This window comes from Aeromonas sp. s5 (genome assembly GCF_040907865.1).
Lineage (GTDB): Bacteria > Pseudomonadota > Gammaproteobacteria > Enterobacterales > Aeromonadaceae > Aeromonas > Aeromonas dhakensis.
Genome location: NZ_JBFOCO010000008.1, coordinates 55,323 through 110,469 on the forward strand (window position 1 = coordinate 55,323; position 55,147 = coordinate 110,469).

Sequence of the window (55,147 nt, forward strand, 5' to 3'; positions counted from 1 at the left end):
TTGAACAGCGGCACCAGATCGAGCACCGACAGGGTCAGCACCCCAAGGAACCCCGCCACCACGGCGGCGCTACGCGTGGCATCGAGTCGGGTGGAGGCCTCCAGCCCGCTCACCACCACGAACTCGCGGGAGAGGGACTTGTTGCCCGCAAACTTGGGACCGGGGGCCAGCAGCAAGGTGTCCCCTGCGTGCAATTCAATCTGGCCGAGGCCGCCGGTGAGCTGGGTCTCACCCCGGCGCACCGCCAGCACCACCGCATCGAAGTGGGTGCGAAACTCCGCATCCTTGATGGTCTGCCCCACCAGCCGCGAGCTGTGGCTGACGATCACCTCCACCAGGTGCTGGCCGTTGAGGCGGTGCTGGCCGTAGAGATCCAGCCCCTTGAGCTCCTGCAGCACGCCGACGCTCTCCACGTCACCGCAAAACAGCAGCATGTCCCCCTCATGCAGCTCGTGTTCCGGCTGCACCGGGCAGATCACCTGATTGCCCCGGATGATCTCGGCAAGATAGAGGCTTTTCAGGCTGCGCAGGCCGTTCTCCTTGACGCTGCGCCCGGCCATGGGCGAGCCGGGGCCCACCTTGGCCTCGAGAAAGTAGCCGGATTCGCGGCTCATCTCGGTGTCCTGCTCCGGCAGGTGGCGGGCAAACAGCAACACGGCGATGAGGCCGGTCAGCAGGGTCCCCGCCCCCACCATAAAGAAGTCGAACATGCCGAGCGGCTTGGCCCCCATCTTGATGAGGAAGCTGTTGACGATGAGGTTGGTGGAGGTGCCGATCAGGGTCAGCACGCCGCCAAAGGTCGCCGCGAAGCACATGGGCAACAGCAACCGGGAGGGCGCATGGTTGGGGTTGCGTTTGACAGCCCCCAGCATGGAGGCCACCACGGCGGTGTTGTTGACGAACGCCGACAGGAAGGCGGTGGAGAACCACACCTTCACCAGCACCTTGTTGAAGGAGCCGGTGCCCACCAGGTTGGCGAACCAGCTCATGACCCGGGTCTTCTCCACCGCGAGCGACACCAGCAGCAACAGCACCAGGGTCAGCAGGGCGCTGTTGGTGTAGCCCGCCACCACGGCGTTGATGTCCGCCAGGCCGCTCAGGTAGGTGATGAGCACGGCGCCTGAGAAGAGCAGCGCCGGCCGGAGTTTGCCCTGGATCAGCAGGGCGACGAGGGCAGCCAGCAGACCCAGCACCAGGGATTGTTGCCAGGTCATGGGCTTACTCCTTGCCGGAATCGTTGCTGATGGTCAGCGCCTGCCAGTGGGGGAAGTGCTTGCGCACCAGGGCGTTGAGCTCGACTTCGAACTCGCTGTATTGCCCTGCCACAACCTTGGCCGCCAGCCCTTCCACTATCATGCCGGCACCGACGGTGACGTTGGTCAGCCGGTCGATCAGGATGAAGCTGCCGGTATCGCGGATCTCCTGATACGGGTCGAATGCCACCGGGTCGGTCAGGCTGAATTCGCACAGGCCGATCTCGTTGAGCTTGAGCTCGGAGGCCGGCAGCTCGTCCAGCTTGTTGATCTCGATACGGTGGCGGATGGCCTCCACCTGGCCGCGACTCTTCTTGGTGGCCAGCTTGACGTCATAGACCCGGCCCGGTTGCAGGGACTCCTCCCCCATCCAGACGATGTGAGCCAGCACGTTCTGGGTCACCTGGGGCTTTTTCGCCGCATCCACCAGCAGGTCGCCCCGGCTGATGTCGATCTCGTCCGCGAAGGTGACCGTGATGGCCTGACCCGGCAGGGCGTACTCCAGATCCCCGTCGAAGGTGACGATGCGAGTCACCGTGCTCTCTTTGCCGGACGGCAGCACAGCAAGCCGGTCGCCCACCCGCAGGATGCCGGAGGCCAAAGTGCCTGCGAAGCCGCGAAAATCGAGGTTGGGGCGGTTCACGTACTGCACCGGCAGGCGCACCGGGTGACGCTCCAGCTCGCGCTCCACTTCCGCGCTCTCCAGCAGGGAGAGCAGGGTCTCGCCTTCGTACCAGGCCAGCTTGTCGCTGGGGTTGACCACGTTGTCACCGTCCAGCGCAGAGACCGGCACGATATGGATGGTGTCGACGCTGAGCTTCTTGGCGAATTCGCGGTAATCGGCACTGATGCGCTCGAACACCTCCTGGCTGAACTCCACCAGGTCCATCTTGTTCACTGCCACCACGAACTGCTTGATGCCAAGGAGGCTCGCGATAAAGCTGTGGCGACGGGTCTGATCCAGCACTCCCTTGCGGGCGTCGATCAATATGATGGCCAGATCGCAGGTGGAGGCGCCGGTGGCCATGTTGCGGGTGTACTGCTCGTGGCCCGGGGTGTCCGAGATGATAAATTTGCGCTTGGCGGTGGAGAAATAGCGGTAGGCCACGTCGATGGTGATGCCCTGCTCGCGCTCCGCCTGCAGGCCGTCTACCAGCAGCGCCAGATCCAGCTTCTCGCCGGTGGTGCCAAGCTTCTGGCTGTCGGACTCCAGCGCTTTGAGCTGATCTTCATAGATCTGCTGGGAGTCGTGCAGCAGGCGGCCGATGAGGGTGCTCTTGCCGTCGTCAACGCTGCCGCAGGTGAGAAAGCGCAGCAGGCTCTTGTGTTGCTGGGCGTGCAGGTAGGCTTCAATGCCCTGTTCGCTGATGGCGGTCTGAATGTGGTTGTTCATGTTGCGATTCCTTAGAACATTTTTTTAGAAATAGCCCTGACGCTTCTTCTGCTCCATGGAGCCGGCCTGATCGTGGTCGATGAGCCGCCCTTGCCGCTCGCTCGAGGTGGTGATCAGCATCTCTTCGATGATCTCCGGCAGGGTGGTGGCATTGGATTCGATGGCCCCGGTCAGCGGGTAGCAGCCGAGGGTGCGAAAGCGCACCAGCTCCCGCTTCACTTCATCTTCCGGGCCGATGGGCATGCGCTCATCATCCACCATGATCTTGATGCCGTTGCGCTCCACCACAGGGCGATGGGCCGCAAAGTAGAGCGGCACTATGTCGATGTTCTCGAGATAGATGTATTGCCAGATGTCCAGCTCGGTCCAGTTGGAGAGCGGGAACACCCGGATGCTCTCACCCTTGTTGACCTGGCTGTTGTAGACCCGCCACAGCTCCGGACGCTGGTTCTTGGGATCCCAGCGGTGAGACTTGTCGCGGAAGGAGTAGACCCGCTCCTTTGCACGAGACTTCTCCTCGTCGCGGCGGGCACCACCGAAGGCGGCATCGAAGCCGTATTTGTTGAGCGCCTGCTTGAGCCCCTCGGTCTTCATGATGTCGGTGTGCTTGCCGCTGCCGTGCACGAAGGGGTTGATGCCCATGGCGAGCCCGTCCGGGTTCTTGTGAACGATCAGATCCAGCCCGTACTTTTTGGCGGTCTCGTCGCGGAACTTGATCATCTCCTTGAACTTCCAGTCGGTGTCGACGTGCAGCAAGGGGAAGGGGATCTTGCCCGGATAGAAGGCCTTGCGGGCCAGGTGCAGCATGACGGAGGAGTCCTTGCCGATGGAGTACATCATCACCGGGTTTTCAAATTCGGCAGCCACCTCGCGGATGATGTGGATGCTCTCGGCTTCCAGTTGCTGCAGATGTGTCAATCTTTCACGGTCCATGTCTGGGTCCTCGGTTCATTGCTAACGCGCCTGGTCAGGGCGCGGTCTTGGCTCAGGTCGGTGCCGCCATGGCAACACCGTCAAATCGATTGCTGTCTCGGCCTCAGGCCAGGCTCACCAGCTTGAGCTCGTGGCCGCTGTCGGCCTCCTGCCCCTGCGCCGTCTCGCCAAACCAGGCCAGCTGTTTGCGCAGGGCAACCACCTCGCCGACGACAATAAGGGACGGGCTCACCGCTTGGGCGGCCAGCTCGGCCAGCTCCGCCAAGGTGCCGGTCAGCACGCGCTGCCGCGCCGTGGTGCCGCGCTCGATGATGGCGATGGGGGTGGCGCTGCTGCGGCCATGGCTCACCAACTGCTGCTGGATATGCTCGGAGCGCATCAGCCCCATGTAGATCACCAGGGTCTGGCTGGTAGCGGCGAGCTGCTGCCAGTCGGGCTCCTTGCCCTCCTTCTGGCAGTGGCCGGTAATGAAGACGGCGCTCTGGGCATGGTCGCGGTGGGTGAGCGGAATGCCGGCATAGGCGGTGGCTCCGGCGGCGGCCGTGATGCCGGGCACCACGGAGAAGGGGATGCCCTCCTCTGCCAGCACTTCCAGCTCCTCGCCACCACGGCCGAACATGAAGGGATCGCCCCCCTTGAGCCGCACCACCCGGTTGCCCGCCCTGGCGTATTCCACCAGCAGGCGATTGGTCTCCTCCTGCGGCACGCTGTGGGCGCCGGCCTTCTTGCCGACCGACACCAGGGTGGCATCGCGGCGCACCAGATCGAGGATCTCGGCGGAGACCAGCTGGTCGTAGAGCACCACTTCAGCCTGTTGAATTTGTTGCAGCGCCTTGAGGGTCAGCAGGCCCGGATCGCCGGGTCCCGCCCCTACCAACACCACCTCGCCCACTTCGCTTTTCGCATTGTCGAGCCCCTCGTTCAGCCACTGCTCGGCACCCTGCCAATCGGCTTTCTCAATCAGGCCGGCCAGGGTGTTGGAGGCAAACGCCCGCTCCCAGAAGCGGCGACGGTCGGAAATGGAGGAGAGCACCCGCTTGGCCCGGTCGCGTACCCGACCGGAGAGCTCGGCCAGGCCGCCGAGGTGGCGGGGCAGCAGGCTCTCCAGCCGCTCGCGCAGCAGACGCACCAGCACAGGCGCCTTGCCGCCGCTGGAGACCGCCACCATGATGGGGCTGCGATCGATGATGGAGGGGAAGATAAAGCTGGAGCGCTTGGGGTCGTCCACCACGTTGACGAACAGGCCGAGCTGGTTGGCGCTCTGATAGACCAGGGCGTTCACCTCGAGGTCGTCGGTAGCGGCCACCACCAGGATCTGGCCCGCCAGGTGGGCCGGGGTGAAGCGCTCCGCCAGATGGGTGAAGCGACCGGCAAATTCATGGAAGTCGGGTTCCAGCTCGGGGGAGACCAGGGTCAGCCTGGCACCGGCCGCCAGCAGCAGGCGCGCCTTGCGCAGGGCCACTTCGCCCCCTCCCACCAGCAGCACAGGGCGACCGTCCAATTTGGCAAACATCGGCAAATAATCCATTTCGGCCCATCCCTCGGAACACGACTAATATGGGGCGACTATAGGCAGGGCTGCTTATCCCTCAAAATAATAAAAAATGCTTTTTAATGCGTTTTAGTAATTAACAAAGCCGTATGATGACAAAGGCGAAGCAAGGCGCTTGTGGTGCCGCACGCAAGGCCATAGGCTAGTGAAAGTGTTTCATAAGGAGCTAAATGATGAATGAGTCATTGATTGTGCTGGGGATCTTTGTGTTTCTGGTACTTCTCACCCTGAGTGCCGGTATCAAGATAGTGCCGCAGGGTTACAACTGGACCGTGGAGCGCTTCGGCCGCTACACCCGCACCCTCTCCCCCGGCCTCAACCTGCTGATCCCCTACATAGATCGCATCGGCCACAAGATCATCATGATGGAGCAGGTGCTGGACATCCCGGCGCAAGAGGTGATCTCCCGCGACAACGCCAACGTGACCATAGACGCCATCAGCTTCGTGCAGGTGGTGGACGCCCGCAAGGCGGGCTACGAGGTCAACGATCTCACCAGCGCCATCCGCAACCTGACCATGACCAATATGCGGACCGTGCTGGGCGCCATGGAGCTGGACGAGATGCTCTCCCAGCGCGACACCATCAACGAGAAGCTGCTGCGCACCATGGATGCGGCCACCGCCCCCTGGGGCATCAAGGTGACCCGGATCGAGATCAAGGATGTACGTCCGCCGCTGGCGCTGGTCGAAGCCATGAACGCCCAGATGAAGGCCGAGCGCCAGAAACGGGCCGAGGTGCTGGAAGCCGAAGGGGTGCGCCAGTCCAAGATCCTGAAAGCGGAAGGTGAGAAGCAGTCCCAGATCCTCAAGGCCGAGGGTGAGCGTCAGGCCGCCTTCCTCGCCGCCGAAGCGCGCGAGCGGGCCGCCGAGGCGGAAGCCAAGGCGACCCACATGGTGTCAAAAGCCATCGCCGAAGGGGATCTGCAGGCCATCAACTACTTCGTGGCCCAGAAATACACAGAGGCGCTGGCCCGCATCGGTGAAGGCCCCAACAGCAAGGTGGTGATGATGCCGCTGGAGGCGGGCAGCCTGATCGGCGCCGTGGCCGGCATGGCCGAGCTGTTCAAGGATGGCAAGGGCGGCAAGTCATGACAGCCCTGTTCGAGGGGCTGACCCACTGGCACTGGCTGGGGCTCGGCTTCGTGCTGCTGGCCATCGAAGTGCTGGGCTCGGTGGGCTTTCTGCTCTGGACCGGCATCGCCGCGCTGGAGGTGGGCCTGCTGCTGCTGGTCTGGCCCTTCGGCTGGCAGGCCCAGCTGCTGCTGTTCGCCCTGCAATCCCTGCTCACCACCTGGGCCTGGTGGCGCTGGCAGCACCGCCGGGATCGCTCCGATCAAGATGCCGCCGCCCCCATCAACGAGCGGATGCAGGGGTATCTGGGGCGCGAGCTGGTGCTGCTGGATGACGTGACTCAGGGGATGAGCCGGGTACACCTGGACGACACCGCCTGGACGGTGCGCTGCAGCCAGCCACTGCTCGCCGGCAGCAAGGTGCGGGTGACGGGGCATGACTCCCATATCCTGCTGGTAGAGCCGCTGCCCTGACACGAAGGCAGGCGCCAGTGACCAACAACAAAGGGCTCCGCGGAGCCCTTTTTCATTCTCTTGCAAGCCGTGCCGGCGGGCTAGAAGGCGTCGTTGTCGAGGGCGGCGCGCAGCAGATCCTTCCAGCTGATGATGCCGACCAGGGCGCCGTTTTCCAGCACCGGCAGGCAGGAGACGTTCTTCTCCAGCATCAGCTTGACCCCCTCCCGCACCGTGAGCTGGGGAGCGATGGTGATGGGGTGGCGGCTCATGATCTGGTGGGCGCGACGGTTGAGGGTCTCGGTGTCGCGGCTCATCTCGGCCTCGGAGTCGAGATAGGGGCTGATGGCGCGAAACAGGTCGCGATCGGAGATGACTCCTACCAGCTTCTCCTCTTCCAGCACCAGCAGGTGGCGAAAGTGGGCCTGCTCGAAGATCTCCTTGATGACGCTCAACCTGTCGTCCATGGATACGGTGGCGACCCGGGTCGTCATGATGTCCCTGATATGCAGCATGCTAGCCTCCACCGTCATACTGTTTGATAGTTCTGTTATGACATGTTTTTGTGGTGCCAGCCAGTAGCAGGCCCGTACCTAAAGTGCAAACCGGCGCCATTTCACGTAAGATCCGCGCCAGTTTTTCTCCTTTATTTGAGCCAAGCAGACCAATCCATGATAGTTGCCAGTCAAATCGAACTGATCCGCGGCGGCCGCAAGCTGCTGGACAACGCATCCGCCACCATTCACCCCGGCCACAAAGTGGGTCTGGTGGGCAAGAACGGCTGTGGCAAGTCCACCTTTTTTGCACTGGTACGGGGCGAGCTGGCCATCGACAGCGGCAGCTTCAGCCTGCCCGCCGGCTGGCAGATTGCCGGGGTGGCACAGGAGACCCCGGCGCTGGACTGCTCCGCCCTCGACTACGTGATCGACGGCGACAAGGAGTTCCGCGCACTGGAGGCCGAGCTGGCCCAGGCCGAGCGGGATGACAACGGTCTGCTGGTGGCCGAACTGCACGGCAAGCTCGACACCATAGGTGCCTACAGCATTCGCGCCCGCGCCGCCGAGCTGTTGCACGGCCTCGGCTTTGGCGACGAGCAGCTTGGCTCGCCGGTACGCAGCTTCTCCGGTGGCTGGCGCATGCGCCTCAACCTCGCCCAGGCGCTGTTGTGCCGCTCCGATCTGCTGCTGCTCGATGAACCGACCAACCACCTGGATCTCGATGCCGTCATCTGGTTGGAGAAGTGGCTCAAGGGCTATCAGGGCACGCTGGTGCTCATCTCTCACGACCGCGACTTCCTCGACTCTGTGGTGACTCGCATCATCCATATCGAGAACGGCAAGCTCAACGAATACAGCGGTGGCTACTCCGACTTCGAACTGCAGCGCGCCGAACACCTGGCCCAGCAGCAGTCCATGTACGAGAAGCAGCAGCGGGAGATGGCCCACATGCAATCCTATGTGGACCGCTTCCGCTACAAGGCCTCCAAGGCGCGCCAGGCCCAGAGCCGATTGAAGGCCATGGAGCGGATGGAGAAGATCCTGCCCGCCCACGCCGACTCCGAATTCAGCTTCGAGTTTCGCGAGCCCTCGGCCCTGCCGACCCCGCTGATTGCCATGGAGAACCTCAGCGCCGGTTACGGCGACAAGGTGATCCTGGAGAAGATCAAACTCAACCTGGTACCGGGTTCGCGCATCGGCCTGCTCGGTCGCAACGGCGCCGGCAAATCCACCTTCATCAAGATGCTGGCGGGCTCCAACCCGCCGCTCTCCGGCAAGCTCGAGGTGAGCGCCGGGGTCAGCATCGGCTACTTCGCCCAGCATCAGCTGGAGACCCTGCGCCTGGATGACTCGCCCCTCGATCACCTGGTGCGCCTCGCGCCGGACAAGACCGAGCAGGAGCTGCGCAACTACCTCGGCAGCTTTGGCTTTCACGGTGACAAGGCGCTCGACAAAGTCGCCCCCTTCTCCGGCGGCGAGAAGGCGCGGCTGGTGCTGGCCCTCATCACCTGGCAAAAGCCCAACCTCTTGCTGCTGGATGAACCGACCAACCACCTGGATCTGGAGATGCGCCACGCCCTGACCATGGCGCTGCAAGGCTTCGAGGGCGCCATGGTGGTGGTCTCCCACGACCGGCACCTGCTGCGTACCACCACGGATGACTTCTATCTGGTGCACGGTGGCCGGGTCGAACCGTTCGACGGCGATCTGGACGACTACCACAAGTGGCTCGGCGAGCAGGAGAAAGAGGCCAACGCCAAACCGGACGATGGCCCGATCTCCGCCAACTCGGCGGTGGCGCGCAAGGATCAGAAGCGGCGCGAGGCGGAGTTCCGGCAAGCGACCCGGCCGCTGCGCCAGAAGCTGGAGAAGCTCGAAACCAGCATGGAGAAACTGCAGGCCAAGCTGGCCGCGGTGGAAGAGCAGCTGGCCGACCCCGCCATCTATGAAGAGAGCGCCAAGCAGAAGCTCTCCGAGCTGCTCAAGTCCCAGGGCCCCATCAAGGAGGAGCTGGAAGGGGTGGAGCTGGAGTGGATGAGCCTCAGTGAGGAGCTGGAAACCATGGAGCAGGCCTTCCTTGCGTGACGAACAGCTGATGGCGAGCGAGCGGATCGCCGCCCACGAACTGCCGGGCCCGCTCGACTTCTGGCAGTGGAGCGGCGAGGTGTACGGCGCCCGCAGCCAGGACTGGCTCAGCGTGCAGGCGCAGGGGGGCAACGTCAATCTGGCCCTGTTGCTGCACCGGCTGGATCAGTGCGGGATCCCGGTCGATCTGACCGACCTGCAACCGGCGCTGGTGCAGACCGAGGCGGTGCTCGGCCCCTGGCGCACCCTGCGTTCGAGCGCCAAGGCGCGGCTCGGCGAGCAGGAGTATCAGGCCATGCTGGCCCACGAGCTGGAGCTGGAGCGGCTGCAACAAGGGGTGCTGCTGCAGACCCTGCGCAGCCTCACCCTGTTTCGCGGCAACAGCCGCAACTTGTTGAACTATCTATTGTTACTGGGGGCCCAGCAGGGCCCCCTCAGAGACCTAATATGCTGAGTTATCGCCACGCCTTTCATGCCGGCAACCACGCCGACGTGCTGAAACACACCGTTCAGGCCCTGATCATCGAGTCCCTCAAGAAGAAGGAGAAACCCTTCATCGTGCTGGACACCCATGCCGGTGGCGGTCTCTACGACCTGCGCGGCGACTGGTCGCAGAAGAAGGCGGAATACGCCGACGGCATTGGCCGGCTGTGGGACGAGCGGGCCCAGTGGTCCACCATGGCACCCTATCTCGGCGTCATCGAGGAGATGAACTGCGATGGTCAGTTGCACTACTACCCCGGCTCGCCGGAGCTGTCGCGCCGCCTCGCCCGCGAGCAGGACAAGCTGGCGCTGATGGAGCTGCACAACAACGAGGTGGACGATCTGCGCGCCAACATGGGTTACGACCCCCGCGTCGCCGTCCACCACCGTGACGGCTTCGAGGGGCTGGTGGCCCTGCTGCCGCCCACCCCGCGCCGCGGCCTGGTACTGATCGACCCGCCCTATGAGCTCAAGGAAGATTACTTCGCGGTGGTCGATACCCTGAAAAAGGCGCAAAAACGCTGGGCCACCGGCATCTACGCCCTCTGGTATCCCATTCTGGGGGAAGAGGCGGACAAATCCCGCGACATGCTGCGCGCCATCAAGCGCGAGAACTTCGGTAACGTCTTGGTGGCCGAGCTGGAAGTGGCCGGTCAGACTGCCGACTGGGGCATGAACGGCTCAGGCATGCTGATAGTGAGCCCCCCCTGGCTGCTGGACGAGCAGATTGAAGCCTTCCTCAAACCCCTCTGTGCCAAGCTGGCGCAGGGCGCCGGCGCCCAGTACAAGGTCGAGTGGCTCAACAAGGTTGAAGCGTAACGCCTTGCATCACTCGCACACCGCCAAGGGCCTGCCACTGCAGGCCCTTTTTATTGACCATGACTGCCCGCCCCCGCCACGCTGGCAAGCCGCTCCGGCAGCCGGCTCGCCAGCCAGTCGATGGCCATTCTGGTCTTGAGCGGCAGATGCGGGCTATGGGGCCAGAGGGCATTGATGGGGTAGCTCCGCCCCTTGAGGGAGCCCAGCACTTCGCGCAGCTCGCCCCGCTCAAGGTGCGGGCGTGCCAGCCAGTTCGGCAACCAGGCGAGACCAAAGCCCGCGATGGCTGCCTGAGTGATGGCGTGCAGATCGTCCAGCTGCAGACGCCCCGTCGGTCGCACCGATTGCCACTGGCCATCCAGCTGCCACTGCCACGCCAGCACCCGCCCCTGCCGCAGATAGGCGATGCCCTCGTGCTGGGCCAGATCCGCCAGCGTCATCGGTTCGCCCCGCTCGGCCAGATAGGCGGGCGCAGCGCAGAGCGTCATGCCGTGCTCGCCGAGCCGGCGCGCCGCCAGATCCAGGCTGTCCGGCGGCTCCCCGTTGCGGATCACCAGATCGAGCCCCTCCTCCACCAGATCCACCTTGCGATCGCTGAACGACAGCGACAGCGCCAGCCCGGGATGAGCCTGCGCCAGCTCCAGCAGCAGGGGCGCCACGCACAGCTGACCGAACAGCACCGGCATGGAGACCTTGAGGCTGCCGTTGAGAGTGAGCTTGTTGCTGGCCAGCGCCGCCTCGCCGAGGCGCACCTCCTCCAGCGCCCGCAGGCAGTGGCGATGGAACAGCGCCCCCTCCTCGGTCAGGCTCTGGCTGCGTGTGGTGCGGTGAAACAGCTGGACGCCGAGACGCTGCTCGAGCCGGGCAATCCCTTTGCCCACCGCCGAGCGGGTGAGGTGGAGCCGCTCGGCGGCCTGAGCGAAACTGCCCGCCTCCACCACGCTGGCGAACAGATCGAGGCCATTGAGGCTGTTTGCCATCTATTGCATACCTTGTGGAACCAATATGGCGAAATAGTATCAGCACTGCGGAAAAAAATGACTGATAAGCTCCCTCCATCCCCACATTTGTCAGATGGAGTTCACCTCATGAGTCAGATCCTGCTGCTGCAATCCAGCCTCAACGGCCCCGAGTCCCGCACCAACCAGTTGATGGAGCACTTTCTGCAAGTGCGCCGGGAGCAGGGCCACCAGGACCAGGTGGTGGTACGCGACCTGCCCGCCCTCGCCCTGCCACCACTGGACAGCGCACTGTTTCACGCCCTGCGGGGGGCCGAACCAGCCAGCGAGGCCATCCGCCAGGCGGTGGTGCTGTCGGATCAACTGATTGCCGAGTTCAAGGCCGCCGACCTGCTGCTGATCGGCGCCCCCATGTACAACCTCAACGTGCCGACCCCGCTCAAGAACTGGTTCGATCTGGTGGCACGGGCCAGGGTCACCTTTCGCTACACCGACAGCTACCCCATGGGGCTGGTGGAGGGGGTAAAAGCTCTGGTGTTCAGCAGCCGCGGCGGCGTGCATCAAGGACAGGCAACGGATGCAGTCACCCCCTACCTCGAGTCCGTGCTCGGCCTGATGGGCATCGCGCAGGTAGAGTTCGTCTACGCGGAGGGGATGGACCTGCGCCCCCACGGGGCGGAGCAGGGCATGCGCCAGGCCCATGAGCGGATCGCAGCCCTCAGCCGGTGAACCCCTTGCCCGCCTCTTGCCACCCCCATCGGCAGTTGCGCGGGAGACGCGCAAAAAACAAAGCCCCGTCACGGGGCTTTTAGCATGTCGGCCAACCTCACGTTTTGCCCGGGAGATCCCGCCAGAGCGCCAGAATAAGCAGCGCCAGCAGGGCGAAAGGCGGGGCCAGGCTGAGCAGCATGCACAGCACTGTGATCAGCACCGGATGCTCGCTCTTGCGGCGGGCCAGTCGCCAGGCCACGACGCCGACGATGATCATCAGCAACAGGATGAACTGCCCCATCAGGGTGGCGTTGATATTCATATGCATGAAAGCTCCTTTTTCATGGCAAAGGCTCACTCTAGCGCCGCTGTGGCCCCAGGCAACTCCCAATCCGGTGAGGGCGTTCTCACTTGATAGGTCGTCCCTATCCAACCATTAGATGAGAATGGTTTTCATTTAATGGAATTTCGGGGGATACTCTGCTCATCACCAGAGGGAGCCGCCATCATGAAAAAGACCATCAGCTTTGCCGTTTTGCACTTCACCGTGGCCTTCACCGTGGCTTACCTGCTGACCGGTGAACTGCTCACCGCCAGCCTGATCGCCCTGATCGAACCCGCCGTCAACACGGTCGCCTTCTACTTCCACGATCTCGGCTGGCACAAGCTCAAACCCCGCCACAGCCTTCAGGCCAAGACCAGCAGCTTCGCCCTGGTGCACTTCTCGGTGGCCTTCGGCGTCGCCTACCTGCTGAGCGGCGAGCTGCTCACCGGCGGCGTGATGGCACTGATCGAGCCTGCCATCAACACTGTGGTGTTCTTCTTCCACGAGCGGCTGTGGCGCGCCCGCCAGCAACTGGCACTGGCCTGAGGGAGGGGCTGCGGCCCTTCCCTGCACCTGAACAAGCTTCTCTCCCCCGGCAAGGGCACCACTCCCTGCCGCACTGACCAATTTGTTGATCCCGCCCCAACATTTATCACCTCGCCCTTCCCCTGCGCTCCTCTCTCGCTACCATACCCGAATGGCAATCAAAGCCTCGTCGGAGTCACCCATGGCCCTCTCCGCCATCCCCGTTGGTTACAAAGCAGCAGACTGGAAGCTGAAATTCAGGGGCGGTAGCCATGCCGGCGTTTGCCATGACCAAGGTCACACGACTTTTCTATGTTGTTGTAATGGTTGTGCAAAAAGAAGAGGGCAAGCGAATACAATAGGCCTCAGAGATAGAAAGATAAGTCATTGATTTTAAATATTATTTATAGTTCCCCGAATCAACCTAAAACGGAGTTAGATAGAAGGCGGTATTAATGTGTTAGTACCGCCCTCCATCTAATCACTGTCAAATAGATAATTATGAATCAGCTAAATGAATTTATTACAGATTTAGAGGTTTTAGAAAAAACCTTCTACAAAATAGCCGCTAACATAGATGAAATGGAAATTTATGGTTTGCGCTATATGTCTAGATGGTTAGATCTAGATATGCTTTTACCATGTTTAGAAGGTTTCACTGAAAACGTAACTCACTTAACAAGGGTTAGTGAAATTGTTGACTCAAAAATTTATAAATCAATAGATAGCATACTTGAAGAAACAAAAATTGAAGATGTTATATCCAGATTCAAAGTCAGAATACATATTTCATTGAATGGTAGAAACATTAGTCTACTCAGACCTTTATATATTTTAATCAGGGCTATTCCTAAAGCATTTGGCGTTTCAAAACAAGTAACTTTATTCTCGAATATCAATGCAGAAATTGAAGATCTTCTATCCGCAATAAATAGATTAAAAAATCAAGTAAAGTTACTTTTAAAAACATATGAGAGTTACAAAGATAATGATGATGAGATATTCAAACCATCAAATCTAGATATCAGGTTTATCACTAAGGAAATTGATGCAGCAATTGTTCAGGTATCGGCATCATCTGATTTAAATGAAGAACAGAAAACCAAGTTAAATCAATATTTAAACGAAGCAAAAACAGAATTAACAAAAACAGCACCAAGTTGGCGAAAAATTATTGGTGCCTTAATAATTGCATCCACATTAATTGGTGGGATTAATGACCTACCTGGTGCCGTAGATAATATAAAAAATGCTATTGCACATATCATCGGGAAAGGTGTATATAAAGAGCAATCTAAAGATCTAGCGCTTCCAATGGTTGAGAATCATGTAGAAGCCCCCCAATCTATTTAACAAAAACTTGGTGTGGGACCGCTACGTGGCCCCACAAGTAAAAGTTAGAGCAAAAGTGGAATTCGAGAATAGATGATGAATCAGACATTGAATAAAAGAAGGATTCCGTCGGCTGCTATGCGGGCGAATCTCATTGCAAAACACAATAATAAATGTGCAATGTGCTCCATTTCTGGAGAGCAGATCTCTCTAGAAATGGCTTCGATTACGCCTCTTCATCAAGGCGGATGCCTGACGGAAGAAAATTTCCTTCTGCTATGCCCTAATTGCCATAGGTATATGGACATGGGGCCAAAAGAGATTGAGTTTGTAAATTTCCTTTATCAAGTTCTTAAGGAAACTAGCCCTAATAAAAATATTCAACTCGAAGCAATAATTGGAGATACTCAAAGGGCGAGAGCAGACATTCTCATAGAGGATAGTCGGAAAGAGAAGATTCTCATTGAGTGCAAATCCAATAAAGCAATTACAAGGAGCCACAGTTCTAAAATAGTCGAACAGATTTTGGAGTACGGCAAGCTTATAGGCGAATGCAAGAAAGTCCTGGCCATACCAGGTAGATTGCCACACGAGATAAAGCAAAACTTAGAATCTAATGACATAGAGGTATGGGATGCAGACTATCTCATTAAGAATTTCAAAGTAGGTATACAAAAGGCTGATAGCAGCTACTTCAAAATGCTTCTAACTGCCATCGCTGGAGAGCAAGAAAGTAGTAGAGATCAAGATTTGCTCAAAAATTTAAAGGCATGTAACCCTGGTCGTAAAGATTGCTACATATATCAGAGCCTCATTGGCGAAATCATATAGGAACTATTTTGTCCTCCTCTTGATAAGCCGATTCAAGAAGTTAACGACTTCACCAAGTCAAACCGAAGAGATTTTATTGTCCCCAATTATGCTACGGAAGGGTTTTGGTCATTTTTGCGCAAAAAATACTCCGCTGACTATGTTGTGGTAGATGCTAAAAACTACTCTAGAAAAGTTAAAAAGAGTGATATCCTTCAAATCGCGAATTACCTAAAGCCTCATGGAGCAGGACTATTTGGAATAATATTCTCTAGAAATGGCGGTGACTCTGCTGGTTGTTTGCACACCATTCGAGAACAGTGGATGGTACATCAAAAACTGATTCTTGTACTTGATGATACTGACGTAGAAAATATGCTTTTATCATCTGGCGGAGCCGCAGACTTAATCGGAGCAAAAATTGAAGAATTCAGGCTATCTATGTAAATGATCTAACAAAGTACTATTGTCGGACTGGTTTTCCGCTGCGCTAAAAACCAGCCGCAAAGCGCGGTGTTAACTTTCAAGGGTCGTCTTAAGCCCATAGGTTCGAATAGTGAAGCGTATTCGAACAGGTGCGAATAAAAAAGCACATAGGTAGCCGGATAATTATCAGGCTACCTTTCAACGATCATTCTGCCGCGATTGTCTGATGATGCTTCGCTCATCAGACCGACAAAAGTGATATTCACCACCCTCCTAAATTATCGGGAAATCCCCTTGGGGAGCCCTTTTCGGCCACCTGGTGCCCCTGACTGGCGTTCCAGAGCCACCATAATCTCAATTTATGGGTTTTCCGATAATGACCCCATATTTGCTTATAGCGGCAATCACCTGTCCATTGACGTCCGTTCAGGCCCCATCAGGGGTCAGCCCGACCATCTCCCGGCCCGAAGGGCGGACGAAATCCCGTCGAGGGCTACGCCCTAGCATACTATGGGGCAAAGCTACATCCAGAGAGCTGCTGCACAATGCACTCCACCTGCGCCGCGCCAAGGACGCGCCCCTCCCCCACGGGGATTCATTTCCCCCCTGCCACTGGCCTATAGTGAGCCTCTACTCGAACAACCTTTGCGAGCAGCACCATGTATATCGGCGAATTTGCCCGGCTGGCGGGCACCACCCCAAAGGCTGTCCGCCTCTATGAGCAGCTCGGGCTGCTGCCCGAGCCCAGGCGGCGCGGCAGTTATCGCGTCTACCGGGCCGAGGATCTGGAGTGGGTCGGTTTTATCCGCGAGGCCCAGCGGCTTGGCTGCAAGCTCGGGGAGCTGGTTCCCCTGCTCGCGGGTGTCACCAGCCTCGCTCACTTCCCCTGGCAGAAGGTGGAGCAGCTTATCGCGGGCAAGCTGGCCCAGATCGCGGCGGAGGTCGCCAGGCTGCAACGCCAGCACCAGGGCTTGACCCAGTGCGCCGCGCTGCTGGCGCAGCACCCCTGCCGCTATGGCGCTCCGGTCCGGCACGACCCCGACGAGCAGGGTAATCCCGCAGCAACGGATCGGGGGCACAAGGTGGCTTGACTCTGTCCCATGGGACAAGGGGTGTAATGGGGGCTCACTTCAAGGAGCCATACCATGATCCCCAACCTGCTTGTTCTCAACGGCAATCCCAAACCCGACAGTTTCTGCCATGCCCTGGCCCGCGAGTATGCTCGCAGCGCCGATGAGGCAGGCGCAGAGGTCACTCTGCTGCACGTGGGCGAGCTCGCCTTCGAGCCGGACTTGCGCCATGGCTATGACCTTATGCCACCGCTGGAGCCGGATCTGCTGGCGTTGCAGCAGAGCCTGACTGCCGCTCATCATCTGGTGATAGTCTCCCCCCTCTGGTGGGGTGGCATGCCGGCCCGTCTCAAGGGCCTGCTGGATCGCACCCTGCTCTCCGGCTTCGCCTTTCAATATGTCAAGGGCAAGGCCCAGCCACTGCGCCTGCTCGCAGGCAAAACGGCGCGCCTGCTGCTCACCATGGACAGCCCAGTCTGGTACTACCGCTGGTGGCTGGGGGAGCCCGCCTCGCGGATCCTCGACAAGCAGGTACTGGGGTTGTGCGGCATCCGGCTGACCCACCGCCAGCATCTGGGGCCCATGCATACAGCCAGCAATCAGGACAAAGCCCGCTGGCTGACGCGCACAGGTGCGGCGGCCCGCGCCGATGTGCGCCGACTAAATCGTCGTCCATAAAAAAGCCCCGCATCGCGGGGCTTTTTATTACCGGCAATAGCAAACTCAGTTGACGGCAACCGGCTGACCCAGCGCATCCGGCGGGGTCTGGAACTCGCGCTCGGCATCGTCAAAGCGCTCCAGCATGGCCTTGGAGGGGGCCTTGTCCAGCAGGCTGAACACCAGGATGGCGAGTCCGGAGAAGAGGAAGCCCGGGATGATTTCATAGAGCCCCAGCCAGCCGAACTGCTTCCAGACGATGACGGTCAGGGCACCCACCAGCATGCCCGCCAGGGCGCCGTTGCGGGTCATCCGCGACCAGAGCACGGAGAGCAGCACCACGGGGCCGAAGGCGGCGCCAAAGCCGGCCCAGGCGTAGCTCACCAGCCCCAGCACCCGGTTCTCCGGGTTCATGGCAACGCTGATGGCGATGAGCGCGATCACCAGCACCATGGCACGACCGACCCACACCAGCTCCTGCTGGGAGGCGTTCTTGCGCAGGAACGGCTTGTAGAGATCCTCGGTGATGGCGCTGGAGCAGACCAGCAGCTGGCAACTGAGGGTACTCATTACCGCCGCCAGGATGGCGGAGAGCAGCACCCCGGCGATCCAGGGGTTGAACAGGATCTTGGAGAGCTCGATGAAGACCCGCTCCGGGTTGGCAGTCACACCGCCAGCCTGCTCGGTGAAGGTGGAGAAGTAAGAGAGACCGAAGAAGCCGATGGCCACGGCGCCGCCGAGGCACAGCACCATCCAGGTCATGCTGATGCGGCGGGCATTGGCCATGGAGTGGTGGGAATCCGCCGCCATGAAGCGCGCCAGGATGTGGGGCTGGCCGAAGTAGCCCAGGCCCCAGGCCATCAGCGAGATGATGGCGATGAAGTCCAGGTTCTTGAACATGTCGAGGTTGCTGGCGTTCTGCGCCGCCACCTGCACCATGGCGGTGTCGATGCCGCCCACCGCGATGATGACGAACACCGGGGTGAGGATCAGGGCGAAGATCATCAGGGTGGCCTGCACCGTATCGGTCCAGCTCACCGCGAGGAAGCCGCCGAAGAAGGTGTAGGTGATGGTGGCCGCGGCACCGACCCAGAGGGCGGTGTCATAGCTCATGCCGAAGGTGCTCTCGAACAGGCGGGCACCGGCCACCACGCCGGAGGCGCAGTAGATGGTGAAGAACAGCAGGATCACCAGGGCGGAGAGGATGCGCAGCACCCGGCTCTTGTCCTCGAAGCGGTAGGTGAAGTAGTCCGGCAGGGTCAGGGCGTTGCGGTTCTTCTCGGTGTGCACCCGCAGCCGGCCGGCGACCCAGCGCCAGTTGAGGTAGGCACCCAGGGTGAGGCCGATGGCGATCCAGCTCTCGGAGATGCCGCCGATGAAGACGGCGCCCGGCAGGCCCATCAGGAGCCAGCCGCTCATGTCGGAGGCACCGGCGGAGAGGGCGGTCACCCAGCTCCCCATCCGGCGTCCGCCGAGAATGTAGTCGTCAAAGTTGCGGGTGGCGCGATAGGCGATAAAGCCGATCAGGACCATCCCGAGGATGTACACCAGAAAGGTGATGAGCATGGGTGTGCTGGCTGTCATTCAAAACTCCGTTATGTGACGTGTGTACCCGTTCTGACGACGGGCTCTTCCTTAAAAAAACCGCCCTAGCTTAATCAGCAGATCCCATGACCTCAACCTTTTTTAACAAACAGAAAACACAATATAAACGTTTCATCTTTAACCAACAGACCAGCGTTGCCCCGTTCCGCCAGATTTTATCCTGACGCAGCAACTGCTTATCCGCCGGGCGCGATCCGTGGCAGAGCCCCGCCACGGCCGCAAAAAAAAAGCCCCGACCAGAGGTCGGGGCCATGTCGGCAAGCGCCAATCAGCGATTGATCGCGATCGGCATGCCGCTGCGCTGCTCCAGCGCCTGCTTGACCAGCTGGGAGTCGCTGTCGGCATGGGCGATGAAGCGGGTCACCGCCGGGGTCATCGGCAGCGGTGCAGGCAGGCTGGAGTTGAACTCCTCCTGATTGCGGGAGAGCGGCTGATGCACTTCCAGGTAGCGGCGGCCATCCGGCTCGACACTGGCCTTGATCGGCTGGTTGACGAACTGGACGCGGGTACCGACCGGTACCTTCTTGAACAGGTACTCGATGTCGTCGTTGCGCAGGCGCACGCAGCCGTGGCTCACCCGCAGGCCGATGCCGAACTGGGCGTTGGTGCCGTGGATGGCGTACATCTTGCCGATGTAGAGCGCGAACAGCCCCATGGGGTTGTCCGGGCCGGCCGGCCATACTGCCGGCAGGGTCTCGCCACGGGCGGCATATTCAGCATGCATCTTGGCGGTCGGGGTCCAGGTCGGGCCCGCCTTCTTGCGCTGCACGCTGGTCACCCAGTTTTCCGGGGTATCGGTACCGAGCTGGCCGATGCCGATGGGCAGCACTTCCACCACCTTCTTGCCTTTCGGGTAGTAGTAGAGGCGCATCTCGGCCACGTTCAGCACGATGCCTTCACGGGGCGCATCCGGCAGGATCAGCTGGTGCGGCACGATCAGCTTCTCGCCGGTCTGCAGCAGCAGGGGATCCGCCTTGGGGTTGGCCTCCAGCATGTTGGTCAGCCCCAGCTGGAATTTGGCGGCGGCGGCCTCCAGCGGCTGGCCGTTTTCTTCGGCCGGGACCACGTATTCCAGATTTTCACCCACCAGGCGGCTGTTGGCCGCAGGCAGGGCGTATTCAACAGCGAGCGCAGGCGCGGCGCCCAAGAGGAGGCTGCAGCACAGCGCGGCCGCAGTAGTGTGGAGGAGCTTCATAACTTTCCTGTAATGGATGACGTGGTTCAAGACTCTGGGCTGACCCGGGAGCGGCAGGCGATCCGGGGGCGAAGAGAAGGCCGCCATTTTTCTCCTCTGCCGGGCAAATTTCAACTGACAAGTGGCGGCGGGTCAGCGATTAATATCGCTTTTTTTATCCGCCGCCAGCCCTTGTCTGATGGCCGTTCACCCCTTTTGCCAGGCGCGCATATCGTAACCTGTGGGAGATTGGTGCAACCGCAGATGAAATTGCTCGATGATGGCAAAAATGTGGTCGAAAATGTCGGCCTGGATCCCTTCGTAATCGGCCCAGGCGGTGGTCGCCGTGAAGCAGTAGATCTCCAGCGGCAGGCCGTCCGTGGTCGGCGCCAGCTGGCGCACCATCAGGGTCATGTCCTTGCGAATGCCGGGGTGGGCGCGCAGGTAGGCGTCCAGATAGGCGCGCAGGGTGCCTAGGTTGGTGAGGTGGCGGCCGTTGATGGGGCAACTGATGGCGTCGCTCAGCTGCTGGTTGTAGGCGCTCAGCTCCTGCTCCTTGCGGCTCAGATAGGGCGCCAGCAGCTGGGCCTGCTTGAGCTGCAGCTGCTCGTCCGCCGTCAGGAAGCGCACGCTGGTCATGTCGATGTTGACGCTGCGCTTGATGCGCCGGCCGCCCGACTCCGTCATCCCCTGCCAGTTCTTGAAGGAGTCGGAGATGAGGGCATAGGTGGGGATGGTGGTGATGGTCTTGTCCCAGTTCGACACCTTGACCGTGGTGAGGCCGATGTCGGTCACCTCGCCATCGGCGCCGTACTTGTCCATCTGCAGCCAGTCACCGACGCTCAGCATCCGGTTGGCGGAGAGCTGGATGCCGGCCACCAGGCCGAGGATGGGGTCCTTGAACACCAGCATCAACACCGCGGTCATGGCACCCAGGCCGCTGAACAGGAACAGCGGCGACTTGCCGAGCAGCAGGGCGATCATCAGGATGCCCACCAGGATGCTGCCCACCAGCTTCACCCCCTGGAAGATGCCGCGCAGGGGCAGATCCCGCCCGAGCCGGGTATAGCGGCTCACCGACAGCAGGCAGTCGAGCAGGGCGAACAGCGCCAGCAGCAGGAACAGCAGGATCCAGAGCTGGGCCACCGTCTCGATGAGCTGCAGGCTTTCGGAGTCGCGCGGCAGCCAGATCTCGGCCTGCCCCAGCAGCACGGCCCCCTGCAGCACGAAGGCGAGTCGGTAGAACAGCCGCTGCTGCAGCTGGGGCGGCAGCCACACCTGCATGGTCTTGCCGAGCACCCCCACCAGCCGCACCAGCAGCACCCGGTGCAGCAGCATGTGCAGCACCAGCGAGGTGAGCACGATGAAGCCGAGGGCGATCACCAGTCCCGTCATGCCGGTCACCTCCAGCCCGAGCCCGGCCAGCCAGCGAAAAATCGTCTCCTTCATCCCATCCTCCTGTGCGTGAAACTGCGGTCAGGGTACGTATCTGCCACCCCATGTCAAATGGGCACCGGCCCACAAACGACAACGCCCGGCAGGGGCCGGGCGTTGTCTGGGAGCAAGGGGCGTCAGCCGACCAGGCTCAGGGCATCGCGGGCGATGACCAGCTCTTCGTTGGTGGGCATCACCAGCGCCAGGCGGCTGCCTTCGGCGGTGATGGGGCCCTCGCCGCCCAGCACGGCGGCGTTGTTGGCTTCCTTGTCGACCTTGAAGCCGAACAGGGCCAGACGATCCAGCACCATCTCGCGCACCATGGCGGCGTTTTCACCGATACCGCCGGTGAACACCAGGGCGTCCAGACGACCGTCCATGGCGGCGGCATAGGCGCCGACATACTTGGCCACCCGGTAGGTGAACACATCCAGCGCACGCTTGGCACCGGCGTCGGTGGCGTAGTTGGAGGTGACGTAGCGGCAGTCGCTGCTCGCCTCTGTCATGCCCAGCAGGCCGGACTCGCGGGTCAGGGTGTGGTTGATCTGCTCCACGCTGTAACCGAGCTGGTCGTGCATGAAGAAAACCACGGCGGGGTCGATGTCGCCGGAGCGGGTGCCCATCGCCAGCCCTTCCAGCGGGGTCAGCCCCATGGAGGTGTCGACGGATTCGCCGCCACGGATGGCGCAGACGGAGGCGCCGTTACCCAGGTGGCAGTTGATGATGTTGAGCTCTTCGAGCGGCTTGCCCAGCGCCTTGGCGGTCTCTTCCGCGATGAAGCGGTGGGAGGTGCCGTGGGCGCCGTAACGACGGATGCCGTTCTCTTTGTAAAGCTTGTAGGGCAGCGCGTAGAGGTAGGCTTCCTCTGGCAGGGTCTGGTGGAAGGCGGTGTCGAACACGGCCACGTTCTTCTCTGCCAGCGCCGGGAAGACCTTGAGGGCGGCACGGATGCCGATGAGGTGCGCCGGGTTGTGCAGGGGAGCGAACGGAATGGCGGCTTCGATGCCGGCGATCACGCCATCATCGATGCGAACGGAACGGGAGAACTGCTCGCCGCCGTGCACGATGCGATGGCCGATGGCCACCAGCTGCTCGGCCAGGGTCGGATCCTGCGGCAGGATGTGACCCACGATGTGGTCGAGGGCTTCCTGGTGCGCGGCACCCGCGCCCAGCATGGCCTCGCCCTTGACGCCGTGGAGTTTCCATTTGATACGTGCATCATCCAGATTGAAGCATTCGGCCAGGCCGGACAGCATGTCCTCACCTGTTTCGGCGTCCATTACGGCAAATTTCAGGGAAGAGCTACCGCAGTTAAGGATCAATACCAACTTGCTCATGTTCTACATCTTCCTGTGCTTCGGCTTTATGCCGACAGTGTCGTGTCATCCAACATGGATGGGATTCCCCTGCCGGGGGCTTATGGTCGCAGGAAAGTGCGCCCAATTTTTCAATATGTTAAGTGCAAATCCGGATGATTCCGGCCACTCGTCTCAGTCAGGCTGCGCCAGCACTTGCAGGCCGGCCAGCAGATCCCGGTGCACCTTGACCACCAGCTTCTTCACCTTGGCCGGCGGGTTGGGGGTGCAGAGGGGGCGATGCAGTTCTCCCGGCCAGAAGATGGCGAAGTCGCCGGGCTGCAACGCCAGATAACTGGTCTGTTCGTCGTCGACGAACCAGAGATCGGGATGGGGGTGATCCGCCCCTTCGCTCGCGTAGGTGTGCGGGCCGACCCCGATCCACTCCTCGCCGGCGAGCAGCAGTTGGATGTCCAGGTACTGCTGATGGAACTCGCCACGGCGATCCGCCGCCGGCTCGGTCAGCTCTTCGCTCACCAGACAGAACAGCTTGAGGCCGTCGACCTCCTGCTTGCCGAGCGGGGCATGCCGCCACCGGTCGACGCTTTGCACCACCTCGACCAGGATGCGGTCGAGCGGGGCGGGCAGCGGCGTACGCTGCAAGGTATTCAGACTGCCGGTGATCATGGCGCTTCCTTAGGTGTATTCAGGCGACATCTTAGCCGCAAAATGAAAAAGGACCCGTTGAAGGTCCTTGTGTCACACCGTCTGCTATCCGTGCAGACCGGGATGGAGCCATGGCTCTCTCCGGCGTGGTGAGTGCACTGTTACACACTCATCCTCGGCTTGCCAAGCGGGGCAAGCGCGTTCGCCGGGTGATCGTACCAGCTGAAACAATATTATTCACTACTCCATTGCCGGCGACTTTGACCAGACGCAAAAACGGGAGCATCAGCTCCCGTTTTTTTCGCATCACCTGGTCAAAACCGGTGTCATTCAAGCCTTGGCGGCGTTCTCCACCGGTTTGGCGTACATGGCACGCCAGATGGCCTTGTGCTCTTCCGGTACCTCGGACTGACGGCTCAGGAAGGCGGCCTGTTCGATGGTATTGGCGTGGCCTGCCACATCCGCAGCCAGGTAGTTGCCCGGGAAGAGGCGGTAGTTGCCCCAGATCGCCTTGTCGATAAGCGCCGCCAGTTCGTCCGGATCGCTGAAGCCTTCGGTGATGGGGGCGCCGAAGGAGACGTGTACCCGCCCCTTCTGGCCGACGATGCCGGCGACTATGCTCTCGATGTCCTCGAACTCGCCCTTCTCGTAGCTGCCGTTGATGGACTTCTCGTACAGCTCGCGCGCCTTGGCCTTGTCGGTAGGATCCAGCTCGTAGCTGATGCTGACCGGCACTATGTTGAGACTGCGCATGTAGTCGACGAACTCGATCTTCTGCTTCTTGCCGTCCACGTAGAACATCTTGAGGATCGCCGGATCCGTCTTGTCATCGCCGTTCTTGGCGCGCCCTTCCTTCTGGGCGATCCAGATGGAGTGGCCTTCGTGCACCGACTGGCCGATGTAGGCCGACAGCTCGCCGAGCGCCTTCATCATCTCCCGCGGCCCCTTGGCGGAGCGCTTGACGATGAAGCTCTTGTTGAGCTTCATCAGCTCGGTGGCGCAAGGCTTGCGCAGCAGGTTGTCGCCGATGGCGATGCGCACGGTATCGAAACCATGGGTGTGCAGACCCCAGTTGACGAACGCCGGATCCATGGCGATGTCCCTGTGGTTGGAGACGAACAGGTAGCCCTGCTCTTTTTTAAGATGCTCAAGCCCGGAGAAGGTCACCCCCTGGGTGGAGGTGGCGATCATCCGGCTCATGTAGCGGGTCACCCCCATCTGCACCTGATGGATGGTGGTCACCTTGGACCACTTGTAGCGCAGGAACTGGCGGATCAGCGGGCGAATGGCCCAGCCCAGCCAGCTCATCAGGGAGCCGAAGCGATACTTGGCGATGGCGCCGATAAATTCATCATCCCGGATCAGCCGCTCGATGGCTGCCGGTACTTCCTCATCGCGGTAGGGGCGAATGTCCGCGAATCTATCTACTTCTGTCACAATGTCAGCCTTGCGTGTAAGGAGTCGCGGCCGGCGTGCGCCGGCCGGAAAATTCAGGGCGCAATTTTACACGCTTTTATGCCGAGGGGTATGCGGCGCAGCCAGATAGTGAGATCTGACCAGTAAAAAACAATGGCCCCGAACGGGCCATTATTTCACTCTTCCACCGTGAACGAGAGCATCATGCCGGTGTCTTCATGCTCCAGCAGATGGCAGTGAGCCATGTAGGCCCGCTCCTTCGGCGCCGTGTGATCGAAGCGCACCAGCACCTCGCTGCGCCCGCCCTCCACCTTGACGATATCCTTCCAGCCGGCTCGATGGGGGGCCACCGGCTGACCGTTCTCGCTCAGGATCCGGAAACGGGTGCCGTGAATGTGGAAGGGGTGCAGCATCATGTCCCCCTCCCCCGAGATGATCCAGCGCTCGGTGCGGCCGCGCTTGACCGCAAACTGCGGGTCGTTCATGGCGAAGGCCTGGCCGTTGATGCGGTTGCCGCCGTGCAAGTCCAGCGCGCCGCCCGCTTGCGTCATATCGGCCATGTCGCCATGATCCATCCCGGCCATCCCGTCGCCTTGCCCGTCCATCTTCATCCCGGCCATGCTGCCCGTATCGCCATGCTCCATGCTCATGCCCGCCATGGCACCGTGGCCATAGCGGCTCATCAGCGCCTGCATCCCCTGCCGGTCCAGCTCGGGATCCATCGACAGGGTCAGGGTGCGGCTCGGCAACTCTTGAGTGGCGGGCAGCGCAGGCAGCCGAGCCAGACTGTCCGGCAGGCGCCCCTTGCCCTCGATCAGGGAGGGCCGGATCCGCAGCAGCGGCAGGGCCGCATCGAACGGCGCCAGGGTCATCCCCATCTGGCGTACCGGCAGAGTGAGCAGATCGAACGCCTGGCCGTTGCGGGCGTCCACCATCACCTCGAAGCGCTCCCCCGGCAGCAGCGCCAGCTCGCTCAACGCCACCGGCTCCGCCAGCAGGCCGCCATCGCTGCCGATCACATACAAGGGGCGACCGTCGCTGGTCGCCAGCCTGAGGGAGCGGGCATTGCAGCCGTTGAGCAGCCGCAACCGCAGCCAGCCGCGGGGGGCGTCGTGGGTCGGATAGACGGCGCCGTTGGTCAGCATCAGATCGCCGAACCAGCCGACCGCCGCGCTCATCACGTCCAGCTGGTAGTCCACCTGATCCCGCCCATCGAGCCGCTTGTCCTGCAGCACCAGCGGGATGTCGTCCACCCCCCAGCGCTGGGGCAGCGGCAGCCGCAGGCTCTCCTCGTCGTCGAGGATGAAGAGCCCGGCCAGCCCCATGGCCACCTGATGGCCGGTCTGTCCGTGGGTATGGGGGTGATACCAGCAGGTGGCCGCCGGCTGCTCGATGCGAAACGCCGCCTGCCACTCTTTGCCGGAGGGGATGCTGGCCTGCGGGCCGCCATCGGCGGTGCCGGGCACCTCCAGCCCGTGCCAGTGGATCGTGGTGGTCTCCGCCAGCTGGTTGGCGACCCGGACTCGCACCGCCAGCCCCTGACGGGCACGCAGAGTGGGGCCGAGCAGGTTGCCGTTGTAGCCCCAGCTATGGGTCGGCTGGCGTCGCCACTGCATCTGGCCCGGCTGGGCCCTGAGCTGGAACACACCGCTGGCATCCGCCTCCAGCAGCGCAGGAATCGGCAGGGCTGGGCGCTCGGCGGCAAGCGCCCGCCCCCACCAGGGCAGGGCACCGGCGATACCGACGGCGGTGGAGAGTTTGAGAAAATCGCGACGCTGCATGAGTCGTTCCTCGTTGGCCAAAGCGGACCTTCAGCCTATGCAGCAACCCTGCGGCAAGGTCAAGCCCCGCCAAGCCGGCGGCCGGACAGTTTCTGGCTTATCCGCTTGCCAGCAGAGCCATGGTCGTCAAGCCAGCGCCAGACTCACCGCCGCCTCGGCGTGGATCGCCATGGTTGCGTCGTAGAGCGGCACCTTGGCGCCGGCATATTCCAACCCACTATCGGCCTCACCTGCTTGCCAGCAGAGCCATGATCGTCAAGCCAGCGCCAGGCTCACCGCCGCCTCGGCGTGAATCGAAGTGGTGTCGTAGAGCGGCACCGCGGCGTCGGCCTCCCCCACCAGCAGGGCTATCTCGGTGCAGCCGAGGATCACCGCCTGGGCGCCCGCAGTGGCCAGCGCGCTGATGATGGCCAGGTACTCGGCCCGCGAGGCGTCGCGAATGTCGCCGAGGCACAGCTCGTCATAAATGATGCGGTGCACCCGCTCCCGCTGCGCCGCATCAGGCACCAGCACCTCCAGCCCGAACTTCTCCTGCAAGCGCCCCTTGTAGAACTCCTGCTCCATGGTGAAGCGGGTGCCGAGCAGGCCGACCCTCTGGATCCCGTCCGCTTGCAGCTGACGTGCGGTGGCATCGGCGATATGGAGCAGCGGGATGTCGATGGCAGCCTCAATCTCGGGCGCTACCTTGTGCATGGTGTTGGTGCCGATCAGCAGAAAATCGGCGCCACCGGCCTGGATGGCCCGCGCCTCGGCCGCCAGCAGACGGGCGGTGGCGGGCCAGTCCCCGATATGCTGCAGCCGCTCTATATCGGCAAAGTCGACGCTGCTCAGCAGCACCCGTGCCGAGTGCAGGCCGCCGAGCCGTGCTCGCACGCCCCGGTTGAGCGCCTGATAGTAGCTGACGGTGGACTCCCAGCTCATGCCACCCAGCAGACCGATACATTTCATGGGACCTCCTTCTGTAAACCGCTCGTGCAAACCAGACAGGGGGCGGCGCGCGTCAACGCACCGCCCGGGAATAAAAAAGGCCCCGCAGGGCCAACAAGACAGCCGGTAAAGGCCCGGGCGCAGGCCCGGACTAAATCCAGATCATCAGCACGCAGGCCGCCGTGGCGACCCCCATGCCGAGATTGAAACGACGCCAGCCTCTGGCGGTGCGAATGAGGCGGCGCACCTGGGCACCGAACAGCACCCAGAAGGCCCCGGTATAGAGGCCGGTCACGAAGAAGATACCGAGCACCCAGATGGCGGAGGGCCAGTAGGCCTCCCCCGCCAGGGTGAAACCGCTGATGGCGGAGAGCGCCATCATCCACGCCTTGGGGTTGAGCAGCTGCAGCATGGCCCCCTGATGGGCCGGGATCAGCGGCCGGTTGCCCTCGGCCGGGCCGCTGGCGGTCGCCACCTTCCAGGCCAGCCAGAGCAGGTAGGCCGAGCCGATGAGCTTGAGCCCGTCGTGCAGCAGCGGCACCTGCTCGAACATCACCCCCAGCCCCAGCGCCGTGGCCAGGATCATCAGGTTGATCCCCCCCACCACCCCCACCAGCAGGGGCACGCTGCGGCGAAAGCCCTGGGCCGCACCGGCGCTGGTGAGCAGCATGTTGTTGGGGCCCGGCGTGCCGCAGGTGATGAGGGCAAAGCCCGCCAGGGGAAGCAACCAGTTCAGATCCATCTCAACCTCTTGATGATGCAGGGCGCCAACTCGGCGACAAGCCTTCTAATATGCAGAGCCGGTGCCCGTCAGACAAGGCCGCAAATGCACTTTCTTCGCATCTTTATGCGGCCTCTGGCAAAGCTCAGTACCAGAGCATCACCACGCAGAGCGCAGTCAGCGCCCCCAGGCTGCCGTTAAGCCGGCGCCAGCCCCGATCCGTGCTGATCCAGTTGCTGAGCTGATGGCCAAACAGCACCCAGACGAAGCAGACCGGCAGCGCCACCAGCACGAACATGGCCATCACCGCGAACTGGCTCGGCCAGTAGCTGGCACCGGGCAGGCTGAACAGACTGATGGCGGAGATCCCCATCATCCAGGCCTTGGGGTTGAGGAACTGAAAGCCCAACCCCTCCAGCAGGGTCAGCGGACGGGCGCGCCGGGCCGGATCACCGGGAGCGCCGGCCACCGCGATGCGCCATGCCAGCCACAGCAGATAAAGGCTGCCGAAGATCTGCAAGCCAAGGCGCAGCAGCGGCCAGCGCTCGAACAGGGGGTAGAGCCCCAGCGCCAGCACCATCTGCAGCACCGGCTGACCCACCGCCACCCCGATCAGATGGGGCAGGGTGCGGCGCACCCCGAAGTTGGCGCCGGAGGCGGTCAGCATGAGGTTGTTGGGGCCCGGCGTGCCGCAGGTGAGCACCGCAAAGCCAAACAGGGTGGCATACCATTCGATCGTCATTTTTGTACTCCTGAACTGCGCACATTGCATCGATACAATGTGCTATTTTTGATTGTTATCGGGTTCAAAATCACGCTATATTGCCGATACATTTCGATCAACGGATTTATTGTCACCATGACAATCTGGACCCCGGACCTCACCCCCTTCGCCGGCCCCCTCTACCTCAAGCTGGTGAAGGCCATCGAGCAAGCCATTCAGGACGGCTCCCTGCCGCCCCAGACCCGGCTCCCCACCCACAGGGCGCTGGCGGACAGGCTGGGGGTCACCGTCGGCACCGTCACCCGCGCCTATGGCGAGGCGGAGCGGCGCGGGCTGCTGGCCGCCCGGGTCGGCCACGGCACCTGGGTCAAGGGGGAGCATGAGGATCCGGCCAACGCCTGGGTGATCCGCAAGGAGGAGGGGCACCGCATCGAGTTGTGGCAGAACCTGCCGGTGCAGCTGGATCGGGCCGCCATCATCCGCCCCATGCTGGCGGAAGTGGCAGACGGGGATCTCAACGCCCTGCTCGGTTATGACAAGGAGGCGGGCCAGCCCGGCCAGCGCCAGCTCTTTATCGACTGGCTGACAGAGCAGGGGGTGGCGGGCAGCGAGGAGCATCTGCTGTTCAGCCACGGCGCCCAGCACGGCATCATGCTCTCCCTGCTGGCCACCGGCTGCGTGGGGGAGATCCTGTTCTGCGAAGGGCTCAGCTACCCCGGCATGCTGGGCAACGCCCGCCAGCTGAAGAATCAGGTGGTGGGGCTGGCGATGGACGAGGAGGGGCTGCTGCCCGACGCGCTGGAGGCGGCCTGCCGCACCCGCCGCGCCAAGCTGCTCTACCTCACCCCCACCCTGCAGAATCCCACCACCGCCACCATGAGCCTGGCGCGGCGCGAGGCCATCATCGCCATCGCCCGCCGTCACGATCTGCTGATCATCGAGGACGACGTCAACGGCCTGCTGCCCCAGCAGCCGGTGACGCCGCTGGTCAATCTGGCGCCGGAGCGGGTCATCTACCTCGGCAGCCTGGCCAAGATCGCCTGCGGTGGCCTGCGGGTCGGCTTCGTGCTGACCCCGCCCCACTTGCGCGGCGCCTTCGCCCAGGCGATGCGACTGTCGAGCTGGATGGTGAGCCCGCTGCTCATCGAGCTGGCCTGCAAGCTGGTGAGCCAGCGCCAGATCATGCCTCTTGTAGAGCAGCAACGGCAGATCCTGGCACGTCGCGGCGAGCTGCTGCGCCACCTGTTACCGGAGGCCTGCTGGCAGGCGGGCTCCATGCACGCCTGGCTGCCGCTGCCCGAGCCCTGGCGCAGCCAGGAGTTTGCCGAGGCCGCCAACGCCCTTGACGTCGGGGTGGCGAGCGGGGAACACTTCGCCGCCGGCCAGTTTGCCGCGCCACAGGGGGTGCGGCTGAGCCTGAGCCAGCCGGCCACCGACGCCCGCGTCGCCGAGGGGCTGGAGCGGCTCGCCGGTCTGCTGCGCGCCGCGCCGCCCACCAATACCCTGCTATAGTCAGCCCGGCCCAGCCCATCCGTGCGCTCAAAGGAGAGCCCATGCACCCGACCCGCGCCCCGCTTTTGCTCCTCACCCTGCTGCTGGGGGGTTGCGCCTCCCCCGCCCATCAACAGCTGGGGGCGGCGCTGAGCGGGCTGGAGGGGGAGTTGCAACGGCTGGAAGAGGAGCTGGCGGCCATGAACGGCCTTCATTATCAGAAGGCGATCGACGCCCCCCTCAGCCTGCGCCGCAGGCTGAGTGCCCCCGTCCCCACGGCACAAGGGCTGCTGCCCAGCCGCAGCACGCTGACAGACGGCCCCCTGCTGCGCTACGACTACCAACTGCCGGCCGGCATGGCCAGCCTGCCCCTCACCGAGCCCTGCCTGCGCTACGAATTCGAGCTGCGCCACCTGGGCCGCCTCGGCCAGCTCGCCCTGCACTGGCAGGGGGCGGCTGGCTCGGGAGAACAACTGATCCTGCAGCGCGACTGCCCCTTTTCGGCCAAGGGGCCCGGCCTGCAGTAGGCCCGCCGCCGGCCGACCTGCCCCTATGGTCAGTTGAAAGGGGTGAAGGCATCTTGTAGCGTGCCAGCATCCCGACTCCTGCTGGAAGCGCCCATGAAACTGACTCCCCTGTGGCTGGCCCTGTGCAGCCTGCCCGTCCTGGCCTGCGGCCCGGATGGCTGCGAGACGCCGCTCACCCTGCAACTGACCGCCGCCCAGTGCCACCTGAACGGGCTGCCGTTCCTCTCCCCCGACAACGACACCCGCACCAACCTGGCGCTGCTGCTGGCCGATGAGCAGGCCTTCTCGCTGCCCAAGGCGCCGCTGCCGCTGCCCTTCGCCATCGAGGATCTGCTCAACCCGGCCCTGCTCAACCCGACCCAGGCCGAGCCGGCCCCCGCCGGGCCGGATCCCCTGCTGGCGCTGGCCGCTGGTCTTGGCATCGAGCAGAGCACCACCCAGGCCGCCCTGGAGCGGGCCGCCGGCTGGAGCGAGGGGCGCTGCATCAGCAACAACCCGGTCGCCGCCGAAGCCTTCCTGCAGGCGCTGGTCGACACCCCGGCCCTTGGCGCCGACGAGCGCAGCCAGCTGGCCCGCCAGCGGCTGGCCATGCTGGGCCAGTGCGCCCAGCAGACCGAAACGGCCACGGCGCCGGAGGACAAGGCCGCGCCGCTGTCGGCCGCCGGCCAGGGCTTTGCCGACTACCTGGCCGCCAGCCGACTCTTCTATCAGGGGGAGTTCGCGCAGGCCGATGCGCAATTTGCCGCCCTCGCCGGGCAGGATCAGCCCTGGCTGAGAGAGACGGCGGACTACATGCGGATCCGGGTCGCCCTCAACCAGTCACAGCAAAGCGCCTTCGATGACTGGGGCACCCTGGATCGCAACCAGATTGACCAGGCCGCCGTGCAGCGCGCCGAGCAGTTCATCGCCGACTATCGCAGCAGCTACCCAGAGGGGCGCTATCTCGACTCCGCCAACGGGCTGCTGCGCCGGCTTGCCTGGTTCAAGGGGGACGAGGCGGCGCTGGCCGGCCTGTTCCGGCAGGCGAGCCGCCAGCCGGGCAACCCGGAGCTGCTCAACGAAATAGACCTCAAGCTGCTGATGCAGCCCGGTTTCACCGGCTCAGCCGCCATGCCGCAGCTGACCCTGGTGCAGGATCTGCGCCGGCTGCGGCTGCACGAGAGCTGGGACGAGTGGCAGCCGCTGCAAAGCGGCGAGCTCACGCAACAGAGCGCCCAGCTTGCCGGCAACCCGGCCTGGCTCGCCTATTTGCAACAGGCCGAGCGCTATTATCTGGCCAAGGATTATGCCGCCGTCATCGCCGCCGCCCCCGCCCTCGGCAAGGGGCCACTCGACAACCTGGCATTCAGCCAGCAGGTGCTCAAGGGCATGGCGCTGGCGGCCAGTCAGGCGCTGCCCGAGGCACAGCAGCAGTGGCGCGCCCTACTCGCCAGCCAGCCCACCCCCTTGCAGGATCAGCTGCTGCAGTTGGCGCTGGCCATGACCCTGGAGCGAGCCGGCCGGCTGGAACAGGTGTTTGCCAAGGAGAGTCCCATCCAGAGCGATCACTACCGCATTCCGCTGCTGGAGTACGTGGCGCCGGCTCCGCTGCTGCGCCGCATGGTGCAGGATGAGCAGGCTTCCGACACCCTGCGCCAGCGCGCCGGCCACACCCTGCGCTACAAGCAGCTGACCCACGGCGACTACCGGGGCTTCCTGCAGGATCTGGCGCTGGCCCCGCTGGCCGCTCCGTTCGACTGGCAAGGGAGCCAGGAGTATCAATGCCCGGCGCTCACCGCGGTGGTCACCACCCTGGCGGACAACCCCAAATCCCCCAAGGCGCTCAACTGCCTCGGCGAGTTCTTCCTGAGCAAGGGGCTGGACTGGGATCCGCTCCTGCAGCGGCCGGGGGCCGACACCCTGGCGGGCAGCCGGGATCAGTTTGCCGGTCAGCAGCGCAGCCGGCTCGACTGGTATCAACAGGTGATCGCCAACCCTAATGCTGCCAAAGAGGAGAAGGCCTACGCCCTCTATCGCGCCATCAACTGCTACGCCCCGAGCGGCAACAACAGTTGCGGCAACCAGGAGATCCCCCTCAGCCAACGCAAGGGCTGGTTCAACACCCTCAAACGCCAGTACGGAACGAGCCAGTGGGCCAAGCAGCTCAAATATTACTGGTGATGCTGGCGCTATTGAGCGCCAAGGCCAACGCCGCCGTCGAGGCGAGCCACTACCGCCAGTTCTGGCTGTGGGCCGGAGTCAAGCCCCAGCCGGTGCTGCAGCAGGCCCAGCGGCTCTATCTGCATCAGGGGGAGATCGGCCCCCTCGATGCGCGCCAGCCCGTGCGTTTTCAGGGGCAGGGCATAGCGCCTAGCAAGCTGCCGGTAAAGGAGCTCTGGCTCGCCTATCGGGTGGAGCGGCTCGACTGGGATGAGGCTCTTATCAAGAACCTGACCAACCAGCTGGCGGCCTGGCAGCGCAAGGGCAATGAGGTGCGCGGCATCCAGATAGACTTCGATGCCCGCACCCACCGGCTGGCGGACTATGGCGACTTCCTGCGCAAACTGCGCAGCCAGCTGCCCGCCGGCTGCGCCATCAGCATCACCGGCCTGCTGGACTGGACCCGCACCGGCGACGTCGCCACCCTCAACGCCCTCGCCGGCACGGTCGACGAGCTGGTGGTGCAGACCTACCGTGGCCGCCGCACCGAGCCCGGCTACGCGCGCTACCTGCAAACGCTGACGCGGCTGACACTCCCCTTCAAGGTGGGGCTGGTGCAGGGAGGTGAGTGGGATCAAACGTGGGAAAGCAGGCTGGCCGATGCGGCGGCCTATGGCGGCGTGGTGGTGTTTCTTGTCAATCCGGCGCCCTCTCGCCCTCCCCATCTGGTGAGCCCGGGTGAGGGGTTGACCGGCACGGCGCCTCTGTAACAGAGTAATAGCTCTTTTTGACTCCATCACATGCCATACTTGTTCCGATCCTGAACCGGCCAAGGAGTGCCAAGGATGCAGATCCTCCTGATCGAAGACGACACCATGCTCAGCACGGCGCTCTCCCAGGGGCTGAGCCAGCAGGGCATAGCATCAACCCAGCTGACCCACTGCAAGGAGCTGGCAACCCTGCCAACCCTGCTGCGCCAGCAGTCGTTCGACGCCATCATCTGCCACCAGAGCCATCACCAGGACCTGGAGGGAGTACGCATGCTGCAGGAGGCTCACTATCTGGGGCTACTGGAGCCGGGCTGCGTACTGTTGTTGCTCAATGCAGACCCGGAGCCACTCCACTATCCCCCCTCGGATCTCTACTTTTCCCTGCAGCTGACCATCCCCTTTACCCAGGAGCAACTGACCACCCGCCTGCACGAGCTGGTACAGCTGACCGGGCTGACCCGGGCCCTGCCGGCCCCGATGCGGCTCAGGGAGTGGCAACTGAGCTGTGCCCTGTGCGAGGACCTGCTCTATGAGCAGCAGAAGTATCGGGAGCTGGGACAACAGCTGGACCGGAGCAAGGGCTACATGCTGCTGCAATGGCAGGATCACTTCCATGCCTCCCAGCACTACGCGGTCTGTACCACGGAATATGATGCCTGGTGGCCGCGCAAGGGATTGATCTACGCCCTGCTGGGACTCGGCAGGCTGGAGAGCGCGCGCAAGGATCTGGCCCGCAACCGGGAGCGGCTGCCGCCCGCCCTGCAGCTGGAGCTGGCGCTGGCCTGTCTGCTGCACGAGGGGCAGTGGGAGGCGGCCTGGGACGTGCTCGGCCATCTGCTGCAAAAAAACGCCTGGCAACCGGAGTGGCGTCAGGCGGCCATTCTGCTGGCACTGCTGATCAAGGATGAGGGCAAGGCGCTGGAGCAGGCCAATGCCCTCAGCCTGCGCTTCTTTGCCGATCACAAGCTGCGGGTATCCATCGAGAACTTCATCCTCAATGCCAGCCTGGCGGTACTCTGGCACTATCCGAGCGCCGCCAGGATCAGCTCACTGCAGCAGGAGTATCGCTACCTCAACCAGGCCGTCACCCTGCGAGCTCATGAGGACGCCCTGCTCAAGGCGCTGATGCTGAGCCTGGACTACCGCTTCGACGAGGCCCTGCTGCTGCTGGCCAAGCACCCGCCGGAGAGTGCGCGGGACAACCACCTCAACCAGCTGCTCGGCTTCGCCGTCAGCCAGTTCTGCGGACTGCCCCACCACGCCAAACGCTACCTGACCCAGCTAGGCCAGTATCAGGCCAGGGTCGCCCCGGCCCCGCTGCTGCAACAGTTGTTCAAGCAGGTCGTCATCGACTTGACGAAACAACTGGAGCGGCGCGAGCTACGGCTGACCTATCTGCGCCAGGAGCGGCAGCGGGCCAGCGCGGCAGGCCAGCACCAGCTGGCCGTTCAGTATGCGCTGACCCTGCAGGAGGAGTTCCCGGCCCTGCCTGGCGATGCCTGGCAGTTGCTGGAGCTGCTGCAACTGTGCTGGCCGGCCGGCATGGCAGCCCCCAGGGTGGCGCTGCTGGTAGACCGGCTGGAGCGGCGCCTCAACCACAGCGCCTCCTTCATGGAGCATCATGCCGAGGAGTACCAGAAGACGCTGCTGCAGATCCGCTCACACCTCAATACCCGCCTGCCCACCACGCCCCCCAACTAGGCCCTCAGGCCCGGCCAGCGCCGGGCCGCTCTTACAGCAATCCCCGCACCAGGATCCCGCCGATCAGCAGCGGGGCCACCAGCCGCCAGCACCAGAGCAGGCAGAACCGCAACACTGGCGAGAGATCCGCCGGCACCATGCGGTCCCCCAGTCGCCAGCCCAGCAGCAGGGTCAGTACCAGGCCGAACAGCGGCATCATCAGGTTGGAGGTGAGGTAGTCCAGCACATCGAAGATGGTCTTGCCGAACAGGGTGTACTCGGCCCAGGGGCCGAACGACAGGCTGACCGGAATGCCGCAGGCCATGATCAGCAGGGTCAGCACCCGGCAGGCGCCACGGCGCGACCAGCCCCACTCCTCGGTGGTGAAGCGCACCAGGTGCTCCAGCATGGAGATGGAGGAGGAGAGCGCCGCCACCAAGAGCAGCAGGAAGAAGACCACTGCCAGCCCCTGGCCGAACGGCAGGTGGTTGAACACCGCCGGCATGGTCATAAAGGTGAGGCCGGGGCCGGCGGTCGGATCGATGCCGGTGGAGGCGAGCACCGGGAAGATCATCAGCCCTGCCAGCACCGAGATGAGGCTTGCCAGCGTCACCACCCAGACGCCGGAGCGCAGCACGCCGTCACTGTTCGGCAGGTAGGCGCCGTAGGTGGTGTGTACCCCCAGGCCAATGGAGAGGGAGAAGAAGGCGAGCCCCAGGGCATCCAGCACTCCCTGGCCGGTGAGCTGGCTGAAGTCGGGCAGCAGGAACTGGCGCACCCCGGTCATGGCGCCGGGCATGGAGAGGCCGGTCACCACCAGCAGCAGCATCATCACGAACAGGGCCGGCATCATCCAGCGCAGCGCCCGCTCCACCCCCTTCTGCAGGCCCCCCTGCACGAACCACCAGGTGAGCCCGGCAAAGATGAGGTGGGTGATGGCCGGCCAGAGGGGATCGCTCACGTAACCATTGAAGAGGGCGGTGAGGGCGCTCGCCTCACCCAGGTTGAGCTCGCCACCGATGGCCAGGGCCGCGTACCCCACGGTCCAGCCCCCCACCACGCTGTAGAAGCTGTAGATGAAGAAGCCGCACAGGATCCCCATGTAACCCATCCAGCGCCAGTTCGGCCCCACCAGCTTGCGGAAGGCACCGAGCACCCCGCGTTGGCTGTGGCTGCCGAGCAGGGTCTCCCCCACCTGCACCGCTACCCCCAGGGTGAAGCTGAACAGCAGAAACACCAGCAGGAAGGCGCCGCCGCCGTTGGTGGCGGTCACATAGGGAAACTTCCAGATGGCGCCAAGACCGATCGCCGAACCGGCGGCTGCCAGCACATGACCGAGACGGGAAGACCACTGAACCTGGCTCATACAACCTCCGGGCAAGACAACATCACATCGATACTCCATGGATAACCGCACGGTGCGGGCAACAAAAAAGGCCGCCTGGTGGCGACCTTTGCAATGAACATTCAGACAAGCTGTGCGTGCAAGGTCACCTCTCTTGCGAGCCAAAAAATCGACCGAACAGTGCGCAGTGGGGTGACATGAATAAGCGGGCCTGAATGCCAAACGGGATCACAGCCTAAACCATGGAAAGAAAAATTGACACAACGCGATCAACTTTTTTTCATCCCCCCCTTCAAAAAGGGATTCTCTGCCGCGGCCGGCAAAGATCATCAGGCAGCCCAATCCCTTGAGCAATAATAGAGTTAGCCTCGGCAGGCCGGTCAGCGACCGCCCGTGGCGACCCCCTTGCGCAACATGGATGCACCGACGTGACGCACCTGACCGGATACTGGATGAACTGGCTGCTGCCCTGGCTACTGCTGCCCGCCCTGGCGCTGGCCACGCCGCAGCCCCCGCTGACCCTCATCAGCCACGAGCTGCCCCCCTTTACCCACACCAGTAACGGCAAGCTCGGCGGGCTGGCGGTGCAGCTGGTGCAGGAAGTCCAGCAGGAGATGGGGGTTCACTACCCCATCAAGATCTACCCCCTCAAGCGGGCGCTCGCCCTGACCCGGGTCGAACCCGGTTTCGCCCTGTTCGTCATCCTGCGCACGCCCCATCGGGAGTCCCAGTTCAAGTGGGTGGGGCCGCTGTTCCCGAACCGGGTGGTGATCTACCAGACCAGAGGCAGCAAGCCGCTGACCGACCTGGCCCAGCTGCGCAAGCTGCCGCGGGTCGGCGTGCTGCTCGGCAACGCCGATGACGAGCTGCTCACCCGGGAGGGTTACACCAACCTGGTGCGCTGCCAGACCATCGAGGATGCCATCGAGCTCCTGGTGCTCGGCAAGATAGACGCCTTCCCCATGGGGGATCAGATCATGCCGGCCATCCTGGCCAAGATGAAGTTCTCCCCCCGCAGCGTGGTGAACTCCGGGTTGCTGCTGCAGGAGAACTGGCTCTACATCGTCTTCTCGAAGAGCGAGGATGACGCCGTGATCGCCCGCTGGCAGGCCGCCGTCGACAAGGTGCGGGCCCGCCACCCACAGGCGACGCCGGCCCCTCTTCATCCCTGAACCGGTTATACCAGCCCGCGTACCAGGATGCCGCCGATGAGCAGCGGTGCCAGCCAGCGCCAGCAGCCCATCAGCAGGGTGTGCCAATGCAGGGCCAGGCCGGCGGGCAGCGCCTGGCGACCGAGCCGCCAGCCCAGCAGCAGGGTGAGCGCCAGCCCGAACATCGGCATCATCAGGTTGGAGGTGACGAAATCGAGCAGCTCGAAGATGTTCTTGCCAAACAGGGTCACGTCCGCCCAGGGGCCGAACGACAGGCTGACCGGAATGCCGTTGGCCATCACCAGCGCGGTGATCAGGCTGCAGGCGGCCCGTCGTGACCAGCCCAGACTCTCGCTGACGAAGCACTGCAGATGCTCCAGCAGCGAGATGGCAGACGAGAGTGCCGCCACCACCAGCAGGGCGAAGAACACCACCGCCAGCCCCTGGCCAAACGGCAACTGTTGGAACACCGCCGGCATGGTCATGAAGGTGAGACCCGGGCCGGAGGCGGGATCGATGCCGGTGGCCGCCAGCACAGGGAAGATCATCAAGCCCGCCAGCACGGCGATGAGGCTTGCCAGCAATACCACCCAGAGGCTGGAGCGGCCGACCCCCTCGCTGGAGGGCAGGTAGGCGCCATAGGTGGTGTGAATGCCCAGACCAATGGAGAGGGAGAAGAACGCCAGCCCCATGGCATCGAGCACGCCGGACATGCCGAGCTTGCTGAAGTCCGGCATCAGGAAGTGGCGTACCCCGGCCATGGCATTGGGCAGGGTGAGGCCAAAGGCCACCAGCATCAGGATCATGATGAACAGGGCCGGCATCATCCAGCGCAGGGTGCGCTCCACTCCCTTCTGCACGCCCCCCTGCACGAACCACCAGGTGAGCCCGGCAAACAGCAGGTGGGTAAGCACCGGCCAGAGCGGATCCCCCACATAGTCGTTGAAGCGGGCGGTCAGGGCCGCGCCATCACCGTGCTGCAGGCTGCCCGCCAGCGCCATACCGGTGTAGCCCAGGGTCCAGCCGCCCACCACGCTGTAGAAGCTGTAGATGAGCAGGCTGCTGAGCAGCCCCATGGCGCCGACCCAGCGCCAGCGCTTGCCCATCAGCTCACCGAAGGCTCCCACCACCCCGCGCCGGCTCAGGCTGCCGAGCAGCGTCTCCCCCATCAGCACCGCCACCCCCAGGGTGAAGCTGAACAGCAAAAACACCAGCAGGAAGGCGCCGCCGCCGTTGGCGGCCGTCACATAGGGGAACTTCCAGATAGCGCCGAGACCGACTGCTGAACCGGCGGCGGCCAGGATATAACCGAGCCGGGATGACCATTGGGACTGCTTCATAAGAACTCCAACCGTGGGGCCCGCTACAAGGGGCCCAAAATGACGCTCAGAGTACGGGGGGGGCTGCGCAATCACAACGCCGCTTATCTGGATAAAACACGTATTATTGGCAGCAATGACTCATTAAATTCTATTTAGCGCGCAATCCTGCCAACAAATAAAAACCGGAGCAATTTTGCTCCGGTTTGGCACTGTGGTGAGCCCGGTTCGGGGACTAGATCACCCCCAGCTCCCGCAGCCGTTCCATCAGGTAGCTGTGGGCGGTATGACGCTCGGAGAGCACCACGTCCGGCCGCGGATGGAGGAACAGCGGCAGGGAGATGCGCGACTTGGCGGCGCTGCCGCCGGTCGGGTTGATGACGCGGTGGGTGGTGGAGGGGTAGTAGCCGCGGGAGGCCTCCTGCAGCATGTCGCCGATGTTGATGATGAGAGTGCCGAAATCGCACGGCACGTCCATCCACTCGCCGTCGGACCCCTTCACCTGCAGGCCAGGTTCGTTGGCGGCGGGCAATATGGTCAGCAGGTTGATGTCTTCGTGGGCGGCGGCGCGGATGGCGCCCGGCTCTTCGGTGCCGTCGAACGGCGGGTAGTGCAGCACCCGCAGCAGGGTCTTTTGGCTCTCTTCAATCATGGAGGAGAGCGGGCAGCTGTAGTGGGCGGCGATGTCGCTCGGGGTGTACTGCTCGACCCAGCCCAGCAGCTCGGCCGCCAGGTCGTTGGCGAGGCGGTAGTACTCCATCGCCTGCTCTTTCAGCTCGGCCGGCATCTGGCCCCAGGGGTAGATGTGGAAGTACTCCTTGATGTCCTTCTGGCTGTGGCCCTTGGCCACTTCGGACACCGACGGCGGGAAGTAACCGTCCTGAGTCTCGCGATTGAACAGGAAATCCTGCTTCTGCTCGCTCATGAAGAAGCGATACCAGTTGTCATAGATGGACTGCACCAGCTCTTTCGGGATGGGGTGATTGGTCAGCACCCCGAAGCCGGTGGTCCGCAGGGATTCGGTGAAGCGCTGCGCCGCATCGGGCGAGCGGTAATCGACGGTCAGGACTTTCATTGTTTTTGTTACGCGCCAGTTAAAAGATGGCGCAGTTTACCCCGTGACCGGCGACAAGGAAAGGGCACGGGCCGCCACGTCGCCAGCCTGCGCAAATAGTGACAAACCGCTCAAAAAACGGTGTCGGCCGACGCCGCTTTTCATTCCTTGTCCTGCCCCGGCATCCTCTCTAGAATGCCCCCCATCATCTCTCTCGGAGCCCGTCGTCCATGTCCCCCAAGATCCTGTTGCTGACCCTGCCCTTCCTGCTCGCCGGTTGCAGCTCGCTGTCGGAAGAAGAGTGCCGCACCATGAGCTGGTACAACCTGGGTTATCAGGATGGCGAGCAGGGCAAGACCCCGAGCGCCACCCGCGACTACGTCTCGACCTGCGGCGAATACGGCCTCAAGGTGGACGAGGCGGAGTGGAAACGGGGCTATGCCAAGGGGCTGGAGCTCTACTGCATTCCCGAGCTCGCCTACAGCAAGGGCAAGTCCGGCGCCGAGTACCTGGGGGTCTGCCCCAACGATGCCAGCTTCCTGACCCAGTACGATCGCGGCCGCAAGGAGTACCTAGTGGAGAAGCAGCTGAGCGATCTCAAGAGCGAGATGGAGCGGACCGAGCGCGACATCGAGACGCTGGAGCGCCAGATCCGCAACGAGAACGACAGCAAGCAGCGCGACTACTACCGCGCCCAGCGCGAGCGCGCCATCCGTCACTACGAGGGGCTGCGCCGCGACTACAACCGGATCCGCTTCCCGGATCGGGTGATCCAGTTCACCTTCGGGAACTGACAAACCAAAAGGGGCCGACATGGCCCCTTTCTGCTTCTGCCACTCTCTGTTTCTGCCCCCTAGGCGGGCAGAACCCAGCGCTGCAGCGCCAGCGCGATACCGTCCTCGTTGTGATCGGCGGTGACCCGATCTGCCAGCGCCTGGATCTGTGACGCCGCGTTGCCCATGGCCACCGCCAGCCCGACCTGTTCGAACATGCTGATGTCGTTGTTGTTGTCGCCAAACGCCACCACGTTCTCCATCGCGATCCCTTCGCTCGCGGCCCACTGGGCCAGCCGGTTTCCCTTGCTGCAGCCGGGCTGCACCAGCTCCACCGCATAGGGCGCCGCCCAGTCGCAGGTGAAGGGCAGCTGCGCGACCACCTCTGCCATGAAGTGATGAAGCAGTGCGGGATCCTGGTTGAACAGCTCCAGCTTCCAGACCGGCCGGCTGAGCCAGCTCGCCAGATCCTCCGCCGGCAGCAGGGAGATCTTGAGATGATCCGGCTGGGCCGCCGACCAGTGGCGCATCCGGGTCACATGCTCCTCGCAGCCGAGGTAGCCGATCCCCTCGTCCAGGTGGAACAGGGCTCCCATCTGATGCGCCTGCACCTCGGCCAGCAGCCGGCCGAGGGGGGATACCGCCAGCGGATCCCCGCTCAGGATCCTCTCCTGCACCGGATCATAGAGGTAGGCGCCGTTGCTGCAAATGATGGGGGTGTCGAGGGCCAGCTCGTGATGGAAGGGGCGGGCTGTCATGAAGTGGCGCCCGGTCACCAGCAGCACCTTGATGCCGTGGGCGCGGGCCTGGGCCAGTGCGGCCCGGGTGGCGGACGAGATCTTGTGCTCCCGGGTCAGCAGAGTGCCATCCATATCCAACGCAATGGCCTGAAAACGACTCATATCACCTCCAAGAGTGTTGAAACGACAGCGACGCTATACCAACCCGCGTTCAAATAACGATTAATACCACCGCCCAAGGCGGAGCATAACGGGGAGCACCAGGCGATCGGGCAAGCGAAGCAAAGAGCCATACCGTCCCAGAGTCGGCGCCACGATGCAAGCGCCGGCAGCCCCCTCCGTCTCGTTCTGTGATCCCGTCAGCCGGCTTCCACCTGGGCGTCGAACCGCTGCCGCCGATCCGCCGCCCGGCGCAGGCCATAGAAGCCGGCTGCGCAGAGCAGACCACACAGCGCCGCCAGATAGAAGGGCCACTCGGTGCCCGCCAGCAGCACCAGACTGCCGACCGCCACCGCCAGGATCTCGCTGCCCACCGCCAGTCCGCGATAGAGCCCCATCGCCTGCCCCTGCTGCTCGGCGTGGCTGCGGTTGGAGACGGCCACCGAAGTGGCCAGCTCCCCCAGGCTCATGCCGATGCCGACCGGGATAAAGGTGAGCGCCAGCCCCCACCAGTGGCTGGGCAGGATGAAGAGCAACATGCCAGCCGCCATCACCAGATGACCGACGATCCCGAGGGAGCTACCGCGCCAATGGCGAGCCAGACGGGAGCCCAGCCAGGATCCCGCGATCATGGGCACGCTCACCAGCACGGCGGCCTGCGCCAGCTGCACCGGATCCCAGGCCAGCCGCTCCACCAGCCAGACGTTGAAGTAGGTGAAATAGAGCTGCACCGCCCCGTAGCTGAGCAGGGTCAGCACGAAGTAGGGCAGCAGCACCGGCTGCAGCAACAGTTGACGGGAAGAGAGGGCTGGTGCCGGCTGCTCACTGCGGGCCGCCGCCGGTCGATTGGGCAGCAGCCAGAGCACCAGCAGCAGGTTGACCAGGGTCATGGCCACCGCCAGCCAGGCCGCCAGGCTGTAATCACCGGATACCACGGCGGCATAGCCGCCGATCATGGGGCCCACCACCCAGCCCAGGTTCATGCCGATGTTGATCCAGGCGAAGCTGCGTGCCTTGGTTTTGGCGGTGCTCATGTCGGCCGCCATGGCTTGCACGATGGCGATGTCGCCGTTGAAGAAGCCCTCCACCACCCGGCTCAGCAACAGCAGTGGCAAGGATCGCCATGCGATCCCCAGCGCCATCAGGGCGTAGCCTACCAACACGCCCACCAGACACAGGGTCAGCACCGGCTTGCGGCCATGGCGATCGGAGAGCTTGCCCAGCCAGGGGGAACCCACCAGCTGGAACAGCGGATAGAGCCCCATGATGACCCCCAGCCACACCTTGCGGCTCCAGTCCGACGCTTCCGGCGTCAACATGCCCTGAGCCGGATCCAGCAACAGCGGCGCCAGCACCGGGGATGGCAGGCTGAAGCCCGCCACCGCCAGCGTCACCGTCATCACCAATACCCACAAGCTGGCCTGTCCCTTGATCCTCTCCATCTTAGCCCCATTAAATAAAGTTATTGGTTTATTTATGTTGGCCAGTGAACGGGATTAAGTAAAGCGAATTGTTGATTAAAGAAATCCCTCTCCCCATAATGGGTACCTGAGCGCCACCCCTCTGGCGTGCCAGCCGATCACGAGAGCCGCCCCATGAATGCCAGCACCGACAAGATACTGCACCTGTTGAAGACCCAAGGCCCCCAGAGTGCCGCCGAGCTGGGAGAGCAGCTGCAGATGACCTCCATGGGCGCCCGCCAGCACCTGATGACGATGGAGGCCGACGGCTGGGTAAGCTTCAACGACGAGGCCCGCGGGCGCGGCCGGCCAGTGCGGCTGTGGCACCTCACCGAGCAGGCCTGGCAGCGCTTCCCCGACAGCCACAGCGAGCTGACCCTGCAGCTTATCGACAACATCCAGCAGCTGTTTGGCGCGGTGGGCATGGAGCGGCTGATCGATCAGCGGGAACAGCAGCAGCTGGCCCGCTATCAGGCCGAGCTGAACCAGCCGGCGCTGGCCGACCGGCTGGCCAGGCTCAAGGAGCTGCGCTGCCGGGAGGGCTATATGGCTGACTTGCGCCAGGAGGAGGATGGCAGCTGGCTGCTGTGGGAGAGTCACTGCCCCATCTGCGCGGCGGCGAGCGCCTGCCGGGGCTTTTGTCGCAGCGAGCTGGCGCTGTTTCGCCGCTTGCTGGCGCCGGCCGAGGTGGAGCGGGAACAGTATCTGCTGGAGGGGGATCACCGCTGCCTCTACCGCATCAAGCCGCAGCAGGGCTGAACGCCGCGCACAAAAACAACAAAGCAGGCGCCGGGATGCCTGCTTTGTTGCCTTCGGGGAGGGGATGTCCTCGTTCCAGTCCGTCGTAGCCCGATAAGGTGGGACGGCTGATGGGGCTCTTGACCCGGTAAAGTCATTTGCCACAGAGACCGGGTTGGGTTTCTGTCTTGCCACCGGAAGATGTAACCATGGTACCCCTGCCGGCACGGTGAGTGGTTGCGAAGTAGCATGTATTTTCAGTTGTTTTTGCAATAGTTCACCCTTAATCTAGGAAAAGTGAATTAGTAATTGCAACGAGGAACGGAGAATGCTGAAACTTGATCGCATTGACAGGCATATTCTGGAGTTGATGCAGGAGAATGGCCGCATCAGCAACCTGGAGCTGGCCGAGCTGGTCGGGCTCTCCCCCTCCCCCTGCTCCCGCCGGGTCAAGGCGCTGGAAGATGCCGGTCTCATCGACACCCACGTCACCCTGCTCAACGCTCGCCAGCTGGGGCTGACCCTCACCGCCTACATTCATATCTCCATGGACCGGCATACCCCGGAGCGGTTCGAGAATTTCGATCGGGCCATCAGCGAACTGCCGGAGGTGCTGGAGTGCGACCTCATCACCGGCAATGACGCCGACTACCAGCTCAAGGTGGTGGTGCGGGACATGGAGCACTATCAGCACTTCCTGCTGGACAAGCTGACCCATATCCCGGGGGTGACCGGGGTGCGATCCAGCTTCGTGCTGCGCCGGATCAAGCACAAGACGGCGCTGCCGCTCAACCACCTAGGTTGAGCGTCGGCCACCCAGATCAGCGCGAGATCAAAAAGAGGAGGCCCAAGGGCCTCCTCTTTTTACATGTTCAAACTGCTGGAGCAGGCTGGTACTCAAACCGCCACCTGGCTCACGTCCTGCACCTGCAGGAGCCAGCCGGCCTGCTCCTGCTGCGGCTCGCCGCTGACCCGCAGCCGCTCGCCGGTCGGCACCCACTGCCCCTGGGGCAGGGAGACCAGCAGACTCTCGCTGCCGTTATCGAACAGCCAGCGATCCTCCCCCAGCGACTCGATCAGATAACCTTCCATCTCCACTCTGGACTCGGCTTGCCAGGATGGCGCAACGGAATCACGGCTCTCGATGAAATCCCCCTGAACACCAAAACTGGCCAGCCCCCACAGAATGGAGAGCCCAACCAACGATGATTGCATCTCGTCTCTCCTCTTTTGGAACTGTAGGGCCAGTATGGGAAGAGAAAACTGAGCGCACCATGAACAAGGTGGCAAAGTGCCGACGGGATCGCGAAAAAAACCGGCCAATCGGCCGGTCGTGTCATTTTATGGCGTCTGGATCACACTATTTGGCGGCTTCCTCTGCCATCCGTGCGGCCCTTGGCTTATTCGTCCACATGGCAACACCGCGATGATCCGCGCAGATCCCCTCCTCCACCACGGCCCGCACCCGGGTGCCGTCCTTGCAGATCGCCTGCCAAGCATCGGCATCATCGATGGCCATCGACGGGGAGTGGGAACTGGTGCTGCAGGCACCCAGCAGCAGGGCAAACAGGGGCAACAAGATTCTCATGGAGGGCTCCTCAGACGGATGGTCGGTCGAACTCAACGCCCCAGCTGGGCCGAGATGCGATCGCAGAGCTGCTTGAGCTGGGCCAGTTCAGCATCGGCCAGATCCACCTGATTGCGCAAGCTGTCTGCCAGACAGCAGCCCTGCACCTCCTGCTGCAACTGGCGGCCCGCCTCGGTCAAACGAATGCATTTTTGCCGCTCATCCTCGCGGGAGACGGTGCGAGTCAGCCAGCCCTTGCTCTCCAGCCGCTTGACGATGGGGGTCAGGGTACCCGCATCCAGCCCGGTCTCCTGGCCTATCTCCTTGAGACTCACCTCGTCCCGCGCCCACAGCGACAGCATCACCAGATACTGGGTGTAGGTGAGATCCAGCTTGTCCAGTAGCGGCCGGTAGGCCCTCATCACGGCATTGGAGGCGCTGTAGAGGGCAAAACAGACCTGCTTTTTCAATTCACTCATGGGGCACCTCGCTGACGACTGGGGCCAGTATACCCCAGGAGCATGAGGAGCTGAATAATTTGCACACAAAACAGTTGTCAGCCCTCCGTTTCAGGATTAACCTGATTTTATTTTGCACGCAAACAAAATCATCCAGCGCCGCCGACACACAGAGCCCAGCCCGTCGCCGGCGAGGCTTGCACCAGATCCAACGGGAGAACCGCCATGAATACCACCAGCCATCAAATCCAACTGCTGCGCCGCCCGGTCGGCCTGCCCGCCGCCGCCGACTTCGCCCTGGTCGAGGTCCCGCTTCCCCCCTTGCAGGAGGGCGAGGTACAGGTCACCAACCAGTGGCTGTCGGTGGACCCCTACATGCGCGGTCGCATGAGCGAGGCCAAGAGCTATGTGCCCCCCTTCCCCCTCAACGGCCCCCTCGATGGCGGCGCCATCGGCGTGGTAGAAGCCTCCCGCCACCCGGACTTCGCGGTGGGCGACCGGGTGAGCAGCATGCTGGGCTGGCGCGATCGCTTCATCGCCAACGGCGCCCAGCTGACCAGACTGCCCGACACCCGCCTGCCGCCCCAGCGCTTTCTCGGCGCCCTCGGCATGCCGGGCATGACCGCCTGGACCGGGCTCAACCACATCGCCAAACTGCAGGCTGGGGAAACCGTGCTGGTGTCGGCCGCCTCCGGCGCCGTCGGCTCCATGGTGGTGCAGCTTGCCAAACGGACGGGGGCCCGCGTCATCGGCTCCACCGGATCGGCCGACAAGGTGGCCTACCTCAAGAGCCTGGGGGCCGACGAGGTGATCAACTACCGTGAGACCCCGGATCTCGATGACGAGCTGGGCCGGCTGGCGCCGGACGGGATCCACGTCTACTTCGAGAACGTGGGGGGCGCCATGCTGGACGCCGCCCTCAACCACATGGTGGTACACGGTCGCATCGTGATGTGCGGGCTCATCGAACAGTACAACGGCCAGAGCAAGACGAACGGCCCGCGCAACCTCTCCCAGGTGATCCGCAAGCGCCTCACCATGCAGGGGCTGATAGTGTTCGATCACTGGCAGCACTACGGCGAGTTTCTGGCCGAGGTGACCCCGGCCTTCGACGCCGGCACCCTGCAGGCCGAAGAGACCGTCTATCAGGGGCTCGCCAGCATGCCGCAGGCCTTCATCGGGCTGTTCGAGGGGCGCAACACCGGCAAGATGCTGGTCAAGCTGGCGTGATCCTCCGCACTGGCGCCTGACGCCGCAGACTGCTTGCATGACGGGCCCATCCGACCTAAGGTGGGCCCGTTTTTTATGGTGCAATTCGCCGTTTTAACGGCCAGCTCATCCCTGCAAGGAGCCCTTCTTATGTCTACCCCTTATCCCCGCGTCGGTGTCGGCGTGATCCTCACCAACCGCCAGGGCCAAGTGCTGCTTGGCAAGCGCAAGGGGAGCCACGCCCCCTACTGGTCCATCGCCGGCGGTCATCTGGAGCTGGGAGAGACGTTCGAATCGGCCGCGATCCGGGAAGTGGCCGAGGAGACGGGTTTTCGGATCAGCAACCCCAGCGTCATCGCCGTCACCAACAACCTGGAGACCTGGCGCGAGAGCGGTCTGCACTATGTCTCGGTCACCCTGCTGGCCGAGGTAGAGGGAGAACCCCAGCTGCTGGAGCCGGAGAAGTGCGAAGGCTGGGTCTGGTGCGACCCGCGCAATCTGCCAGAGCCCCACTTCGATGCCAGCCGCCAGTCCATCGCCTGCTGGCTTGCTGGCCGTTGCTACCTGCCGACCCCGAGCCAGCCGGCCCCATAAGCCATCGTCTGCTGGCTGGCGAATCGTTGCTACCTGCCGACCTCGAGCCAGCCGGCCCCATAAGCCATCGCCTGCTGGCTGGCGAATCGTTGCTACCTGCCAACCTCGAGCCAGCCGGTCCCATAAGCCATTGTCTGCGGCTGACAAGGCGCGGCTACCTGCCAGCAGCCCCCTGATTTGTCATAAAAAAGTCACCGCTTTGTCATATCATCTCCACCGTCTGATGGGATGTGCGAGGAGAGCGACGAGGTGGGACAGGTATTCATGCAATTTCTGTGGTTGGGCTGCATCAGTTTTGGCGGGCCGGCCGCCCATATCGGCTACTTCCAGCGCACCTTTGTCGAGCGGCGGGGCTGGCTGACCCAGGCCGAATTCGCCCAGTTGCTGGCCCTCTGCCAGCTGCTGCCGGGTCCCGCCTCCAGCCAGCTCGGCTTTGCCATCGGTCGCCAGCGGGCCGGGCTTGGCGGAGCGCTGGCTGCCTTCGCCGGCTTCACCCTCCCCTCCTTCCTGTTGTTGCTGGCCGCCGCCATCGGTCTGGGCCAGCTCGGCAACAACGTCTGGCTCGATGCCGCCCTGCACGGCCTCAAGCTGCTGGCGCTGGTGGTGGTGGCCGATGCGGTGCTCACCATGAGCCGCCAGTTCTGCAAGACAACGCGCAATCAGGGGATCATGGTCGCCACCGCGGCCGCCCTCTGGTGGCAACCCGGCCTGCTCACCCAGCTCGTCATGCTGGCGGGGACCGCCCTGCTCTGTGCCCGCCAGGCAGACCAAAGCGGCACTCCCTTGTCGTCTGCCGGCGCTGTGAGCCGACCCCACTGGCCCACCCTGCTGCTGTTCGCCCTGCTGTTTGTCGGCCTGCCGCTGCTGGGGGGCCCCGTCGGCCAGCTGGTCGCCGACTTCTACCGGGCCGGCAGCCTGGTGTTTGGCGGCGGCCACGTGGTGCTGCCCCTGCTGGCGGAGAGCGCGGGGCACAGCCTCAGCCAGCAGCAGCTCCTGACCGGCTACAGCCTGGCCCAGCTGGTGCCCGGTCCCATGTTCACCCTGGCGACCTATCTCGGCGCCCAGTTGCTGCCGGCCACCCCGTTGGGCGGCGCTCTGCTGGCGACCCTGGCGCTGTTTCTGCCCGGTTTTCTGCTGCTGTGGGCAATGGGCCCCTGCTGGCAGAGCTGGCTGGCACGCCCTCGACTCGCCGGCGCCGTGGCCGGCATCAACGCCGCCGTGGTGGGTCTGCTGCTGGCGGCACTTTATCAGCCAGTCTGGCAGAGCGCCGTACTGGCGCCCACCGATCTGGCGCTGGCCGCCGTCGGCTTCTACCTGCTGCGGGCACTCAGGCTGCCTATCCTGGCGCTGGCGACCCTGTTGATGGGAGCCACCCTGCTGCTGGTCTGAGCGACCCAGGCGGCGGCCACAAAGCAACGGCCCCCTGCCAAGGCAGGGGGCCGTTTTTGCATGCATGTCGCTCGCCAGGCTCAAGGCTCGGGATCGAAATCCAGGCTCAAGCTGTTGACGCAGTAGCGCTGGCCGGTCTCGGTCGGCCCGTCCGGGAAAACGTGACCGAGGTGGGAGCCGCACTTGCTGCAGGTGATCTCCACCCGCTTCATGCCGTGGCTGTTGTCCTCTGTGTAGGTCACGGTCCCGTCGATGGCCCGATCGAACGAGGGCCAGCCGCAGCCCGAATCAAACTTGGCATCCGAGTGGAACAGCACGCTCTTGCAGCAGACGCACAGGTAGTCGCCGCTCTTGCGGTTGTGGAGCAGGGCGCCGCTGTAGGGACGCTCCGTGCCCTTCTCCCAGCAGACGTGAAACTGCTCGGCGCTCAACTGCTGGCGCCACTGCTCGGGGTTGGGGGTGTTGCCGCTCATACTGACTCCTTGCCGTGAATAACGGTGCCCAGCATACCCAGTCAGGGCGCCGCACTCTACCCCGCCAGCGGGAACTGTGATCCCGTTGGCAACACGGCGGCAACATCCGCAGTGGCCAGCGCCTCTTCCTCCGCCAGCGCCACCGCACTCAGGGCTACCCGCTCCAGCAGCTTGAGGGAGTGGGCCCGGCCCACCGCCACCTGCCGCTTGATGTCGTCGGGCAGGAACGGCAAGCCGTCATTGGTGGCGGTGTCGATGGTCTGGATCCACTCCATGCCATCCCCCGGCGGCGGCAGGCGGAACTGGATGTCGTAGTCGCTGGCGTTGAACAGCACGAACCAGCGCTCCCCGCCGCAACCAATCATCCCTATATCCATGGCAAAAGCCTGCCCCATGGGGGCGTGCCAGTCCTGATCGGTGAGCTGATGGCCATCCGGGTGATACCAGTTGACCTGGTGGCAGCTGCTGGGGGCGCCATTCCAGCTGTCGTCGCTCAGCTGCAGGTTGGAGAAGACGGTGGACTCCGCCCGCAGCGCCATCATCTGCTGGGTGAAGGCGAGCAGCCGCTCGTCCTCCGGTCGCCACTGCCAGTTGACCCAGCTGATCTGGTTGTCCTGGCAGTAGGCGTTGTTGTTGCCTAGCTGGCTGCGGCCCATCTCGTCGCCGGCGAGGAAGTGCGGTGTCCCTTGTGACAGCAGCAGGGTGGCGATCAGGTTGCGCTTCTGCTGCTGGCGCAGGTTGTTCACCCTGGGGTCGAGCGTCGGCCCCTCGACGCCGTGGTTGCAGGAGAGGTTGTTGCCGTGGCCGTCCCGGTTGTCCTCGCCGTTGGCCTGGTTGTGGCGCTGGTTGTAAGAGACCAGATCCTCCAGGGTGAAGCCATCGTGATAGCAGAGGTAGTTGACGCTGGTATGGGGGGAACGCCAGTTCTTCGGGAACAGATCCCGTGAGCCCACCAGCCGGGTGGCAAAGTCCCCCATCTTGCCCGCATCGCCGCGCCAGAAGGCGCGCACCGTGTCGCGGTAGCGGTCGTTGATTTCCAGCCACTGGCTCGGGAACTGGCCGAGCCGATAGCCGAAGGGGCCGATATCCCAGGGTTCGGCGATGAGCTTGACCCGCGCCAGCACGGGATCCGCCATCATGGCCTTGAAGAAGGCCCCCATGGGGTCGAACTCCCCCGCCTCGCGCGCCAGGGTGACCGCCAGATCGAAGCGAAAGCCGTCCACCTGCATCTCGGTGACCCAGTAGCGCAGGGCGTCGAGCACCAGCCGCAGGCTGTTGGGGTGATCCAGATTGACGCTGTTGCCGCAACCGGTGACGTTGGCGTGGCGAGTGTAATCGGGGCCGTGGGCCCCCGCCTCGAAGGCGTAGTAACCAGCGTTGTCAAAACCCTTGAAGGAGAGCACTGGGCCGTCGAAGCCCGCCTCTGCGGTGTGGTTGTAGACCACGTCCAGGATCACCTCGAGCCCGGCCCTGTGCAGCTCGCGCACCATGGTCTTGAACTCGGTCACCGCCTCCTGCGCCGCATAGCGCGGCTCGGGGGCGAAGAAGGCGATGGGGTTGTAACCCCAGTAGTTGGTGAGCCCCAGCTGCTCGAGCCTGGGCTCAGACATGAAGGCCGCCACCGGCATCAGCTGCACCGCGCTAACGCCGAGGGACTTGAGATGTTCGATGATGAGCGGGTGGCAGATCCCCAGATAGGTGCCGCGCAGCTCGCTCGGCACCCCCTGATGCTGGCGGGTGAGGCCCTTGACGTGGGCCTCGTAGATGACGGTGCGGGCAGGCTCGATGGCAGGCTTGCCCACCCCCTGCCAATCGAATGCATCATCCACCACCACGGATTTGGCCACCATGGCCGCGCTGTCCCCCTGATAGAGGGCATCGTCCCAATAGGTGGGGCGGCTGAGTGCCTTGGCATAGGGGTCGATCAGCAGCTTGTCCGGGTCGAACAGCATCCCCTCCTGGGAGATGCCGTACACCCGGTAGCCGTAACGCTGGCCGGCCCGAACCCCGCGCACATAGCCAAAGCGGTACTGGCCGCGCCGGCCGGGTAGCTCGAGGCGGGCCAGCTCCCGTTCCTGCTCATCGAACAGGCAGAGCTCCACCTTGTCCGATTGCGGCGCCCAGACGCAGAAGTGACAACCCGTCTTGTCGAGCAGCACTCCCAGCGGGTAGTCCTGCCCCTTTTCCATTGCAAACATCAAGGCTCCTGTTTGATGAACAAGGTCGCGAGCGGCGGCAAGTCCAGCACTATGCTGTGCGCCATCCCCTGCCAGGGGGTCGGCTCGGCGACGAACACCAGACCCACATCATAGTTGCTGCCCCAGTAATGCTCGCTGTCGGTATTGAGCACCACCCGGTAGTGACCGGCCGCAGGCACCCCGAGGCGATAACCGATACGCGGCACCGGGGTGAAGTTACAGGCCACTACCAGCGGGTTGGCTCCCTGCTTGTCGGCCCGCAGCCAGGCGAAGATGCTGTTGTCGGCGTCGTTGTGATCCAGCCAGCGGAAGCCGTTCTGCTCATAGTCCGCCTGATACAAGGCAGCTTCATGACGGTAGAGGTGGTTGAGGTCATGGATCAGTCGCTGCTGGCCGCCATGCTTGGGATACTGCAGCAGGTGCCAGGGCAGCTGTGCATCGTGATTCCACTCGTTGCTCTGGGCGATCTCGGTGCCCATGAAGTTGAGCTTCTTGCCGGGATGAGCATACATGAAGCCCATGTAGGCGCGCAGGTTGGCCGCCTGCTGCCACTCGTCCCCCGGCATCTTGTAGAGCATGGAGTGCTTGCCGTGCACCACCTCATCGTGGGAGAGCGACAGAATGAAGTTCTCGTCATAGTGGTACACCATGGAGAAGGTCATGTCGTTGTGGTGGTAACGGCGGTGAATGGGCTCCTTCTGCATGTAGGTGAGGGTGTCGTGCATCCAGCCCATATTCCACTTGAAGCCAAAACCCAGACCGCCCAGGAAGGTGGGACGGGAGACCCCGGCAAAGGCGGTGGACTCCTCGGCGATGGTCATGGCGTGGGGGTACTTGCCGTACACCTCCTCGTTGGTCCACTTGAGCAGGCTGATCGCCTCGTAGTTGTGGTTGCCGCCATCGACGTTGGGCACCCACTCCCCCTCGTTGCGCGAATAGTCCAGATAGAGCATGGAGGCGACCGCATCCACCCGCAGGCCATCGACGTGGAACTTGTCGAGCCAGAACAGGGCGCTGGCCACCAGGAACTGGCGCACCGTGTTGCGACCGAAGTCATAGATGTAGGAGTTCCAGTCCGGGTGCCAGCCACGGCGCGGATCCTCATACTCGTAGAGCGGAGTGCCGTCGAAGCGAGCCAGCCCGTGGGCATCGGACGGGAAGTGGGCGGGCACCCAATCCAGAATCACGCCGATCCCGGCCTGGTGGCACTGGTCCACGAAGTACTTGAAGTCGTCGGCACTGCCGTAGCGACTGGTGGGGGAGAACATGCCCACCGGCTGGTAGCCCCAGGAGCCGCTGAACGGGTGCTCGGAGACCGGCAGCAGCTCGATGTGGGTGTATTCCATCTCTTTGACGTAATCGACCAGCTCCACCGCCAGCTCGCGCCAGCTCAGGCTGTCACCGTTGGGGTGGCGCTTCCAGGAGCCGACGTGCAGCTCGTAGATGGAGAGCGGCTGCTCCCGCTTGTCGTTGAGCTGGCTCTCGCGCCAGGCGGCATCCTGCCACTGGTACTGGTCGTGGTCATAGACCACGGAGGCGAACGAGGGGTACTGCTCGCAGTAGAAACCCACCGGGTCGCTCTTGTGCGGCAGCCGGTTGCCCATGGGGTCTTTCAGTTCGAACTTGTAGCGATCCCCAGCCTTGAGGCCCGGCACGAACAGCACCCAGTGACCGCACTGGCTGCGCTGCATCGGGTGGCGGCGGCCATCCCAGAAGTTGAAATCGCCTATGAGGCTCACCGCGGTGGCGCTCGGCGCATAGACCGCAAAGCGCACCCCCTCCACTCGCTGGTCCAGATGCTCCACGGTGCGCAGCTGGGCACCGAGCGTGTGGTAGAGGTTTTCCGGCTGGTAGGTGAGCTCCGCCAACCCGGCCCAGCCCGCATCCTGGAACTGATAAGGATCGATGACCTCGACGGTGGTATCTGGGTAGTCGGCAAGCAACTGGTAGGGGAAGGGATTTTTACGGCGGGTGAAAACAGTTTCAAAGAGGCCCAAATCATCGGTGGGCGCCAGGGTGGCAACAATCTTGCCCGACTTGAGATCCCTGACCCTTACGGCCTGGGCATCGGGTAACCAGACGGTCAGCTTGAGGCCGGGCCCATCCGGATTGGCCTGCAGGCCTAAGTGGGAGAAGGGATCGGAACAGCGGGCTGCAACCAAACGTTCAACGAGCATCGAGATTTCCTTTCATAGCTGAGCATCCGCTCCGGCCTGGGCCGAAGCGGATTTAAGTGAGTCACGTTTTGTCGGCAGTGGCTCAACGACTGGCCTCGTCACGGGCCTGGCTCATCTTGCCTGCCAGCGCCTTGAGCGCCTCATTGGCAAAAATATCCTCCAGATCGGTGGAGAGCTTGCGGCGCCAGTTCGGGTACTCGTAACTGGTGCCAGGCACGTTGACCGGCTTGTCCATCTCCAGCCAATCCTCCAGCTGGGTGCTGAACAGGGCGCAGCTGCCGCGAGACATGTGCAGTTGCAGACCGTGGTTGAGCTCGGTGTTCATGCCAACCCAGTTCACGTCGTGGCTGATGTTGCCGGAGATCACCCCGTGGCCGTGCAGGCTGTCGAGAATGCGCTGCTTGGCCTGGTGGCGATCAGCATACAGGGTCTTGAGTACGTCTTCATCTGGATACAAGCCCAGCTCGCGCCCCAGCGCCAGATCGTCACAATGCCAGAAGCCCTTGAGGGTCGGCATGTCGTGGGTGGTCAGCGCCGACATCGCCTGCTCGGCATAGTGCGCCGGGGAGATGAAGCCACCATCGTCCTTGGAGCGCTCAAAGAAGAACACCTTGTAGGAGTGGACGCCGTTCTCCTTC

General features: G+C 63.1%; 53 protein-coding genes (2 of these 53 only partly in view). 24 read left to right on the forward strand and 29 right to left on the reverse strand.

Annotated elements, in window-relative coordinates; translation table 11 throughout:
• The 4 genes from AB5Y94_RS06210 to cysG all read right to left on the reverse strand — a co-directional run.
• A protein-coding gene (locus AB5Y94_RS06210; protein WP_043171269.1) for an SLC13 family permease crosses the window boundary here: on the reverse strand, nt 1–1,214 show its 5' portion. It extends 511 nt beyond the left edge of the window; 1,214 of the gene's 1,725 nt are visible here — the first part of the coding sequence; its start codon is at nt 1,212–1,214; the stop codon falls past the left edge of the window.
• Nucleotides 1,215–1,218: 4 nt separating this feature from the next.
• On the reverse strand, nt 1,219–2,646 hold the full coding sequence (cysN, locus tag AB5Y94_RS06215; protein WP_368205191.1) for a sulfate adenylyltransferase subunit CysN: 1,428 nt from the start codon (nt 2,644–2,646) through the stop codon (nt 1,219–1,221).
• Between the two features lie 24 nt (nt 2,647–2,670).
• On the reverse strand, nt 2,671–3,579 hold the full coding sequence (gene cysD, locus AB5Y94_RS06220) for a sulfate adenylyltransferase subunit CysD (protein WP_368205192.1): 909 nt from the start codon (nt 3,577–3,579) through the stop codon (nt 2,671–2,673).
• 103 nt (nt 3,580–3,682) lie between these two features.
• Nucleotides 3,683–5,107, reverse strand: a complete 1,425-nt coding sequence (cysG, locus tag AB5Y94_RS06225) for a siroheme synthase CysG (protein WP_368205193.1) — start codon at nt 5,105–5,107, stop codon at nt 3,683–3,685.
• A gap of 197 nt (nt 5,108–5,304) precedes the next feature.
• Between cysG and AB5Y94_RS06230 the strand changes: the two genes are divergently transcribed.
• On the forward strand, nt 5,305–6,225 hold the full coding sequence (locus AB5Y94_RS06230; RefSeq protein ID WP_005304750.1) for an SPFH domain-containing protein: 921 nt from the start codon (nt 5,305–5,307) through the stop codon (nt 6,223–6,225).
• Complete coding sequence (locus AB5Y94_RS06235; RefSeq protein WP_010636234.1) at nt 6,222–6,677, forward strand: NfeD family protein; 456 nt, start codon at nt 6,222–6,224, stop codon at nt 6,675–6,677. Before AB5Y94_RS06230 ends, AB5Y94_RS06235 begins: the two co-directional genes overlap by 4 nt.
• Nucleotides 6,678–6,757: 80 nt before the next feature.
• Here the strand turns inward: AB5Y94_RS06235 and AB5Y94_RS06240 are convergent, their stop codons facing one another.
• Nucleotides 6,758–7,171 carry a CBS domain-containing protein gene (locus AB5Y94_RS06240; RefSeq protein ID WP_368205194.1) on the reverse strand — a complete coding sequence of 138 codons (414 nt, stop codon included), beginning with the start codon at nt 7,169–7,171 and terminating at the stop codon, nt 6,758–6,760.
• Between the two features lie 156 nt (nt 7,172–7,327).
• Between AB5Y94_RS06240 and AB5Y94_RS06245 the strand changes: the two genes are divergently transcribed.
• The 3 genes from AB5Y94_RS06245 to AB5Y94_RS06255 are packed head-to-tail and all read left to right on the forward strand — an operon-like array spanning nt 7,328 to nt 10,540.
• On the forward strand, nt 7,328–9,238 hold the full coding sequence (locus tag AB5Y94_RS06245; RefSeq protein ID WP_368205195.1) for an ABC transporter ATP-binding protein: 1,911 nt from the start codon (nt 7,328–7,330) through the stop codon (nt 9,236–9,238).
• A complete protein-coding gene (locus tag AB5Y94_RS06250; RefSeq protein WP_016351916.1) occupies nt 9,231–9,692 on the forward strand; it encodes a DUF2390 domain-containing protein in 462 nt (153 codons plus the stop codon). Before AB5Y94_RS06245 ends, AB5Y94_RS06250 begins: the two co-directional genes overlap by 8 nt.
• Entirely contained in the window at nt 9,686–10,540 is an 855-nt protein-coding gene (locus tag AB5Y94_RS06255; protein ID WP_368205196.1) for a 23S rRNA (adenine(2030)-N(6))-methyltransferase RlmJ, read from the forward strand. Before AB5Y94_RS06250 ends, AB5Y94_RS06255 begins: the two co-directional genes overlap by 7 nt.
• A 50-nt stretch (nt 10,541–10,590) precedes the next feature.
• Here AB5Y94_RS06255 and AB5Y94_RS06260 read toward each other — a convergent pair whose 3' ends face one another.
• Nucleotides 10,591–11,520 carry a LysR family transcriptional regulator gene (locus AB5Y94_RS06260; RefSeq protein WP_368205197.1) on the reverse strand — a complete coding sequence of 310 codons (930 nt, stop codon included), beginning with the start codon at nt 11,518–11,520 and terminating at the stop codon, nt 10,591–10,593.
• Nucleotides 11,521–11,628: 108 nt separating this feature from the next.
• On the opposite strand from AB5Y94_RS06260, the gene AB5Y94_RS06265 reads away from it, so the two are divergent.
• Nucleotides 11,629–12,228, forward strand: coding sequence for an FMN-dependent NADH-azoreductase (locus AB5Y94_RS06265; protein WP_368205198.1), 600 nt, complete (start codon nt 11,629–11,631; stop codon nt 12,226–12,228).
• A 97-nt stretch (nt 12,229–12,325) separates the two neighbouring features.
• On the opposite strand, the gene AB5Y94_RS06270 is transcribed toward AB5Y94_RS06265, so the two are convergent.
• A complete protein-coding gene (locus AB5Y94_RS06270) occupies nt 12,326–12,532 on the reverse strand; it encodes a hypothetical protein (RefSeq protein ID WP_016351920.1) in 207 nt (68 codons plus the stop codon).
• A gap of 186 nt (nt 12,533–12,718) precedes the next feature.
• Between AB5Y94_RS06270 and AB5Y94_RS06275 the strand changes: the two genes are divergently transcribed.
• The 6 genes from AB5Y94_RS06275 (at nt 12,719) to AB5Y94_RS06300 (ending at nt 17,376) form a co-directional block, all read left to right on the forward strand.
• Nucleotides 12,719–13,081 (forward strand): DUF2061 domain-containing protein, encoded by a 363-nt coding sequence (locus tag AB5Y94_RS06275; protein ID WP_368205199.1) that lies wholly within the window; start codon nt 12,719–12,721, stop codon nt 13,079–13,081.
• Nucleotides 13,082–13,561: 480 nt separating this feature from the next.
• Nucleotides 13,562–14,413, forward strand: a complete 852-nt coding sequence (locus AB5Y94_RS06280) for a hypothetical protein (protein WP_368205200.1) — start codon at nt 13,562–13,564, stop codon at nt 14,411–14,413.
• Between the two features lie 75 nt (nt 14,414–14,488).
• Nucleotides 14,489–15,223 carry an HNH endonuclease gene (locus AB5Y94_RS06285; protein ID WP_368205201.1) on the forward strand — a complete coding sequence of 245 codons (735 nt, stop codon included), beginning with the start codon at nt 14,489–14,491 and terminating at the stop codon, nt 15,221–15,223.
• A 114-nt stretch (nt 15,224–15,337) separates the two neighbouring features.
• Entirely contained in the window at nt 15,338–15,649 is a 312-nt protein-coding gene (locus AB5Y94_RS06290; RefSeq protein ID WP_368205202.1) for a hypothetical protein, read from the forward strand.
• A gap of 638 nt (nt 15,650–16,287) precedes the next feature.
• On the forward strand, nt 16,288–16,719 hold the full coding sequence (locus AB5Y94_RS06295; protein ID WP_368205203.1) for a MerR family transcriptional regulator: 432 nt from the start codon (nt 16,288–16,290) through the stop codon (nt 16,717–16,719).
• 54 nt (nt 16,720–16,773) lie between these two features.
• Complete coding sequence (locus tag AB5Y94_RS06300; RefSeq protein WP_368205204.1) at nt 16,774–17,376, forward strand: NAD(P)H-dependent oxidoreductase; 603 nt, start codon at nt 16,774–16,776, stop codon at nt 17,374–17,376.
• Between the two features lie 45 nt (nt 17,377–17,421).
• Here the strand turns inward: AB5Y94_RS06300 and putP are convergent, their stop codons facing one another.
• The 10 genes from putP to AB5Y94_RS06350 all read right to left on the reverse strand — a co-directional run bounded on the left by putP (nt 17,422) and on the right by AB5Y94_RS06350 (nt 29,116).
• Nucleotides 17,422–18,939 (reverse strand): sodium/proline symporter PutP, encoded by a 1,518-nt coding sequence (gene putP, locus AB5Y94_RS06305; protein WP_368205205.1) that lies wholly within the window; start codon nt 18,937–18,939, stop codon nt 17,422–17,424.
• A 289-nt stretch (nt 18,940–19,228) separates the two neighbouring features.
• A complete protein-coding gene (locus AB5Y94_RS06310; RefSeq protein ID WP_005304791.1) occupies nt 19,229–20,155 on the reverse strand; it encodes a L,D-transpeptidase family protein in 927 nt (308 codons plus the stop codon).
• A 186-nt stretch (nt 20,156–20,341) separates the two neighbouring features.
• Nucleotides 20,342–21,583: a mechanosensitive ion channel family protein gene (locus tag AB5Y94_RS06315; protein WP_005304793.1), complete on the reverse strand. Its 1,242-nt coding sequence runs from the start codon at nt 21,581–21,583 to the stop codon at nt 20,342–20,344.
• A gap of 122 nt (nt 21,584–21,705) precedes the next feature.
• The gene (locus AB5Y94_RS06320; RefSeq protein WP_268009627.1) at nt 21,706–22,905 is read right to left on the reverse strand and encodes an acetate kinase; all 1,200 of its coding nucleotides are present in this window, start codon (nt 22,903–22,905) and stop codon (nt 21,706–21,708) included.
• Nucleotides 22,906–23,058: 153 nt separating this feature from the next.
• On the reverse strand, nt 23,059–23,550 hold the full coding sequence (locus AB5Y94_RS06325) for a YhcH/YjgK/YiaL family protein (protein WP_201892697.1): 492 nt from the start codon (nt 23,548–23,550) through the stop codon (nt 23,059–23,061).
• 309 nt (nt 23,551–23,859) lie between these two features.
• Nucleotides 23,860–24,966, reverse strand: coding sequence for a 1-acyl-sn-glycerol-3-phosphate acyltransferase (locus AB5Y94_RS06330; RefSeq protein WP_010636222.1), 1,107 nt, complete (start codon nt 24,964–24,966; stop codon nt 23,860–23,862).
• Between the two features lie 155 nt (nt 24,967–25,121).
• On the reverse strand, nt 25,122–26,726 hold the full coding sequence (gene cueO / locus AB5Y94_RS06335) for a multicopper oxidase CueO (RefSeq protein WP_368205206.1): 1,605 nt from the start codon (nt 26,724–26,726) through the stop codon (nt 25,122–25,124).
• 255 nt (nt 26,727–26,981) lie between these two features.
• Entirely contained in the window at nt 26,982–27,674 is a 693-nt protein-coding gene (locus AB5Y94_RS06340) for an aspartate/glutamate racemase family protein (protein ID WP_368205207.1), read from the reverse strand.
• A 130-nt stretch (nt 27,675–27,804) separates the two neighbouring features.
• Nucleotides 27,805–28,395 carry a LysE family translocator gene (locus tag AB5Y94_RS06345; protein ID WP_017766272.1) on the reverse strand — a complete coding sequence of 197 codons (591 nt, stop codon included), beginning with the start codon at nt 28,393–28,395 and terminating at the stop codon, nt 27,805–27,807.
• Nucleotides 28,396–28,519: 124 nt separating this feature from the next.
• Nucleotides 28,520–29,116 (reverse strand): LysE family translocator, encoded by a 597-nt coding sequence (locus AB5Y94_RS06350; protein WP_005304811.1) that lies wholly within the window; start codon nt 29,114–29,116, stop codon nt 28,520–28,522.
• Nucleotides 29,117–29,233: 117 nt separating this feature from the next.
• Between AB5Y94_RS06350 and AB5Y94_RS06355 the strand changes: the two genes are divergently transcribed.
• The 5 genes from AB5Y94_RS06355 to AB5Y94_RS06375 all read left to right on the forward strand — a co-directional run bounded on the left by AB5Y94_RS06355 (nt 29,234) and on the right by AB5Y94_RS06375 (nt 35,726).
• Nucleotides 29,234–30,610 (forward strand): PLP-dependent aminotransferase family protein, encoded by a 1,377-nt coding sequence (locus AB5Y94_RS06355; RefSeq protein WP_139724849.1) that lies wholly within the window; start codon nt 29,234–29,236, stop codon nt 30,608–30,610.
• 41 nt (nt 30,611–30,651) lie between these two features.
• A complete protein-coding gene (locus AB5Y94_RS06360) occupies nt 30,652–31,116 on the forward strand; it encodes a hypothetical protein (protein WP_368205208.1) in 465 nt (154 codons plus the stop codon).
• 93 nt (nt 31,117–31,209) lie between these two features.
• On the forward strand, nt 31,210–33,276 hold the full coding sequence (locus tag AB5Y94_RS06365; RefSeq protein ID WP_368205209.1) for a hypothetical protein: 2,067 nt from the start codon (nt 31,210–31,212) through the stop codon (nt 33,274–33,276).
• Nucleotides 33,246–34,025: a DUF3142 domain-containing protein gene (locus tag AB5Y94_RS06370; protein ID WP_368205210.1), complete on the forward strand. Its 780-nt coding sequence runs from the start codon at nt 33,246–33,248 to the stop codon at nt 34,023–34,025. Before AB5Y94_RS06365 ends, AB5Y94_RS06370 begins: the two co-directional genes overlap by 31 nt.
• A gap of 75 nt (nt 34,026–34,100) precedes the next feature.
• Nucleotides 34,101–35,726 (forward strand): hypothetical protein, encoded by a 1,626-nt coding sequence (locus tag AB5Y94_RS06375; protein WP_139751971.1) that lies wholly within the window; start codon nt 34,101–34,103, stop codon nt 35,724–35,726.
• 31 nt (nt 35,727–35,757) lie between these two features.
• On the opposite strand, the gene AB5Y94_RS06380 is transcribed toward AB5Y94_RS06375, so the two are convergent.
• On the reverse strand, nt 35,758–37,071 hold the full coding sequence (locus AB5Y94_RS06380; RefSeq protein WP_368205211.1) for a sodium-dependent transporter: 1,314 nt from the start codon (nt 37,069–37,071) through the stop codon (nt 35,758–35,760).
• Nucleotides 37,072–37,502: 431 nt separating this feature from the next.
• On the opposite strand from AB5Y94_RS06380, the gene AB5Y94_RS06385 reads away from it, so the two are divergent.
• Nucleotides 37,503–38,222 (forward strand): ABC transporter substrate-binding protein, encoded by a 720-nt coding sequence (locus AB5Y94_RS06385; protein WP_005304833.1) that lies wholly within the window; start codon nt 37,503–37,505, stop codon nt 38,220–38,222.
• Nucleotides 38,223–38,227: 5 nt separating this feature from the next.
• Here AB5Y94_RS06385 and AB5Y94_RS06390 read toward each other — a convergent pair whose 3' ends face one another.
• Both AB5Y94_RS06390 and AB5Y94_RS06395 read right to left on the reverse strand, forming a co-directional pair.
• A complete protein-coding gene (locus AB5Y94_RS06390; RefSeq protein WP_010636210.1) occupies nt 38,228–39,541 on the reverse strand; it encodes a sodium-dependent transporter in 1,314 nt (437 codons plus the stop codon).
• A 214-nt stretch (nt 39,542–39,755) separates the two neighbouring features.
• The gene (locus tag AB5Y94_RS06395; RefSeq protein WP_010636209.1) at nt 39,756–40,595 is read right to left on the reverse strand and encodes an isopenicillin N synthase family oxygenase; all 840 of its coding nucleotides are present in this window, start codon (nt 40,593–40,595) and stop codon (nt 39,756–39,758) included.
• A 209-nt stretch (nt 40,596–40,804) separates the two neighbouring features.
• Here AB5Y94_RS06395 and AB5Y94_RS06400 point away from each other — a divergent pair, with 209 nt between their 5' ends.
• Nucleotides 40,805–41,368: a DUF2799 domain-containing protein gene (locus AB5Y94_RS06400; RefSeq protein WP_010636208.1), complete on the forward strand. Its 564-nt coding sequence runs from the start codon at nt 40,805–40,807 to the stop codon at nt 41,366–41,368.
• 59 nt (nt 41,369–41,427) lie between these two features.
• Here AB5Y94_RS06400 and AB5Y94_RS06405 read toward each other — a convergent pair whose 3' ends face one another.
• Together AB5Y94_RS06405 and AB5Y94_RS06410 are read right to left on the reverse strand one after the other, a co-directional pair.
• Entirely contained in the window at nt 41,428–42,249 is an 822-nt protein-coding gene (locus tag AB5Y94_RS06405; protein WP_368205212.1) for a Cof-type HAD-IIB family hydrolase, read from the reverse strand.
• A 197-nt stretch (nt 42,250–42,446) separates the two neighbouring features.
• Nucleotides 42,447–43,688 carry an MFS transporter gene (locus AB5Y94_RS06410; RefSeq protein WP_279971586.1) on the reverse strand — a complete coding sequence of 414 codons (1,242 nt, stop codon included), beginning with the start codon at nt 43,686–43,688 and terminating at the stop codon, nt 42,447–42,449.
• Nucleotides 43,689–43,841: 153 nt separating this feature from the next.
• On the opposite strand from AB5Y94_RS06410, the gene AB5Y94_RS06415 reads away from it, so the two are divergent.
• Complete coding sequence (locus AB5Y94_RS06415; RefSeq protein ID WP_042007094.1) at nt 43,842–44,465, forward strand: metalloregulator ArsR/SmtB family transcription factor; 624 nt, start codon at nt 43,842–43,844, stop codon at nt 44,463–44,465.
• 307 nt (nt 44,466–44,772) lie between these two features.
• The gene (locus AB5Y94_RS06420; RefSeq protein ID WP_005304871.1) at nt 44,773–45,249 is read left to right on the forward strand and encodes an Lrp/AsnC family transcriptional regulator; all 477 of its coding nucleotides are present in this window, start codon (nt 44,773–44,775) and stop codon (nt 45,247–45,249) included.
• Nucleotides 45,250–45,341: 92 nt separating this feature from the next.
• Here the strand turns inward: AB5Y94_RS06420 and AB5Y94_RS06425 are convergent, their stop codons facing one another.
• The 3 genes from AB5Y94_RS06425 to AB5Y94_RS06435 all read right to left on the reverse strand — a co-directional run bounded on the left by AB5Y94_RS06425 (nt 45,342) and on the right by AB5Y94_RS06435 (nt 46,490).
• A complete protein-coding gene (locus AB5Y94_RS06425) occupies nt 45,342–45,659 on the reverse strand; it encodes a hypothetical protein (protein WP_005304873.1) in 318 nt (105 codons plus the stop codon).
• A gap of 145 nt (nt 45,660–45,804) precedes the next feature.
• Nucleotides 45,805–46,032 carry a hypothetical protein gene (locus tag AB5Y94_RS06430; RefSeq protein ID WP_005304875.1) on the reverse strand — a complete coding sequence of 76 codons (228 nt, stop codon included), beginning with the start codon at nt 46,030–46,032 and terminating at the stop codon, nt 45,805–45,807.
• A 32-nt stretch (nt 46,033–46,064) separates the two neighbouring features.
• Nucleotides 46,065–46,490, reverse strand: a complete 426-nt coding sequence (locus tag AB5Y94_RS06435; protein ID WP_005304877.1) for a MarR family winged helix-turn-helix transcriptional regulator — start codon at nt 46,488–46,490, stop codon at nt 46,065–46,067.
• Between the two features lie 204 nt (nt 46,491–46,694).
• Between AB5Y94_RS06435 and AB5Y94_RS06440 the strand changes: the two genes are divergently transcribed.
• From AB5Y94_RS06440 to chrA, 3 genes are all read left to right on the forward strand, one after another.
• Complete coding sequence (locus AB5Y94_RS06440) at nt 46,695–47,699, forward strand: NADP-dependent oxidoreductase (protein WP_368205213.1); 1,005 nt, start codon at nt 46,695–46,697, stop codon at nt 47,697–47,699.
• Nucleotides 47,700–47,828: 129 nt separating this feature from the next.
• Complete coding sequence (locus AB5Y94_RS06445; protein WP_005304883.1) at nt 47,829–48,272, forward strand: NUDIX hydrolase; 444 nt, start codon at nt 47,829–47,831, stop codon at nt 48,270–48,272.
• 228 nt (nt 48,273–48,500) lie between these two features.
• Nucleotides 48,501–49,661, forward strand: a complete 1,161-nt coding sequence (gene chrA / locus AB5Y94_RS06450; RefSeq protein WP_185450418.1) for a chromate efflux transporter — start codon at nt 48,501–48,503, stop codon at nt 49,659–49,661.
• Nucleotides 49,662–49,741: 80 nt separating this feature from the next.
• Here the strand turns inward: chrA and msrB are convergent, their stop codons facing one another.
• From msrB to malQ, 4 genes are all read right to left on the reverse strand, one after another.
• On the reverse strand, nt 49,742–50,134 hold the full coding sequence (gene msrB, locus AB5Y94_RS06455) for a peptide-methionine (R)-S-oxide reductase MsrB (RefSeq protein ID WP_368205214.1): 393 nt from the start codon (nt 50,132–50,134) through the stop codon (nt 49,742–49,744).
• Nucleotides 50,135–50,190: 56 nt separating this feature from the next.
• Nucleotides 50,191–52,332 (reverse strand): glycogen debranching protein GlgX, encoded by a 2,142-nt coding sequence (glgX, locus tag AB5Y94_RS06460; protein WP_368205215.1) that lies wholly within the window; start codon nt 52,330–52,332, stop codon nt 50,191–50,193.
• The gene (glgB, locus tag AB5Y94_RS06465; RefSeq protein ID WP_368205216.1) at nt 52,332–54,509 is read right to left on the reverse strand and encodes a 1,4-alpha-glucan branching protein GlgB; all 2,178 of its coding nucleotides are present in this window, start codon (nt 54,507–54,509) and stop codon (nt 52,332–52,334) included. Before glgB ends, glgX begins: the two co-directional genes overlap by 1 nt.
• An 82-nt stretch (nt 54,510–54,591) precedes the next feature.
• Nucleotides 54,592–55,147, reverse strand: the end of a protein-coding gene (gene malQ, locus AB5Y94_RS06470; protein WP_368205217.1) for a 4-alpha-glucanotransferase. Its footprint extends 1,634 nt past the window's final position; the window shows 556 of its 2,190 coding nt (coding positions 1,635–2,190); its start codon lies off the right edge, out of view — the gene reads right to left on this strand; it ends in the stop codon at nt 54,592–54,594.

What these genes read in the sequence shown, in the direction of transcription:
- cysN (WP_368205191.1), bottom strand. Translation starts at nt 2,646, where the DNA reads ATGAACAACCACATTCAGACCGCCATCAGCGAACAGGGCATTGAAGCC.
- cysD (WP_368205192.1), bottom strand. Translation starts at nt 3,579, where the DNA reads ATGGACCGTGAAAGATTGACACATCTGCAGCAACTGGAAGCCGAGAGC.
- cysG (WP_368205193.1), bottom strand. Translation starts at nt 5,107, where the DNA reads ATGGATTATTTGCCGATGTTTGCCAAATTGGACGGTCGCCCTGTGCTG.
- AB5Y94_RS06230 (WP_005304750.1), top strand. Translation starts at nt 5,305, where the DNA reads ATGAATGAGTCATTGATTGTGCTGGGGATCTTTGTGTTTCTGGTACTT.
- AB5Y94_RS06235 (WP_010636234.1), top strand. Translation starts at nt 6,222, where the DNA reads ATGACAGCCCTGTTCGAGGGGCTGACCCACTGGCACTGGCTGGGGCTC.
- AB5Y94_RS06240 (WP_368205194.1), bottom strand. Translation starts at nt 7,171, where the DNA reads ATGCTGCATATCAGGGACATCATGACGACCCGGGTCGCCACCGTATCC.
- AB5Y94_RS06245 (WP_368205195.1), top strand. Translation starts at nt 7,328, where the DNA reads ATGATAGTTGCCAGTCAAATCGAACTGATCCGCGGCGGCCGCAAGCTG.
- AB5Y94_RS06255 (WP_368205196.1), top strand. Translation starts at nt 9,686, where the DNA reads ATGCTGAGTTATCGCCACGCCTTTCATGCCGGCAACCACGCCGACGTG.
- AB5Y94_RS06260 (WP_368205197.1), bottom strand. Translation starts at nt 11,520, where the DNA reads ATGGCAAACAGCCTCAATGGCCTCGATCTGTTCGCCAGCGTGGTGGAG.
- AB5Y94_RS06265 (WP_368205198.1), top strand. Translation starts at nt 11,629, where the DNA reads ATGAGTCAGATCCTGCTGCTGCAATCCAGCCTCAACGGCCCCGAGTCC.
- AB5Y94_RS06270 (WP_016351920.1), bottom strand. Translation starts at nt 12,532, where the DNA reads ATGAATATCAACGCCACCCTGATGGGGCAGTTCATCCTGTTGCTGATG.
- AB5Y94_RS06275 (WP_368205199.1), top strand. Translation starts at nt 12,719, where the DNA reads ATGAAAAAGACCATCAGCTTTGCCGTTTTGCACTTCACCGTGGCCTTC.
- AB5Y94_RS06280 (WP_368205200.1), top strand. Translation starts at nt 13,562, where the DNA reads ATGAATCAGCTAAATGAATTTATTACAGATTTAGAGGTTTTAGAAAAA.
- AB5Y94_RS06285 (WP_368205201.1), top strand. Translation starts at nt 14,489, where the DNA reads ATGAATCAGACATTGAATAAAAGAAGGATTCCGTCGGCTGCTATGCGG.
- AB5Y94_RS06295 (WP_368205203.1), top strand. Translation starts at nt 16,288, where the DNA reads ATGTATATCGGCGAATTTGCCCGGCTGGCGGGCACCACCCCAAAGGCT.
- AB5Y94_RS06300 (WP_368205204.1), top strand. Translation starts at nt 16,774, where the DNA reads ATGATCCCCAACCTGCTTGTTCTCAACGGCAATCCCAAACCCGACAGT.
- putP (WP_368205205.1), bottom strand. Translation starts at nt 18,939, where the DNA reads ATGACAGCCAGCACACCCATGCTCATCACCTTTCTGGTGTACATCCTC.
- AB5Y94_RS06310 (WP_005304791.1), bottom strand. Translation starts at nt 20,155, where the DNA reads ATGAAGCTCCTCCACACTACTGCGGCCGCGCTGTGCTGCAGCCTCCTC.
- AB5Y94_RS06315 (WP_005304793.1), bottom strand. Translation starts at nt 21,583, where the DNA reads ATGAAGGAGACGATTTTTCGCTGGCTGGCCGGGCTCGGGCTGGAGGTG.
- AB5Y94_RS06320 (WP_268009627.1), bottom strand. Translation starts at nt 22,905, where the DNA reads ATGAGCAAGTTGGTATTGATCCTTAACTGCGGTAGCTCTTCCCTGAAA.
- AB5Y94_RS06325 (WP_201892697.1), bottom strand. Translation starts at nt 23,550, where the DNA reads ATGATCACCGGCAGTCTGAATACCTTGCAGCGTACGCCGCTGCCCGCC.
- cueO (WP_368205206.1), bottom strand. Translation starts at nt 26,726, where the DNA reads ATGCAGCGTCGCGATTTTCTCAAACTCTCCACCGCCGTCGGTATCGCC.
- AB5Y94_RS06340 (WP_368205207.1), bottom strand. Translation starts at nt 27,674, where the DNA reads ATGAAATGTATCGGTCTGCTGGGTGGCATGAGCTGGGAGTCCACCGTC.
- AB5Y94_RS06345 (WP_017766272.1), bottom strand. Translation starts at nt 28,395, where the DNA reads ATGGATCTGAACTGGTTGCTTCCCCTGGCGGGCTTTGCCCTCATCACC.
- AB5Y94_RS06350 (WP_005304811.1), bottom strand. Translation starts at nt 29,116, where the DNA reads ATGACGATCGAATGGTATGCCACCCTGTTTGGCTTTGCGGTGCTCACC.
- AB5Y94_RS06355 (WP_139724849.1), top strand. Translation starts at nt 29,234, where the DNA reads ATGACAATCTGGACCCCGGACCTCACCCCCTTCGCCGGCCCCCTCTAC.
- AB5Y94_RS06360 (WP_368205208.1), top strand. Translation starts at nt 30,652, where the DNA reads ATGCACCCGACCCGCGCCCCGCTTTTGCTCCTCACCCTGCTGCTGGGG.
- AB5Y94_RS06365 (WP_368205209.1), top strand. Translation starts at nt 31,210, where the DNA reads ATGAAACTGACTCCCCTGTGGCTGGCCCTGTGCAGCCTGCCCGTCCTG.
- AB5Y94_RS06375 (WP_139751971.1), top strand. Translation starts at nt 34,101, where the DNA reads ATGCAGATCCTCCTGATCGAAGACGACACCATGCTCAGCACGGCGCTC.
- AB5Y94_RS06380 (WP_368205211.1), bottom strand. Translation starts at nt 37,071, where the DNA reads ATGAGCCAGGTTCAGTGGTCTTCCCGTCTCGGTCATGTGCTGGCAGCC.
- AB5Y94_RS06385 (WP_005304833.1), top strand. Translation starts at nt 37,503, where the DNA reads ATGAACTGGCTGCTGCCCTGGCTACTGCTGCCCGCCCTGGCGCTGGCC.
- AB5Y94_RS06390 (WP_010636210.1), bottom strand. Translation starts at nt 39,541, where the DNA reads ATGAAGCAGTCCCAATGGTCATCCCGGCTCGGTTATATCCTGGCCGCC.
- AB5Y94_RS06395 (WP_010636209.1), bottom strand. Translation starts at nt 40,595, where the DNA reads ATGAAAGTCCTGACCGTCGATTACCGCTCGCCCGATGCGGCGCAGCGC.
- AB5Y94_RS06400 (WP_010636208.1), top strand. Translation starts at nt 40,805, where the DNA reads ATGTCCCCCAAGATCCTGTTGCTGACCCTGCCCTTCCTGCTCGCCGGT.
- AB5Y94_RS06405 (WP_368205212.1), bottom strand. Translation starts at nt 42,249, where the DNA reads ATGAGTCGTTTTCAGGCCATTGCGTTGGATATGGATGGCACTCTGCTG.
- AB5Y94_RS06410 (WP_279971586.1), bottom strand. Translation starts at nt 43,688, where the DNA reads ATGGAGAGGATCAAGGGACAGGCCAGCTTGTGGGTATTGGTGATGACG.
- AB5Y94_RS06415 (WP_042007094.1), top strand. Translation starts at nt 43,842, where the DNA reads ATGAATGCCAGCACCGACAAGATACTGCACCTGTTGAAGACCCAAGGC.
- AB5Y94_RS06420 (WP_005304871.1), top strand. Translation starts at nt 44,773, where the DNA reads ATGCTGAAACTTGATCGCATTGACAGGCATATTCTGGAGTTGATGCAG.
- AB5Y94_RS06425 (WP_005304873.1), bottom strand. Translation starts at nt 45,659, where the DNA reads ATGCAATCATCGTTGGTTGGGCTCTCCATTCTGTGGGGGCTGGCCAGT.
- AB5Y94_RS06430 (WP_005304875.1), bottom strand. Translation starts at nt 46,032, where the DNA reads ATGAGAATCTTGTTGCCCCTGTTTGCCCTGCTGCTGGGTGCCTGCAGC.
- AB5Y94_RS06435 (WP_005304877.1), bottom strand. Translation starts at nt 46,490, where the DNA reads ATGAGTGAATTGAAAAAGCAGGTCTGTTTTGCCCTCTACAGCGCCTCC.
- AB5Y94_RS06440 (WP_368205213.1), top strand. Translation starts at nt 46,695, where the DNA reads ATGAATACCACCAGCCATCAAATCCAACTGCTGCGCCGCCCGGTCGGC.
- AB5Y94_RS06445 (WP_005304883.1), top strand. Translation starts at nt 47,829, where the DNA reads ATGTCTACCCCTTATCCCCGCGTCGGTGTCGGCGTGATCCTCACCAAC.
- chrA (WP_185450418.1), top strand. Translation starts at nt 48,501, where the DNA reads ATGTGCGAGGAGAGCGACGAGGTGGGACAGGTATTCATGCAATTTCTG.
- msrB (WP_368205214.1), bottom strand. Translation starts at nt 50,134, where the DNA reads ATGAGCGGCAACACCCCCAACCCCGAGCAGTGGCGCCAGCAGTTGAGC.
- glgX (WP_368205215.1), bottom strand. Translation starts at nt 52,332, where the DNA reads ATGTTTGCAATGGAAAAGGGGCAGGACTACCCGCTGGGAGTGCTGCTC.
- glgB (WP_368205216.1), bottom strand. Translation starts at nt 54,509, where the DNA reads ATGCTCGTTGAACGTTTGGTTGCAGCCCGCTGTTCCGATCCCTTCTCC.